Origin of the sequence: Caballeronia sp. RCC_10 (assembly GCF_041360715.1) — a bacterium.
Taxonomy (GTDB): Bacteria; Pseudomonadota; Gammaproteobacteria; order Burkholderiales; family Burkholderiaceae; genus Caballeronia; species Caballeronia grimmiae.
This window is the reverse complement of sequence record NZ_JBFUPT010000022.1, coordinates 1-57,671: the sequence shown is the minus strand read 5'-3', so window position 1 is coordinate 57,671 and position 57,671 is coordinate 1. Positions and strand designations below refer to the sequence as shown.

Annotated in this window: 50 protein-coding genes and 2 pseudogenes (1 of these 52 running past the window's edge); 24 read left to right on the top strand and 28 right to left on the bottom strand. The window is 62.4% G+C overall.

Annotation, left to right across the window (positions count from 1 at the left end):
- On the bottom strand, nt 1–335 hold the 5' portion of the coding sequence (locus tag AB6804_RS26070) for a hypothetical protein (RefSeq protein ID WP_370888906.1). 28 nt of this gene lie to the left of the window's left edge; only the first 335 of its 363 coding nucleotides appear in the window; the start codon lies at nt 333–335; its stop codon lies off the left edge, out of view.
- Between the two features lie 494 nt (nt 336–829).
- Nucleotides 830–1,237, bottom strand: a complete 408-nt coding sequence (locus AB6804_RS26065; protein ID WP_370888890.1) for a hypothetical protein — start codon at nt 1,235–1,237, stop codon at nt 830–832.
- 322 nt (nt 1,238–1,559) lie between these two features.
- Between AB6804_RS26065 and AB6804_RS26060 the strand changes: the two genes are divergently transcribed.
- A complete protein-coding gene (locus AB6804_RS26060) occupies nt 1,560–3,104 on the top strand; it encodes a methyl-accepting chemotaxis protein (RefSeq protein ID WP_370888889.1) in 1,545 nt (514 codons plus the stop codon).
- Nucleotides 3,105–3,331: 227 nt separating this feature from the next.
- On the opposite strand, the gene AB6804_RS26055 is transcribed toward AB6804_RS26060, so the two are convergent.
- A complete protein-coding gene (locus AB6804_RS26055; RefSeq protein ID WP_370888888.1) occupies nt 3,332–4,666 on the bottom strand; it encodes a PLP-dependent aminotransferase family protein in 1,335 nt (444 codons plus the stop codon).
- Between the two features lie 160 nt (nt 4,667–4,826).
- On the opposite strand from AB6804_RS26055, the gene AB6804_RS26050 reads away from it, so the two are divergent.
- Nucleotides 4,827–5,426, top strand: a complete 600-nt coding sequence (locus AB6804_RS26050; protein ID WP_370888905.1) for a DJ-1/PfpI family protein — start codon at nt 4,827–4,829, stop codon at nt 5,424–5,426.
- A gap of 190 nt (nt 5,427–5,616) precedes the next feature.
- Here the strand turns inward: AB6804_RS26050 and AB6804_RS26045 are convergent.
- A pseudogene (locus tag AB6804_RS26045) lies at nt 5,617–6,494 on the bottom strand (NmrA family NAD(P)-binding protein).
- Between the two features lie 127 nt (nt 6,495–6,621).
- On the opposite strand from AB6804_RS26045, the gene AB6804_RS26040 reads away from it, so the two are divergent.
- The 3 genes from AB6804_RS26040 to AB6804_RS26030 are packed head-to-tail and all read left to right on the top strand — an operon-like array spanning nt 6,622 to nt 8,008.
- Nucleotides 6,622–7,515: a LysR family transcriptional regulator gene (locus AB6804_RS26040; RefSeq protein ID WP_370888887.1), complete on the top strand. Its 894-nt coding sequence runs from the start codon at nt 6,622–6,624 to the stop codon at nt 7,513–7,515.
- A gap of 57 nt (nt 7,516–7,572) precedes the next feature.
- Entirely contained in the window at nt 7,573–7,839 is a 267-nt protein-coding gene (locus AB6804_RS26035; protein ID WP_370888886.1) for an HAD family hydrolase, read from the top strand.
- On the top strand, nt 7,787–8,008 hold the full coding sequence (locus AB6804_RS26030) for a hypothetical protein (RefSeq protein WP_370888885.1): 222 nt from the start codon (nt 7,787–7,789) through the stop codon (nt 8,006–8,008). The genes AB6804_RS26035 and AB6804_RS26030 overlap by 53 nt, the downstream gene beginning before the upstream one ends.
- A gap of 661 nt (nt 8,009–8,669) precedes the next feature.
- On the opposite strand, the gene AB6804_RS26025 is transcribed toward AB6804_RS26030, so the two are convergent.
- The 7 genes from AB6804_RS26025 to AB6804_RS25995 form a co-directional block, all read right to left on the bottom strand.
- Complete coding sequence (locus AB6804_RS26025) at nt 8,670–9,599, bottom strand: electron transfer flavoprotein subunit alpha/FixB family protein (protein ID WP_370888884.1); 930 nt, start codon at nt 9,597–9,599, stop codon at nt 8,670–8,672.
- Complete coding sequence (locus AB6804_RS26020) at nt 9,600–10,349, bottom strand: electron transfer flavoprotein subunit beta/FixA family protein (protein ID WP_370888883.1); 750 nt, start codon at nt 10,347–10,349, stop codon at nt 9,600–9,602.
- 51 nt (nt 10,350–10,400) lie between these two features.
- Nucleotides 10,401–11,588 carry an NAD(P)/FAD-dependent oxidoreductase gene (locus tag AB6804_RS26015; RefSeq protein ID WP_370888882.1) on the bottom strand — a complete coding sequence of 396 codons (1,188 nt, stop codon included), beginning with the start codon at nt 11,586–11,588 and terminating at the stop codon, nt 10,401–10,403.
- 99 nt (nt 11,589–11,687) lie between these two features.
- On the bottom strand, nt 11,688–12,473 hold the full coding sequence (locus tag AB6804_RS26010; RefSeq protein WP_370888881.1) for an ABC transporter ATP-binding protein: 786 nt from the start codon (nt 12,471–12,473) through the stop codon (nt 11,688–11,690).
- Entirely contained in the window at nt 12,461–13,231 is a 771-nt protein-coding gene (locus AB6804_RS26005; protein ID WP_370888880.1) for an ABC transporter permease, read from the bottom strand. The genes AB6804_RS26010 and AB6804_RS26005 overlap by 13 nt, the downstream gene beginning before the upstream one ends.
- 10 nt (nt 13,232–13,241) lie before the next feature.
- Nucleotides 13,242–14,264, bottom strand: coding sequence for an ABC transporter substrate-binding protein (locus AB6804_RS26000; protein ID WP_370888879.1), 1,023 nt, complete (start codon nt 14,262–14,264; stop codon nt 13,242–13,244).
- Nucleotides 14,265–14,393: 129 nt separating this feature from the next.
- A complete protein-coding gene (locus tag AB6804_RS25995) occupies nt 14,394–15,395 on the bottom strand; it encodes a LysR family transcriptional regulator (RefSeq protein WP_370888878.1) in 1,002 nt (333 codons plus the stop codon).
- Between the two features lie 124 nt (nt 15,396–15,519).
- Here AB6804_RS25995 and AB6804_RS25990 point away from each other — a divergent pair, with 124 nt between their 5' ends.
- Nucleotides 15,520–16,524 carry a GlxA family transcriptional regulator gene (locus tag AB6804_RS25990; protein WP_370888877.1) on the top strand — a complete coding sequence of 335 codons (1,005 nt, stop codon included), beginning with the start codon at nt 15,520–15,522 and terminating at the stop codon, nt 16,522–16,524.
- 5 nt (nt 16,525–16,529) lie between these two features.
- Here the strand turns inward: AB6804_RS25990 and AB6804_RS25985 are convergent, their stop codons facing one another.
- The 10 genes from AB6804_RS25985 to AB6804_RS25940 form a co-directional block, all read right to left on the bottom strand.
- Nucleotides 16,530–17,723: an NAD(P)/FAD-dependent oxidoreductase gene (locus tag AB6804_RS25985; protein ID WP_370888876.1), complete on the bottom strand. Its 1,194-nt coding sequence runs from the start codon at nt 17,721–17,723 to the stop codon at nt 16,530–16,532.
- A gap of 58 nt (nt 17,724–17,781) precedes the next feature.
- Nucleotides 17,782–19,410, bottom strand: a complete 1,629-nt coding sequence (locus tag AB6804_RS25980) for an NAD(P)/FAD-dependent oxidoreductase (protein WP_370888875.1) — start codon at nt 19,408–19,410, stop codon at nt 17,782–17,784.
- An 8-nt stretch (nt 19,411–19,418) separates the two neighbouring features.
- The gene (locus tag AB6804_RS25975) at nt 19,419–20,780 is read right to left on the bottom strand and encodes an MmgE/PrpD family protein (protein ID WP_370888874.1); all 1,362 of its coding nucleotides are present in this window, start codon (nt 20,778–20,780) and stop codon (nt 19,419–19,421) included.
- A complete protein-coding gene (locus tag AB6804_RS25970; RefSeq protein ID WP_370888873.1) occupies nt 20,777–21,844 on the bottom strand; it encodes a 2Fe-2S iron-sulfur cluster-binding protein in 1,068 nt (355 codons plus the stop codon). Before AB6804_RS25970 ends, AB6804_RS25975 begins: the two co-directional genes overlap by 4 nt.
- Nucleotides 21,837–23,096, bottom strand: coding sequence for an SRPBCC family protein (locus AB6804_RS25965; protein ID WP_370888872.1), 1,260 nt, complete (start codon nt 23,094–23,096; stop codon nt 21,837–21,839). The genes AB6804_RS25970 and AB6804_RS25965 overlap by 8 nt, the downstream gene beginning before the upstream one ends.
- A gap of 79 nt (nt 23,097–23,175) precedes the next feature.
- The gene (locus tag AB6804_RS25960) at nt 23,176–24,039 is read right to left on the bottom strand and encodes a nitrilase-related carbon-nitrogen hydrolase (RefSeq protein ID WP_370888871.1); all 864 of its coding nucleotides are present in this window, start codon (nt 24,037–24,039) and stop codon (nt 23,176–23,178) included.
- A 12-nt stretch (nt 24,040–24,051) separates the two neighbouring features.
- Nucleotides 24,052–24,975 carry a glycine betaine ABC transporter substrate-binding protein gene (locus tag AB6804_RS25955; RefSeq protein WP_370888870.1) on the bottom strand — a complete coding sequence of 308 codons (924 nt, stop codon included), beginning with the start codon at nt 24,973–24,975 and terminating at the stop codon, nt 24,052–24,054.
- 23 nt (nt 24,976–24,998) lie between these two features.
- Complete coding sequence (locus tag AB6804_RS25950) at nt 24,999–25,715, bottom strand: ABC transporter permease (protein ID WP_370888869.1); 717 nt, start codon at nt 25,713–25,715, stop codon at nt 24,999–25,001.
- Complete coding sequence (locus tag AB6804_RS25945; protein ID WP_370888868.1) at nt 25,712–26,896, bottom strand: ATP-binding cassette domain-containing protein; 1,185 nt, start codon at nt 26,894–26,896, stop codon at nt 25,712–25,714. Before AB6804_RS25945 ends, AB6804_RS25950 begins: the two co-directional genes overlap by 4 nt.
- Entirely contained in the window at nt 26,893–27,615 is a 723-nt protein-coding gene (locus tag AB6804_RS25940) for an ABC transporter permease (protein WP_370888867.1), read from the bottom strand. The genes AB6804_RS25945 and AB6804_RS25940 overlap by 4 nt, the downstream gene beginning before the upstream one ends.
- A 256-nt stretch (nt 27,616–27,871) precedes the next feature.
- On the opposite strand from AB6804_RS25940, the gene AB6804_RS25935 reads away from it, so the two are divergent.
- The 4 genes from AB6804_RS25935 to AB6804_RS25920 all read left to right on the top strand — a co-directional run bounded on the left by AB6804_RS25935 (nt 27,872) and on the right by AB6804_RS25920 (nt 34,575).
- Entirely contained in the window at nt 27,872–28,852 is a 981-nt protein-coding gene (locus tag AB6804_RS25935; RefSeq protein WP_370888866.1) for a LysR family transcriptional regulator, read from the top strand.
- Between the two features lie 516 nt (nt 28,853–29,368).
- Entirely contained in the window at nt 29,369–30,472 is a 1,104-nt protein-coding gene (locus AB6804_RS25930) for an acetamidase/formamidase family protein (RefSeq protein ID WP_370888865.1), read from the top strand.
- A 192-nt stretch (nt 30,473–30,664) separates the two neighbouring features.
- Complete coding sequence (locus AB6804_RS25925) at nt 30,665–31,141, top strand: GlxA family transcriptional regulator (protein ID WP_370888864.1); 477 nt, start codon at nt 30,665–30,667, stop codon at nt 31,139–31,141.
- 233 nt (nt 31,142–31,374) lie between these two features.
- Nucleotides 31,375–34,575 (top strand): EAL domain-containing protein, encoded by a 3,201-nt coding sequence (locus tag AB6804_RS25920; protein ID WP_370888863.1) that lies wholly within the window; start codon nt 31,375–31,377, stop codon nt 34,573–34,575.
- 334 nt (nt 34,576–34,909) lie between these two features.
- Here the strand turns inward: AB6804_RS25920 and AB6804_RS25915 are convergent, their stop codons facing one another.
- The gene (locus tag AB6804_RS25915) at nt 34,910–35,620 is read right to left on the bottom strand and encodes an SDR family NAD(P)-dependent oxidoreductase (RefSeq protein WP_370888904.1); all 711 of its coding nucleotides are present in this window, start codon (nt 35,618–35,620) and stop codon (nt 34,910–34,912) included.
- A 155-nt stretch (nt 35,621–35,775) separates the two neighbouring features.
- Nucleotides 35,776–36,240, bottom strand: a complete 465-nt coding sequence (locus tag AB6804_RS25910; protein WP_370888862.1) for a RidA family protein — start codon at nt 36,238–36,240, stop codon at nt 35,776–35,778.
- Between the two features lie 156 nt (nt 36,241–36,396).
- Here AB6804_RS25910 and AB6804_RS25905 point away from each other — a divergent pair, with 156 nt between their 5' ends.
- Nucleotides 36,397–37,326, top strand: a complete 930-nt coding sequence (locus AB6804_RS25905; protein ID WP_370888861.1) for a LysR family transcriptional regulator — start codon at nt 36,397–36,399, stop codon at nt 37,324–37,326.
- A gap of 260 nt (nt 37,327–37,586) precedes the next feature.
- On the opposite strand, the gene AB6804_RS25900 is transcribed toward AB6804_RS25905, so the two are convergent.
- Entirely contained in the window at nt 37,587–38,360 is a 774-nt protein-coding gene (locus AB6804_RS25900) for a response regulator transcription factor (protein ID WP_370888903.1), read from the bottom strand.
- 439 nt (nt 38,361–38,799) lie between these two features.
- Between AB6804_RS25900 and AB6804_RS25895 the strand changes: the two genes are divergently transcribed.
- The 12 genes from AB6804_RS25895 to AB6804_RS25840 all read left to right on the top strand — a co-directional run bounded on the left by AB6804_RS25895 (nt 38,800) and on the right by AB6804_RS25840 (nt 53,218).
- Nucleotides 38,800–39,477 (top strand): type 1 glutamine amidotransferase domain-containing protein, encoded by a 678-nt coding sequence (locus AB6804_RS25895; protein WP_370888860.1) that lies wholly within the window; start codon nt 38,800–38,802, stop codon nt 39,475–39,477.
- A gap of 41 nt (nt 39,478–39,518) precedes the next feature.
- Entirely contained in the window at nt 39,519–40,358 is an 840-nt protein-coding gene (locus AB6804_RS25890) for an enoyl-CoA hydratase/isomerase family protein (protein WP_370888859.1), read from the top strand.
- A gap of 140 nt (nt 40,359–40,498) precedes the next feature.
- The gene (locus AB6804_RS25885) at nt 40,499–41,344 is read left to right on the top strand and encodes a serine/threonine protein kinase (protein ID WP_370888858.1); all 846 of its coding nucleotides are present in this window, start codon (nt 40,499–40,501) and stop codon (nt 41,342–41,344) included.
- Entirely contained in the window at nt 41,265–46,454 is a 5,190-nt protein-coding gene (locus tag AB6804_RS25880; protein WP_370888857.1) for an AAA family ATPase, read from the top strand. Before AB6804_RS25885 ends, AB6804_RS25880 begins: the two co-directional genes overlap by 80 nt.
- Before the next feature lie 148 nt (nt 46,455–46,602).
- The gene (locus AB6804_RS25875; RefSeq protein WP_370888856.1) at nt 46,603–46,962 is read left to right on the top strand and encodes a BON domain-containing protein; all 360 of its coding nucleotides are present in this window, start codon (nt 46,603–46,605) and stop codon (nt 46,960–46,962) included.
- Nucleotides 46,963–47,041: 79 nt separating this feature from the next.
- Nucleotides 47,042–47,566, top strand: coding sequence for a VOC family protein (locus AB6804_RS25870; protein WP_370888855.1), 525 nt, complete (start codon nt 47,042–47,044; stop codon nt 47,564–47,566).
- Nucleotides 47,567–47,586: 20 nt separating this feature from the next.
- Nucleotides 47,587–48,222 (top strand): isochorismatase family cysteine hydrolase, encoded by a 636-nt coding sequence (locus AB6804_RS25865; RefSeq protein ID WP_370888902.1) that lies wholly within the window; start codon nt 47,587–47,589, stop codon nt 48,220–48,222.
- Nucleotides 48,223–48,262: 40 nt separating this feature from the next.
- Nucleotides 48,263–49,591, top strand: a complete 1,329-nt coding sequence (locus AB6804_RS25860) for an epoxide hydrolase family protein (protein WP_370888854.1) — start codon at nt 48,263–48,265, stop codon at nt 49,589–49,591.
- Nucleotides 49,592–49,729: 138 nt separating this feature from the next.
- On the top strand, nt 49,730–49,933 hold the full coding sequence (locus tag AB6804_RS25855) for a hypothetical protein (RefSeq protein WP_370888853.1): 204 nt from the start codon (nt 49,730–49,732) through the stop codon (nt 49,931–49,933).
- A gap of 64 nt (nt 49,934–49,997) precedes the next feature.
- Nucleotides 49,998–51,569 carry an aldehyde dehydrogenase (NADP(+)) gene (locus tag AB6804_RS25850; protein ID WP_370888852.1) on the top strand — a complete coding sequence of 524 codons (1,572 nt, stop codon included), beginning with the start codon at nt 49,998–50,000 and terminating at the stop codon, nt 51,567–51,569.
- Nucleotides 51,570–51,912: 343 nt separating this feature from the next.
- A complete protein-coding gene (locus AB6804_RS25845; protein ID WP_370888851.1) occupies nt 51,913–52,308 on the top strand; it encodes a DUF3331 domain-containing protein in 396 nt (131 codons plus the stop codon).
- A 46-nt stretch (nt 52,309–52,354) separates the two neighbouring features.
- The gene (locus AB6804_RS25840; RefSeq protein ID WP_370888850.1) at nt 52,355–53,218 is read left to right on the top strand and encodes an alpha/beta fold hydrolase; all 864 of its coding nucleotides are present in this window, start codon (nt 52,355–52,357) and stop codon (nt 53,216–53,218) included.
- A 32-nt stretch (nt 53,219–53,250) separates the two neighbouring features.
- Here AB6804_RS25840 and AB6804_RS25835 read toward each other — a convergent pair.
- From AB6804_RS25835 to AB6804_RS25825, 3 genes and pseudogenes are all read right to left on the bottom strand, one after another.
- Nucleotides 53,251–53,543 (bottom strand): annotated as a pseudogene (locus AB6804_RS25835) (IS3 family transposase); the annotation flags it as partial.
- A gap of 218 nt (nt 53,544–53,761) precedes the next feature.
- Nucleotides 53,762–54,133: a hypothetical protein gene (locus AB6804_RS25830; RefSeq protein ID WP_370888849.1), complete on the bottom strand. Its 372-nt coding sequence runs from the start codon at nt 54,131–54,133 to the stop codon at nt 53,762–53,764.
- Between the two features lie 152 nt (nt 54,134–54,285).
- Nucleotides 54,286–55,296 carry a zinc-binding alcohol dehydrogenase family protein gene (locus AB6804_RS25825; protein ID WP_370888848.1) on the bottom strand — a complete coding sequence of 337 codons (1,011 nt, stop codon included), beginning with the start codon at nt 55,294–55,296 and terminating at the stop codon, nt 54,286–54,288.
- A gap of 1,084 nt (nt 55,297–56,380) precedes the next feature.
- On the opposite strand from AB6804_RS25825, the gene AB6804_RS25820 reads away from it, so the two are divergent.
- Nucleotides 56,381–56,668 carry a DUF1330 domain-containing protein gene (locus AB6804_RS25820; RefSeq protein WP_370888847.1) on the top strand — a complete coding sequence of 96 codons (288 nt, stop codon included), beginning with the start codon at nt 56,381–56,383 and terminating at the stop codon, nt 56,666–56,668.
- A gap of 456 nt (nt 56,669–57,124) precedes the next feature.
- Here the strand turns inward: AB6804_RS25820 and AB6804_RS25815 are convergent.
- The coding region (locus AB6804_RS25815) for a low temperature requirement protein A (protein ID WP_370888846.1) at nt 57,125–57,671 on the bottom strand (547 nt) is incomplete at its 5' end.

The window sequence follows — 57,671 nt, the reverse complement described above, 5'->3', positions numbered from 1 at the left end:
TCGTACTCTTGGCGCTCCCGCCATTCACGGCGCTCCCGCCATTCGTGTTCACGCCACTCGCGTTGTCGCCAGTCTTCGCCATAAACGACCGGTGCTGGCGCCGTTTGATAGACCACCACCGGCGGAGGCGGGGGAGAATAATAGACAGGCGGCGGCGGGGGCGGGGCGTAATAAACAGGCGGTGCGGCGTACATGGGCGCCGCATATCCCAAGCCGATACCCACGCTGACGTGTGCTGAGGCGTTGATCGACGCCAACGACAATCCGGTGGCAAGAGCGATCAAGATCCGGGCGGAAGGTTTTTCTGCGCAAGACGTCTTGTTCGCGCTGGTCATGCTGGCCATGTCGGCTCCTTGGTAATGAGCGCTTAACGCGTCACGCCCGGGGCCGGTGCACAAGAGATTTGTGAGTAATGTAACGAGGGTCGATGGCCAATTGCGGGGTTTCGTCCCGACGTTGTGCGGCGACCCCATAACGGCTCATGAGTTGCTCGACTAATTCGCGCAAGCCTAGTCGCCGGTCGGTTTGGGCGGAGGTAAAGCGCTGGATAGAAGTCGTTGCGCTTAATGCGAACGCTAATCACAGTTCCGTCCCTTTCTGGCCTACGCGGCTCGCCGGGCGACACGCCCGCCCGCTTCTCAAGTACGCTTGCCGCGAGCAGATGCTCATTGCGCACAGGACGGCAGCGCGTTCGACGGACGATGCGCATCGCGTCCGGGTCTGCAGAATCTGATAACGAGACCGTGCGCATGCTCGCAGTCGGACGGGCTGTCATGCCTTCGCGAGCGCGGCGAAGGCAGCATCCGCTAAGTCAGCGGCGCCAGGTCGCCTACCGGGAGCGAACCCTGATAACCATTGGAAGTTCGCCGTCTATCGCGACGCAGATGCTCACATTCGTCGCGTGGAGGTCACGGACGATTCTGGCCTCTGTTTCGACAGACGTCAGCCCTGCGGTATGCCGTTCGACAACAAGCAAGACCACTGGCGGGCAACGCGGCACCTCGTGCGGGAACCGGTAGCCCGGCGCGCGCACGGCTTCGAGTGCGCGCTTCCACAGCGGGGGCCGCTGGTCAATTTCAGTTGCACATGTGTAACGAGGCTCCCGACCCGCCAAGCCCTCTGGAACGTCGGCAGTGAAAGCCTTGACGAAGGTGCGGCTGAAACCGCTTGCCCGCGCCTTCGCGAATGCTCGAAGCGTTCGATAGTCACGGTCGTTCTTGAGCAGGTCAATGGGCATGCGATTCCCCAGTGCGCCCTAGTTCAATGTCAGAAAAGCCGAATTCGGGCGGCGCCGGCATGGCGACCTTCCAGAGTCGGCGCAGCAGCATTGGTTCACGACGGAGGCTGCTCCTTCGCACGTTTCGTGGCCTCTGGTGCGTCGCCGGATCCCTGCGTCCTTTGCGCCCGAAGCTAGTCGAGACACGGCGTAGACATGGTCTCTTGCGATAAACGCCACACTCGGGTTTCAGAAGAGCGGCTTTTTTTGCGCAAACCGCGCCCAGCCGCTCAAGCGATCGGTAATTTTGCCGTAAATAAGGGTTTCTACTGACCGACTAGTTATGAAACCCATTCCCTTCCGGGTCCGCATGTGGATCCCCTTGGCGATCAGCCTCGTGTGCCTCACTGCACTGTCAATCTTCGATGCGTTTGAAATGCGCGCGATCCGATTCGAGGAACGTCGCGCCACGCTCGGCGCGGTCACGGACGCTGCCCTCAATACAATCAAAGACTACGCGGCAAAAGTGCAGACGGGGCAGCTCACGGACGCCGAAGCCCGCAAACAGGCGGCCGAGCGCGTGCGCGTGATGCGTTACGGCGACGATGGCTATTTCGCCATCATCGATCCCAATGTCACGCTGGTGATGCACTCAACGAAGCCAGAGATGGAAGGCAAGAGCGCCAAAGACATTCAGGACAAGGACGGCGTTCACATGTGGTCCGATGCGGTAGCGCTTGCACAGCGCGACGGCGAGGGCTTCCTTCGGTATAGCTGGCCGAAGCCGGGCGCAAGCGAAAGCGTGCCCAAGCTCAGCCATGTCGCCTCATACAAGCCGTGGCAATGGACGATTCTGACGGGTGTCTACCTCGATGATCTTCAGGCGGACTTTATGCGGTCGGTATATCGCGCGCTTCTGGTGCTCGCTGGCATGGCCACGCTGCTTGCGCTGACTACAGTGTTGCTTAACCGTTCCCTGCGACGCACGCTTGGCGGAGAGCCGGAATACGCAGCTCGAATCGCAGACGGTATTGCGGGCAACGACTTATCGGTGTCGGTCGTGACCGAACCGGATGATCGCACGAGCCTTCTGTATTCGATTAGCCGTATGCAGCGGCAACTGAAGCAAACCGTCACGGCCATTAAGACCTCTGCGGATTCGATCGCAACTGCGTCCAAGCAGATTGCGGCCGGCAACCTCGATCTTTCCCAGCGTACGGAAGAACAGGCGGCATCACTCCAGCAGACTGCAGCAAGCATGGAAGAATTGACGTCAACGGTTACTAACAATACAAGTAACGCGCACGAAGGGAATCGTCTGGCTTCTGCAGCGGCAGACGTCGCCAACCGCGGCGCAAGTGTGGTCTCCGATGTTGTAGCGACGATGGAAGCGATCAACAGCGACTCTAAGCAGATCGCGGAGATTGCCGGAATCATCGAGGGAATAGCGTTTCAGACGAACATCCTGGCCCTGAATGCTGCCGTCGAAGCCGCGCGAGCGGGCGAGCACGGGCGAGGCTTTGCGGTGGTCGCCTCGGAAGTGCGATCCCTTGCGCAACGGTCGTCAGCGGCATCGAAAGAAGTGCGCGATCTGATCGACAGGTCGGTTGATCGAGTGCGCGCTGGAACCACCCACGTCGAGGATGCTGGTGCAACCATGACGCAGATTACAGAAGCCATTAGGCGAGTCACTGGATTGATGAGCGAAATCGCCGCTGCCTCTGAAGAGCAAAGCAAGGGCATCGGGCAAGTCAACCAGGCGGTATCGCAGATGGACCAGGTCACGCAACAGAATGCAGCGCTCGTTGAAGAGGCCGCGGCTGCCACGAATGCGCTCGAAGCTCAGGCGGGCGGGTTGCGCGCGTCGACGGCGGTTTTTGTCGTCTGATGCATGGCTGAAAACGACCTTTATGTCACTGTCGAGGACGGCTGAAACGCCCTACTCATGTTGGGTGGGCGCGTCCCAAGTACTTCGGAAGCGGCCGTTCCGGTTGCTCAGATTGGAACGGCCGGTACGGCCGACAAAGAACTTCGTGGTCGGAGCCACGATGACCGGTAACCGGACAGTCGGTGACGTTCGCAACGCTCAGTGATTGCTTGACAAGATCGGCTTGATCAATACGTGTAGGCATTGATAGCGTCTCGCACCGTTCCTAACGACTCACGCAGCGATGTCAGATCAACCGATCCAAGCGCAAGACGAATTGCGTGCGGTACCTGCTCGGTCGTCGCAAATGGTTCTGCTGTCGAGACGGCAATGTTCTCGCGAATCAGCGCCATGGCAACGAGATCTGCTCGCACGTCCTCTGTGAAGGGAAGCCATATGAAATATGAGGCCGGGTGCGCGATGCGTGTGATTCCCGTTAGCACTTCGGCAGCGATCTGTTGCCGGACCCTTGCATCATCGCGTTTCTGGGCCTCTAGCTGGCTGACTGTGCCATCGACAATCCAGTTACAGGCAATCGCCGTCATCACGCCGGCGGTGTTCCAAGCCGTGGCGCGAATGGCGCGTTCGATCATCGGCACATAATGCGCTGGTGCTGCAACAAACCCGACGCGCAGCCCGGTCGCGACGCTTTTCGACAAGCCCGACACATAGATGGTCAGCTCTGGCGCTATTGCTGCAACAGGCGCCGGCGCATCTTCGACAAGAAAAGCATATGCCGCATCCTCGATGATCAGCAATTCGTGCTTGCGGGCAATCGCAACTAGCTCTTGCCGTCGCTCAGGTGTCATCACACAGCCTAGAGGATTGTGCAGCGTCGGCATCGTATAGACCGCGCGAACATGGCGGTCTTTGCAAATGCGCGCCAACGCGGTGAGGTCCAGGCCATCGCTGCGGATGGGAACAGGTGCGAGGTCGAGTCGCATCGTTTCCGCGAGAAGCTTGAAACCGGGATAAGTCAACGCGTCGACCGCTAGTACATCGCCCGGGCGAAACAATCCCAGCACGACGGCCGCCAATCCATGAGTCGCCCCATTAACGATCAATATCTGTTCCGCTGCTACTTCCATTCCCCGCGCCAGGAGGTGACGGGCAAAAACGGCTCGCTCATGTTGCCTTCCGGCGTGCGGCTGATAGCGGAGAAGCGCCTCCAGATCTCCCGACGACGCTAGTTCGCGCAGGGCACTCCTGAGCATTTCGCCTTGGCCCGGTAGCGATGGCGAGTTGAAATTCAAATCGGTCAGACCCGAAAGGGCGGCTTGTTGCTCTATGCCTAGCCCCGCCGGGAGTGAAGTTTCCCTGACGAAAGTACCGCGCCCGGTCTCGCCAACGACCAGTCCAATTGCCTCGAGCTCCGCATAGACGCGCGAGGCGGTAACGAGCGCGACTCCCTCCCGTCTTGCTAGCTGGCGGTGGGTCGGCAGACGAGCGCCCGGCGAAAGCCGGCCCGATCTGATATCTGCGGCGAAAGCGTCGACTATGGCTTTGTAGCGTGGTTGGACCATCGGAAAGCGTATGCATGACAATTATTTGATTGTCTTAATTCTCTCGCATACGATGCGTGCTAGGCAAACGCTCGCATCTACCGATATCGGCGACGCCCTCCGACAGCACATCCAGCCGCGACCGGGCGCTGCGCGCGGCGATTCAATCAGGGACGACCTTATGCATATCGCCATCCTTACCTTTGACGGTTTCAACGAACTCGACTCATTAATCGCGCTGGGCATCCTCAACCGGGTTAAGCGGAGTGACTGGCGGGTGTCCATCGCGAGCCCCTCGTCGCGTGTCTGTTCAATGAATGGGGTCGTGCTTGAAGCCCACGTCCCGCTGACGGAGGCTGCCAACGCCGACGCGGTGATCGTGGGTAGCGGAAGCAAAACTCGGGAGGTCGTCGCAGATGCAGGGGTGATGGCTCAACTGCGGCTTGACCCGTCGAGGCAGTTGATCGGTGCACAGTGCTCAGGGACGCTCGTACTCGCAAAGCTGGGACTGTTGGATGGCGTGTCGGCCTGCACGGATCTGACTACCAAGCCTTGGGTTGTCGAAGCAGGCGTCGACGTGTTGAATCAGCCGTTCTTTGCGAACGGCAACATCGCGACGGCAGGCGGATGCTTCGCGTCCCAATATCTTGCGACCTGGATCATCAGTCGTCTCATGAGTACAGAAGAAGCCGCCAGCGCGATGCATTACGTTGCACCCGTAGGCGAGAAAGATGAGTACGTTTCGCGAGCGATGCGACATATCCAGTCGGTAGGCGCCTAAAAAACCCTTACGGTCTGAACGAGGCTTCGCGAATCGACCTTCCGGACGCGCGGCGACTCTTGCCGCTTAGCGTCGAATCGACGATTAGGACTCAAGAAGAGTTGTCGCTTCGGCGGACTCGTGAAGAAACTGAGGTACGAACAACGTGCTGTTTGAAGCGGCGTCGACGCAAAGGATGGCGTTCGGCACTTTATTTGCCTCCCCACTCGCTTGCCGTGGTGAGTGCGAAGTCATGGTAGTTGCGCGGCGCACGCCCGAGCAGTTGACTGAACCTTTCGATCTCGCCAGCGGATGCCACTGCCCCATCCTGCTGATAACGCTGCAGCATCAGCCGCATGTCATACGCGAGCCACGGCGGCGTCATCGTCTTCATATACGATTCGAACCGATCCAAATCATCGCCGCCGTACTGCACTTCGCGGCCGAGTGCTTCCGACCAGATCGCCGCGACATTTGCCGACGTGATCGCGTCCGGGCCGACGAGCGCGTAAGTCTCCGAGGGCAGTGGCACGTCCGAGCGGTCCCGGCGCAGAAGCTCGCGCGCGGCTGCATCGCCGATATCGCGGACATCGACCATCGAAATTCCCCTGCTTCCAATGGGCATGCCGAAGAGGCCCTGCCCGAGCATCGGCTCCTTCTGACGCGCGTCGTTCTGCATGAAATAGGCGGGACGAAGTATCGTCGCGGGCATGTCGAACGCCTCGATCATGCGTTCGGCGGTGCGCTTGCAACTGAAGTGCGGAACATCGACGTATTCCTCGCCCTTGAACACCGACAAATAGACGATTCCGCGTACGCCTTCCTCGCGGGCGATGCTTAACGCCTGCAGCGATTGCGTGAGCTCATCGGCGGCGACGGGCGCAAGCAGGAACAGCGTCGTCACGCCTTGCATTGCCGGCGCAGTCCATCGACATCTGCAAGTTCACCCTGCACCCGCGTCACGGCTGCCGGAAGATCTGCGCGCTCGGGCGAACGCGTCAGCGCGCGCACATCGGCACCGCTGTCCTTGAGATGGTCGAGAACCTGTGTGCCGATGATGCCCGTACTGCCCGTAACGAGAATGCTCATGTCAGCTCCTGGAAGGTGAAGGCTCGGTGCGAGCCGGTGACTGCTACGATAGGCGTTCCGAAAACCTTGCGAAAGCGCCGAATTCAAGACACGCTGTCCCGTCAGCGGAACGATAGAGGAAAGGGTCATGGATCTGAACGCGCTCGCGGATTTCATCGCCGTCGCACAACATGGCGGTTTCGGTCCGGCCGCGCGCGCGACGGGCCGACCGAAGGCGACGCTGTCGCGGCGCGTCGCGGAACTGGAACAACAGCTGGGCGTGCGGCTCATCGAACGCGGCGCGCGCACGACGCGCCTCACGGAAGAGGGGCGCGCGCTGTTCGAGCGCACGAGCGGTCTGCTCGCGGAGATCGACGAAGCGGGCGACGACATCGCATCGCGTGCGCCCACACCGCGCGGGCGCCTGCGCGTAAGCGCACCGATGGTCTATGCGCATGTCGTGCTCGCACGCGCCGCCGCGAGATTTGCGCTGGCGTATCCGCAGGTCGAGCTGGAGGTTGTCGCGGAAGATCGTATCGTCGACCCGTTGCAGGACGATTACGATCTGGTGATACGCGTCAATCCTTCGCCCGACGAGTTGCTCATCGGGCGCGCGATCGCCACCGATCGCCGCGTGCTCGTCGCCACGCCCGCGCTCGCGGAATCGCTCGCGAACACGTTGAGCAATGCGGGTCCTTCGCTGCCTGCGGTGGTGCTCGCGCGTGCCAGCCATCCCGCGTGGACGGTTCGATTGAGCGACGGCAGCGAGCGCATTGTTACGCCGCAGCCGATGCTGCGCCTGTCGTCGCTTCTGATGGTTCGCGAAGCGGTGCTCGACGGCGCGGCCGCCGGCTTGCTGCCTCACCTGCTCGTGGAATCGGATATCGCTGCGAAGCGGCTGACGATGATCGGCTGCGAAGCGGGCCCCGGCGTCGAGATATGGGCGCTTTACAGTTCCCGACGCCTCTTGAGCGCGAAAGTGCGGGCGTTCCTGAACATGCTGGTGAGCGCCGAGGCGCGAAGTGCATGCGCTCGTTCGTGAACGATTCGGGCTTGCGGTCGATTTCGGTGAACGGTCGGCGTTTCGTGCGCGGCGTATTTGAACGGCGGATCGAGGCTCACGCCGCGTCCTGGCGCGCTTGAGGCGTATCGCGCGGCGAAGGCGGCCGGCATCACGCCGACGATTGTCTCGAACGCTTCACGCATGGTGCTGGAAGCCAATCTGCGCGCGCTCGGCATCGAAGATCCTTCGCTCAACACGGTCAGCGTCGATGAGGTACGTTACGGCAAGCCGAGCCCGGAGCGGTACCAACGTGCGTCCGTGGCTCCTGCGGCTCGCGCCGGAAGAGGTCGTCGCGGCCGATAGTCCGACGGGCGCGGGCGGCGCCATCGCGGCGAACATGCGTGTCATCGGCTGGCCCGTCGATGACGAAGCCGCCGCGCTCCTTCCCTGCGAAACGCACATCTTGCGCTCGCCGGATGAACTGGCGGCAAACCTCGGACTGGACGCATTCTCGTTGTCGAAGGTAGGCTAACGCGGCTCGTTGCGACGCTGAGCATCGAGCTGACCTCCAGTTCGCCGGGCTTTTCAACACCATCGGCCAGTTCCGGTCATACGGACAGCCACCAGTGAGGACATTTGAGCGACCGTAATACTTCAAGCAGCGGCCATTGAAGCCGCGCGGAAGCAAACGGCAAAGTGGGCGGCCAATCGCGTCGGGCAGCAGCTGGCAACTTCACGCAACCTCAGCGACTCGGTCGTCGAGGCTATCAATGACGGCTTCGGCCTTGGAACGTTGCGGGTGGATGCTGATCGTACTCACCGCGAAGCTCAGGAGCACCTCCTACCCGGGCAACAATCCGACTGTCCTGTAACTGCTCATCAAGGCGTCGAACAAGGCAATGTCTGCCCGGCCGCGCGCCATCAGTTGAGCTGCTCGTCGATGGCGGGCGGATCCTTTCGTGACGGCTAGCCAAGGGAGAGAGGGCCGCGGAAAGGGGTGAAACGGCATCTTTTGATTGGATTCGGAAACGCTGTCGAGCCAGGTGGCGTCGTCGATGATTCGCGCTTTCGTCGCCTTCGAACACGGGAGGGCGGTCCTATGTGGGGACAGGCCAAGTCCATACGAAGTACGCGCATCGAAACGCTGCTTCAGGCAGGATCAGGAGGCGGTCAATCCCACGGGACTCAGCCCATCACAACCCCTTCACGAGCTGCGGCACCGCCTCGAACAGATCGCCCACGAGCCCGTAATCCGCGACGCTGAAGATAGGCGCTTCCGCGTCCTTGTTCACGGCGACGATGACCTTCGCGTCCTTCATGCCGGCAAGATGCTGAATTGCGCCCGATATCCCGACCGCGACATACAGCTGCGGCGCGACGATCTTGCCCGTCTGTCCGACCTGCCAGTCGTTGGGCGCGAAACCCGCATCGACAGCCGCGCGCGACGCGCCAACCGCCGCGCCGAGTTTTTGCGCGAGCGGATCGAGCAGCGCGAAGTTCTCAGCGCTTCCCATGCCGCGCCCGCCCGAGACGACGATGCGCGCGGACGTAAGCTCGGGCCGCTCGCTCACCGCCACCTCGCGACGCACGAAACGCGCGCGCAGCGTCCCCGCGACGGCCTCTTTGGTGTCGACGGGAGCGCAAGCGTCGGACAACGGCGCGGCATCGAATGCGGTGGTGCGGATCGTCAGGACCTTGATCGCGTCATCGCATTGCACGGTGGCGATGGCGTTGCCCGCGTAGATCGGCCGGTCGAAAGTATCGGCATCGTGAATGGCGATGACATCGGGAATCTGCGAGGCATCGAGCTTCGCGGCGACGCGCGGCGCGACGTTCTTCCCCGACGCCGTCGCCGGAAAGAGCACATGCGTATGGGACGGCGCGAGCATCAGCACCTGTGCGGCGACGTTCTCCGCGAGACCATCGGCGAGATGCGATGCATCGACGAGCACGACGCGATCCACACCTTCGATACGGCTCGCGGCATCGGCCGCGCCGCGCGCATCGTGACCCGCGACCAGCACGTGCACGGGCGCGTTCAACTGGCGCGCGGCGCCGATCGTATTGAGCGTGGCCGCCCTGAGGCGCGCGCCGTCGTGATCCGCAATGACGAGTGTGCTCATTCAGATGACCTTGGCTTCGTTCTTGAGTTTGTCGACGAGCGCGGCGACGTCGCTCACGCGCACGCCCGCTTTGCGCGCCGCCGGTTCGACGACCTTCAGCGTCTTCAGGCGCAGTGAAGGATCGACGCCGAGATCGGCGGGACTCAGCGTATCGATCGGCTTCTTCTTTGCCTTCATGATGTTGGGCAGCGTCACGTAACGCGGCTCGTTCAGGCGCAAATCCGTCGTCACGATGGCAGGCAGCACAACCTGGATGACTTCGAGACCGCCATCCACTTCGCGCGTGACCGTGGCGGTATCCGCGCCCATCTCGATGTGACTCGCGAAGGTCGCCTGCGGCCAGTCGAGCAACGCGGCAAGCAACTGGCCCGTCTGACCGGCGTCGTCGTCGATGGCCTGCTTGCCGAGGATGACGAGTCGCGGCTGTTCGCGCTCGACCGCGGCCTTCAGCAACTTCGCGACGGCCAGCGGCTGCAATTCCGCGTCCGTCTGAATGAGCACGCCGCGATCCGCGCCGATGGCTAGCGCCGTGCGCAGCGTCTCCGTGGTTTGCGCCGGACCGCACGTCACCGCGATCACTTCGCTCGCGTGCCCGCCTTCCTTCAGGCGAGTGGCCGCTTCGACGGCGATCTCGTCGAACGGATTCATCGACATCTTCACGTTGCTCGTTTCCACGCCGCTTCCATCCGCCTTCACGCGGACCTTCACGTTGTAATCGACAACACGTTTCACTGCTGCCATGACCTTCATGGTTGCATTCCCTGGTTCGAATCCGATGAGAAAAGCGCGACGCCGCGCGCCTCAGGACACCGCGCCGACGCCGTATTTGCCGGTCAACAATGCGCCGGTCGCAAAGCGTTCGACGGAATACGGCGTGAGCGACACATCGGTCGGCAAGCCGAGCGCGGCCTGCGCGAGCACCTTGCCGACGGTCGGCGACAACTTGAAGCCGTGCCCCGAAAAGCCATAACCGACGACGAGACCTTCGATGCCCGGCAACGCGCCGAGCACGGGATTCCAGTCGGGCGTGACGTCGTACACCCCCGTCCACGACGACGCGATGCCCGCCGCCTCGTAGGCCGGGAAGCGTTCGGCGACCTGCGCGCCGACTTCGACTACATAGTCCATCGAGATATCGCCTTGTTCGATGTCCGCTGTGCCGAGCTTCTCGCCGGCGGTGCCTTCGCTAACGAGCATCTGATTGCCGCCGTAGCTGCGGCAATACAGCATGCCCGGCGATGCGAGGTCCTTGAACACCGGCATTGTGTACGTATAGGCCGCGCCTTCGCATTCGAGCGCGAGCACCGCGTGACGCTCGGGCGACACCGGCAGCGTCGCGCCGGTCCAGCCCGCGAGTTCCGGCGTCCAGATGTTCTGCGTGCTGACGACCATCGATGCCGCGAAATCGCCCGCGCTTGTCGATACGCCGCGCACCCGGCCGTTCGCGATCAGCAAGCGATTCACCGTGACGTTCTCGCGGATCGTCACGCCGCCGCGCCGCGCGGCGCGCGCGAAACTCGTCGCCGTGAGATAGGCGTCGGCGAAACCGGCTTCGGGCTCGAAGCCGATCAGTGCGGCATCGTCGAAACGCGCGATCGGCATGAGTTCGTGCGCCTGTTGCGCGCTCAGCAATTCGAGCGGAATGCCCTGGCTCTTCTGCTGTTCGAGCGATTCGCGCAACGGCTCGACCTTGTCGCCATCGGCCGCGACGATCATATAGCCGCTCTTGACGATGCCGCACGATGCTTCTTCATCGCCGAGATAGGCCGCGAAGTCGTTGAACACGGCCCACGACTTGCGCGCGAGCTCGACGTTCTCCTTCACCGAATAATGCGTGCGCAGAATGCCCGACGATTGCGACGTCGTGCCCGCGCCGATAGTCGCGCGATCCAGCACGAGCACGCTTTTCGCGCCCAGCTTCTGAAGATGAAACGCGACGGAACTGCCGATCACGCCGGCCCCGATCACCACCACGTCATAGGTATTCACTGTTGCGCGTCCTTTTTCATGCGGATGATGATGCAGTGTGCCGCGTCGCTGCCGCAACGCCGCATCCATAAGCGAAAACGATGCTGAGCAGAAGCGATTTCACGCAGCGCCTTCGAGTCCCTTCATGACTTCGGCCTGCACCGTTTCCCAGATCGATTTCTTCATCTCCAGATACGCGGGCGAAAGCTGCACTTCGGCGCTGCGCGGCAACGGCAGATCGTTGCGGATGTCCTGCACGATGCGCCCGGGCTTCGCGCCCATCACGATCATGCGCGTGGAGAGCATCAGCGCTTCGTCGATGGAATGCGTGATGAAGACGATGGTCTTGCCGCTCTTTTCATAGAGCGATAGCAGTTGTTCCTGCAGCACTTGCCGCGTCATCGCGTCAAGCGCGGCGAAGGGTTCGTCGAGCAGCATGACGTCCGGATCGTTCGCGAGCACGCGCGCGATCGATACGCGCTGCTTCATGCCGCCCGACAGCTTGCCGGGATAGCTGTCCTCGAAGCCCTTCAGTCCGACGGCTTCGATATGACGCCGCGCCGCCTCGCGCCTTTCGGCCTTGCCGACGCCGCGCATCTTCAGCCCGAACGCGACGTTCTCGCTCACGGTCTTCCACGGAAAGAGCGCGTATTGCTGAAATACCATGCCGCATGCGGGCTCGACATCCTTCACTTCCTTCCCGTTGACGAGCACGCGGCCCTGCGTCGGCTGCTCGAAGCCGGAGATCATGTTGAGCATCGTCGATTTGCCGCAGCCCGACGCGCCGAGCAGCACGACGAACTCGCCCTTCGCGATATCGAGATCGACTTCCTTCAACACCTGCAACGCGCCATAACGCTTCGCGACGCCTTCGAGCCGGATCATCGGATGATTCATCGTTGCCATGACAGCACTCCGCGTTCGATGAGCCGGAACACGGCATCCGTCACGAGCACCGTGATGCTGATGAGCACCATGCCGAGCACGACGGTATCGGTCTGGAAGAACTCGCGTCCGTTCATGATCATGAAGCCGAGACCTTGTTGCGCCGCGACGAGTTCGGCCGAGATCACGCAGGTCCACGAGAGTCCGAGAATCACCTTCATGCCCGACAGAATCTGCGGAATGCAGCCGGGCAGAATGACTTCGAACATGACCTGCCAGCGGTTCGCGCCGAGATTGCGCGCCGCGCGGATGAAGATCGGGTCGATGCTGCGCGTCGCGTCGATCACATACAGCAGTGCGGGCGCGAACGAGCCCATGAAAACGATGCTGTACTTCTGCGTCTCGGTGATGCCGAACCACAGCAGCGAAAGCGGAATCCAGCTCATTGACGGCAGCGGTCGCAGGAACGACAGCAGCGGATCGAACACCGCGCGCGCCACACGCGACGTGCCGAGCATGATGCCGAGCGGTATCGATACGACCGCTGCCGCGAGAAAGCCGACCATCACGCGGCGCGTGGACGCGAGCACGTTGTCGAAGAGCGAATGCTGATTCCACATGCGCATGCCGCGCGCCAGCACTTGCGATGGCGCAGGCAGAAAGACCGCTTCGACGAGACCGGCGCGGCACACGAGTTCCCACAGCAGCAGAAAGCCGATCAGCGAGCACGCGCTGACGACGAGCAGGCCGCCGCCCGCCCATTTACGATTCGATGCCATCCGTCGAGGCTCACAGATAAGTTGCGTTGATCCAGTCCGCTACCTTCGGCGACTGATCGATCTGCTTCAGATCGACGAGCATGTCGGAGAGCTTCTGCACGCCATCGACGAACGGTCCCGGCTTGCCGCCGCTGCCCACGAAAAGCGCTTTCTGCTGCGCGTGCGAATACCACTGCGTCTGCTTGAGAATCGCCAGTTGTTCGTCTTCCGACAGGTTCGTGAGCGTCATCAGAATGGGCGCCGCCTTTTCGGGGCTTTGCGTCATCATGTCGCTGGCCTGCGCGATGCCCTGCAGAAAGGCCTTCGGCACCTCGGGATGCGCACTCGCGAACGCCGTGCGCACCAGCAGCACGTCCGGTCCCGGCGTCAATTGATACTGCTTGTAGAGCGAGAACGACGAATCGTCGAGCAGGAGCTTGGTGTCGGGCAGCGCCCTGATGCGGTCGAAGGTCGGCGTCCATGCGGCGGCGGCATCGATCTGATTGCCGCGATAAGCGGTGAGCAGTTCGTTCGCGGGCAGATTGATGATGCTCACGTCCTTGGCCGGGTCCATGTTGGCCTGACGCAGCACGTCGAGCAGCAGCACATGCGAACTCGATGCATACGTGACGCCGATCTTCCTGCCCTTGAGATCCGCGAGCGACTTCACGTTGCTGCGCACGAGCAGCCCTTCTGACTTGCCGAAGTTATTGGGCGTGGAGATGAGCTGGAACTGCTTCGCGCCGTTGGCCATCAGCGCGAGCGCCGAGACGACGCCCGTGCCCGCGATATCGATATTGCCCGCCATCACCGCGCCCATGCGCGCCGAGGACGTCGAGAACGATTGCCACCGGCAGTCGATGCCGAGCTTCGTGAAGATATCGGTCTTCATCGCGACATACGCCGCGTAGTGGCCGAGCCACGCCGAGCCGCCGTAATTCACGGTCGTCGCCGCGCGCGCGAGCGGCGCGAATCCCGCGCCGAAACCCGCCGTGGCCGCAGCCGCGCCGATCCAGGATGCCTGCTTCAGAAATGTACGGCGATTGCTTGTCATCGTTATGCCCTGTCTGAATGTGAGGTGGGTCCGGCGGTCTGTTGCCGATGGTAGTGGCGAACGTCGCCCGGTCATTAAGCCATCTGACCGAATCAGAAACTCTTATGTTTTGAAGCAGTTCCGCTAATTTCATGCTGCGCCTCGCGCATCGAGGTCATGAGCGTAGACGTCGAACAGTTCGGCGGGCATGCCGGGCAGGGCGGCGAGCAATCCCGGCGCGATCACGTCGCGCGCGACGGCGATGGACTCGCGCGACACGGCATCGGCCATCGCGGACCATTCGGAGCGGCGCGTGAGAATGTAGAAGTGTCGATGCCCGATGCGCGTGGCGGGCAGCGGCACGACCGTCACGTCCGGCAGATGGGCGCGCGATTGCCACAGACACAGCGGTGATGTGATCGCGCAGCCGAAACCGGACGCGACGAGACTGAGCAGCGGATCGGTGTCGTCGAACTCGTAGCGGTTGGGCGCATGGAAGTTCATGTGCCTGACGAGCCGCTCGACCTGTTGCCCGATCAGCGAGCGTCCCGTGTAACGCAACAGCGGCAGTTCGCGTACGACGTCGTGAAAGTCGCGCGGCTTGCGGCCCGCGCCGAACGTTCTCGGCGCAACGGCGACGAACGTCTCCGAGAACAGCGGACGCAATTCGACGCGGCGCGGATCGAGCGTCGCTTCGGTGCAGATGGCGAGATCGAGTTCGCGATTGGCGAGTTGTTCGCTAAGCGTCGGCGTGAGGCCGGACCACATCGAGAGCGTCTTCATGCGGTCGGACAGGCGCTGCACGAGATGCGGCCCGACGCTCGCCGCGAACGAATCCACGCAGCCGATGCGCAGACTCGACACGCCTTCGCTCGTCGCGTTGCGCACGTTATGCGAAACCGCCTGCGCATGTCCGAGCAGCGCGCCCGCCTGTTCGAGCAGAATGCGGCCCGCCGCGTTGGGCCGCACCGGTCTGAACTCGCGATCGAACAGCGCCACGCCCTGTTCGCGTTCGAGTGCCGCGATGAGCTGGCTCACCGCGCTTTGCGTGACGCCCAGCACACGCGCGGCCTCGGTCATCGAACGCGTTTCGCAGACCGCCACGAACGCCTGCAATGCACGCAGGTCTACCCCGACGAAAGTGTTTCGCATGGTTTCCTCCCGCGCCCATTCTGCCGTATAAGCTTCGCCGCGCTCTGTTCGCACGGGTATTTTCGCGGCGATAATGACGGGCACACGCATCGAACAAGGCGCCTTCGTTTACGCGGAGGTTTTCATGGTCCATCTCACGCGCCGCGCTTTGATCTCTCACTCTCGTTCGTCCGATGCCGGGCCGCGCCGGTTCGTCTTTCTGCTCGCGGACGGCTTGTCGATGATGAGCCTGTCGTCCGCCATCGAGCCGCTGCGCTCGGCCAATCGCCTCGCGGGCGACACGCTTTACGACTGGACGCTCGTGAGTCTCGACGGCGAGCCGGTGCATTCGTCGAGCGGCATTGCGCTCGCGGCGCGCACGTTCGACGACGTGTACAAGGACGCCGATTACGTGTTCGTCTGCGGCGGCCTGCGTCTCGCGCCCGCGCTCGAACCGGCCTTCGTCGCGGCGTTGAAGCGCGCGGCACGCACGCAGGCGGTCATCGGTTCGCTTTCGACGGCGACCTATCTGCTCGCGCTCGCGGGCTTGCTCGACGGCTACCATTGCACGATCCACTGGGAGAATCTCCCCGCGTTCACGGAGGCGTTTCCCGACCTGCTATGCAGCAGCAAGCTGTTCGAGATCGATCGCGACCGCATGACGTGCTCGGGCGGCATCGCCGCGATGGACATGATGCTGCATCTCATCAAGACTCAGCAGGGCAGCGATCTCGCGGTGCGCGTCGCCAATCAGTTTCATCACGAACGCATGCGCGATACCGCCGACGATCAGCGCGGCTGGCGCGATCAGAATCACGCGAGTTTGCCGCGCGGCATCCGCCGGGCCATTGAAATGATGCGCGCGCATGTCGAGACGCCGTTGCAGATCAACGATATCGGCTCGGCCATCGGCATGACGTCGCGGCAGATGGAGCGTCTGTTCCTTCGGCATCTGAACGCGACGCCCGCGCGCTATTACGTGCAGTTGCGGCTGGAGCGCGCGCACGACATGCTGACCTATTCGAGCGTGCCCGTCGCCGATGTCGCCTTGGCGACGGGATTCGCGTCGCCGTCGCATCTGGCGCGCTGGGTGCGTCGCGCGTACGGCATCAGTCCGACGGAGTTGCGCGCGGCGCAGCCGAAATCGTGACGCGCTTATGCGGTTTCGAGCACCGGCGCCGTGGCTCGCAGCGGCAGGGGCAGCCAGCCTTGAAGTTCGCGCCAGTGCGGTTCCAGATGCGCGAAGCGCGCAAGCGACAGCGACGAGAGATCGGCGAATCCGCATCGCCCGTCGACGACCAGATCGCGGATCGCGTGGCCGCTCGCCGGCGACAGGCCGAAGCCCACGCTCGATAACGTCGCGACCGTCACGTTCTCTTGCGCAACCGGACGATCGATCACGGGCCGTCCATCCGGCGTGTTCTCGATATAGCCCGCCCAACTGCGGATGACCTTCGCGTGCGCGGCCTTCGGCAGCAGCGCCGCGAGCCGTGCGGCGATGCTGCATTGAAGCGGCGTCGAATGCGCACGCACGTTGCGCACGTCATCGAGTCCGATCCATTCGTGCGGACCGCCGCCGAACGCGAGATTGCCGCGCAGCGTCTGCCGTCCGTAGAGGCCGTTGCCGTCGACGCCGCCGAGCGGCATCAGCGGAAGCGGTTCGGTGACGATCATCTCCGCGCGCGCCGCCGCGAGCGGCACGTCGATGCCGAGTTGCGCCGCGAGCACGCCCGTATGCGGGCCGGCCGCGATCACGAGATGATCGCAGGCGAAGTCTTCGTTCGGCGTCTGCACGGCGCTTACGCGCCCGCCTTGCGTGACGAAGCCCGTCACCGGCGTATGCTGCAGGATGCGCGCGCCGTGATCTTCCATCGCCCACGCATAAGCCTGCAACGTGCGATGCGGATTCGCATGTCCGCCGAAGTGATAGAAATAACCGGCATACACGTTGTCGCCCGTGAGCGGCACGAGTTCGCGCACCTGCCTGGCATCGAGCACTTCGGAGCGCAGGCCATGATGCTCGCCGTTTTCAAGCGCCCGGCGATACAGCCTGAACTGATGCTCGTCGAGCGCAATGCGGATGCGCTCGCGGCAAAACTCCGTCGGATAACCGAGCAGGTCGTCCATCATCGGCCAGAGTCGTTGTTCTTCCATGAAGAGCGGGCTGTGATGATGCGAGCAGCCGCCGCCGTTACGTCCCGACGCGCCCCAGCCGATCATGCCCGCTTCGAGCACGAGCACGTCGATGCCCTCGCGCGCGAGCCACCATCCCGCGGAGAGCCCCGTCACGCCGCCGCCGACGATGACCACCGATGCGCCCTTGAGTTTGTCTGCTGTCGATGTGTTCATGCTTGCGCGCCTTCGATTGCGTGATTGGCCTGGTTATGTCGACGTAAAAACGATGCCGCTATTCACTCGCCACCGGTTCTCCGGTCTGCCGCGTGCCCGCTCGATACAGCGGATCAACGCGCCAGAACGGCACCCATTGCGACGCCATGCCGAACCAGCTATCCCAATGCGAGCCCGTCGACGAGGCTTCGGCCACGTCCGCGAGTTGCCGCAGCGCGAGCGGACGCACCGGCGCGCGGAACGTCGCGAGCGGAATGTGCGGCAGCGCGCAGCCGGAGCCGATCGCGAGCAGCGCCGCCACTTGTTCGCGGCATCGGCGGCCCTGACACGGACCCATGCAGGCGCGCGTGAGCCGCTTGACCGCATCGGGATTCGGCGGGCCGCTGCGTGCGAGTCCGGCGACGCCGCGCGTGTCGTGCGCCGCGTTGGCGGGATGCCAGTCGAGATAACGCGGCGGACGCACGTCGAGGATTTCGCGCGCGGTGACTTCCTCGCACTGGCACACGAACGGCTCGCCCGCCGCGCCGAGCACGCTCGCGCGCACCCACGCCACGCGCGACGCGGCGATGTCGTGCGCGGGCGCGTCGGGCTGCGTGACCTGCGCGGTGCCGCAAACGCCCGGAGCATCGAGCGCCGAACGCGCCGCGCGCCGGCCTTCTTCCCGCGCGATGCCGTCATCGCGGCTCTTCGATGCCCACACGCCCGCGCAGTCGCCCGCCGCATACGCGAACGGCAGCGACGTGCGCTGCATCGCATCGACCTGGGCGACGTGACCGCCGCGCGCCGCATCGAATGTCGTGGCGCAGCCGGCCGCTTCGAGCAGTTCGATCGCGGGCAGCGCGGCGATGCCGAGCAGCACCGTATCGCATTCGAAAGTGACCGACGTGTCCGCATGGGGCGATGCCGCTTCGACCGACGTGACGCCGTACGCATCGCCGCGCGCGTGCCGCACGACGTGCCGCGTGAGCAGGCGCGCGCCACCCGCTTCGAGTTGCGACGCGAGCGCGGCATCGCCGACGATCGCGTCGGACTGTTCGATCACCGCGACGATCCGCACGCCGCGCGCCATCAGATCGACGGCGATGTTCAGCGCGTGTGTGTCGCTGCCGACCAGCACGGCGCGGCGCGCATCGAGTGCGCCGTAGAGCACGGCGAGCCGCCACGCGGCGCTCGCGCCCATCACGCCGGGACGCTGCCAGCCGTCGAAGGCGAGGCCCATGTCGCGCCGTCCGGATGCGACGATCACCTGTTTGAAGCCGATGAGCCACGTACGCGACGCATCGGCGAGACCGGCAACGTGCGTGTCCATCCACGCGCTCGCCGGGCCGTGCGGAAAGAGGCCCCAGACCGCCGTGCCGAGCTTCACGTCGACGCCGGCTTCCAGCGCATCGCCGAGTTCGGGGCGCGCGTCGAGCATGGCTTCGAGCATCGCGTTGGCGTTGCCGGCCACGGCGCCCATGCGGCCGCCGAAATGCAGCGGCACGTCCTCGCCCATCGTGTGGAGTGGCACCGGGTTTTCATCGACGAGCGTCACGCTGACGCCGCGTCCCGCCGCTTCGAGCGCAGCCGCGATGCCCGCCGGACCCGCGCCGACGATCAGCAGATCGGTCGATTCATCGACGGGCGGCGCCTTGCCGGCGACGGATGCGGGATCGTAGAAGGGCGTTTGCATGGCTTCGTTGTCCATCGGGACTCTCATTGCGTAAAGTTGGGCGCGTTCAGCACGAGTTCGCATAACGTCGACGCGCTCGCGTGAGGTTCGGCGAGCGCATCGACGGCGGCTTCGAGTTCGCTTGCGAAGCGTGCGCCGAAGCGCGCTCCGGTCAACCCGCGGAACTTGCCGCGTTCGGCTTCAGGCGTCATCGGGCGCGCGGGATCGCCGCTCGCCTGCATCGCGCCGGAGTCGAGGCGCCGGCCATCGCGCAGTTCGACCGTCACGCGCGCCCAGCGCTCGGCGGGAAACGCCGCGTTGAAGTCCGCGCGCTCGTGCGTGACGAGGCGCGGCAGCAGCGCGCGCACGGCGGGATCGATCAGTCCTTCATCGCCGATGGTGTCCGCGTCCACGCGGCCATGCAGCAACGCGGCGGCGACGGGAAACAGCACGCCGTATTGCGCTTCCTCGGTGGTGCGCGGCGCGTCGGACCACAGGCGCTTCGCTTCGTGAAAAGTTTCGATTTCCACACGTTCGACGCTGGTCGCGTCGAAGGCGGCCTGCGCGCGCACCGCGAGCGCCGCCGCAATCGACGGATGCGCCCAGCGGCATACCGGATACGGCTTCACATACTGTTCGAGGATCAGCCAGCGCTCGCCGAGATCGGCAAACATCGCGGGCGCGTCGCGTTCGACGGTCGTCGCGGGCGCGCCGGTGAAGCCACGCGAGGCGAGCAGCGCCGCGCTGATGCCCGCTAGCGCGCCCCAGCACGAGCCGTCCTTCAGCATCGTCGGATGATCGATGCAGCGCATCATGTCCGAGCGCGGCCCGTGATACTCCGCGATGCCGAGCGCATGACGCGTCATCGGCACGTCGAAGCCGAGCGCGCGGCTCGCGATGGCCGCCGCCGCGAGCGCATTCCACGCGCCCGACGTGTGATATTCGCGGCTCGTCGCATGCAGCGCGATGCCCGCGCGGGTGCCGAGTTCGTAGCCGAGCACTGTCTGCACGATGAACTCGCGCCCGCTCATGCCGGGCACGCGTTCGGTCATCGCGAGCAGCGCGGGCAGCACGGTGACGCCCGCGTGCCCCTTGGTGAGCGCGTGGCCGTCGTGGCCGTCGAAACTGTCGATGGTCGCCGCGCCCGCGAAGGCCGCTCCCGCCGCGCTCGCGATGCGTCCGTCGAACAACATGCGCGCGGGCGTGCGGCCCGCCGCGAAGCAATCGAGCGTGTGTTCGCGCGCGATCGACGACATGCACGTCGATGTGCCCGCCGCCGCGACGGCGAAGAGGTCGAGCAGACGGCGCTGCGCATCGCGCACGACGGCATCGGGCAGCATGTCGAAGCGCAACGCGTGCGTGAAGCGGCTGGCGTCGTCTTGCAGCGGCGGAGCTGGCTTCATCATCGGAAGGCGATTTCGACGTCGGTGGATGGACGGCTGGAGCACGCGAGAATGAAGCCCTGCGCTTCCTCGGCGGCCGATAAACCGCCCGCGTGCTGCATCGATACGACGCCGGACACGCGGCGCACCTTGCATGTGCCGCACAAGCCGCTCGCGCAGCCGCACGGAATCACCACTTGCTGACGCGTCGCGGCGACGAGCAGCGTTTCGCCCGCGCGCACGTCGAAGCGTTTATCGCCCAGTGTGGCGTGATGAACGGCGTCCGGCGATGGCAAGACATCGTGTTGCGACGCCTCGACGGGCACGGGCCCGAAATGCTCGATATGAAACGCCGCGCGTCGTGCGCCTTCGGCCGCGTGAATCTGCCGGATGCTCTGCATGAAGCCCGCCGGTCCGCAGCAATACACCGTGCGGCGTCCGAAGTCGGGCGCGATCGCCCAGAGCGTGCCGCGCGTGATGCGTCCACGCAAGCCGAACCAGCCCGGCGCGGGCGCGCTCAGCCACACGCTGACCTTAAGATTCGGCATGCGCGACTGAAGCGCCGCGAGTTCATCGGCGAAAAGAATGTCGGCGGCGTTGCGCGCGCTATGCAGCCATGCGACATCCGCATCCGGCTGGCTATGCGCGAGCGTGCGCAACATCGACATCAGCGGCGATGCGCCCGATCCCGCCGATACAAACGCAAGCGGCGCCGCGTTCGCTGCGTCGAGCGTGAAGCGGCCGAGCGGATAGCGCGCGTCGATGCGCGTTCCCGGCGTCAGACGCTCGTGCAGCCAGCGCGTGGCGACGCCGTCCGCCTGCGCCTTGATCGTGAGTTCGAGCACGTCGCGCTCGACGGGCGACGACGCGATCGAAAACGTGCGGTCGTGACGCACGCCGTCGATATCGAGCGTGAGCAGCATCGCCTGACCGGGCGCGAAGCGGCGCGCGCCGTCCGCGTGCGGATCGCGCAGGCGAAACGTCTTGACGCCCGGCGCTTCATCGCGCACGGCGATGCATTCGAGCGTGCGCGCCTGCGCTTCGTCGGACACGACTAGCGTTTGCGCTTCGACCAGCACGTCAGCCATTCGACACCTTCAGTTCGATCGAACGATGCGCATGCGTGCCGTCGAGATACGACGCGAGCTTGTTCGCATACCAGTTGGTGAAGTTGCGCAGCATGAATTCGGACGGCGCATACGGACCCGGCGTGTAAGCGATGGACCCGACGCCGAGCTGATTGTTTGCCGCGAGCCGCGCGTCCTGCTTGTTGGTCGCGTTCCACACCGAGGTCAGCTTGTCGATGTCGTAGTCGACGCCTTCGACCGCGTCTTCATGCACGAGCCAGGTCGTGCGCAGCATCGTGCGCGACGCCGACAGCGGCAGAATCCGGAAGTGAATGATGTGATCCGCGAGAAAGTGGTTCCAGTTGTTCGGCACGCGGAACATGCGCACCGAACCGAGATCGGGCTCGGTGAGATCGCCGAGCAGCTTCGCGCATGCGGGCGATCCGTCCGGCGTGAACGACACCGCGCCGCGATGAAATGGCAGCCGGATGCAGCGGAACTCGTCGCCGCCATCGGCGGGCAGATGCGGCAGGCCGTGACGTTCCCACTTCGAGGCTTGCGCGTCCATCAGCAAACGGAAGTCGCCCGAGCCGGCGGAATCGTCGGGCAGGGCGAATTCGATCAGCGTCGCGAGCAGTTCCGGATGATTGCCGACGCAGTGATAGCACTCGCGATTGTTCTCGATGACGAGCTTCCAGTTCGCGTCCTCGATCATCGTCGAGACGGCGGCGACTTTCGTGCGCCACGGCTGATGCGGCGCGATGTACGGCGTCACGGCGTCGCGAAAGCGCGCGATGTCGGGCGGCGTATCGGCGAGGCAGATATAGACCATGCCGCACACGACTGCGACGTGCACGGGCCGCAAGCCATACGCTTCGCGCTCGAAGCCCGCGGGCATCTGCCGCGCATGCAGCAGCGAGCCGTCGAGTTCGTAGACCCACTGGTGATACGCGCACGTCAGGCGATGCGCGTGGCCTTTTTCGTCGAGACAGATGCGCGAGCCGCGATGCCGGCACGTATTGAAGAACGCGCGAATCTCGCCGTCGTTATCGCGCAGCACGATCGCGGAAGTCGGACCAATTTCGAGCGTCAGATAATCGCCCGGCTCGCGCAACTCGCAGCCATTGCACGCGAAGATCCATTCGTCGTTGAAGACCGCGTCGATATCGAGCTGGTGAAAGGCGTCGTCGGTATAAAACGGCTGCGGCAGCGAGAAATTGTCGCGGCGTTGCGCGAGGGCGGCGCGCACGCGCGTCGGGTCGATCATCGTCATGCTCTCCGTGCGAACGATCAGTTGAATCGATTGTCTGCCGCCGTTTTCGCCGATGCCAACAGGCAGACGACCAACCCGATCACGAAACCGACACGATGTCGTTTCCGGGCGCACGCTGCGCGAGAATCGTATCGATGGCGCGGGCGTCGCGCACCGTCGGCAGGTCGAAACGCGCGTTGCGCACAGCGTCGTAATCGAGCGATGCAACGACGAGCTCCTCGCGCGGCGACTCGCTTTGCGCGAGGGTTTCGCCGCGCGGACCGACGATGCGCGAGCCGCCCCAGAAATGCAGCGCGCCTTCCTGGCCGACGCGATTCGCGAACACGACCGGCAAGCCGTAGACGAGCGCATGCGCGCGCAACACGGTCTCCCAGCCGCGCGGATTGTCGAATTCGGTGCCGACGGCTTCGACGGCGGAACTCACCGGCGCGGCGCACAACGTGGCGCCGTCGCGCGCGAGGCGATGCATCAGCGCGGGACTCCACAGGTCGGCGCAGATCGGCGTCGCGACGCGCCAGCGCGGATCGCCGGGCAACGCGAACTGATCGAGACGTTCGCCGTGTCCGTAGAACTTGCCGTCGTCGAGCCGGCCATATGTTGCCAGCGCAATCTTTCGATGCACGTGCACGACGCGCCCCGCATGCAGCGTCGCGACGCTGTTGTAGAACAACGCGCCGGGCGCTTCCTCGATGAAGCCTACGACTGCGCACAGCGACGTGCAGTCGCGCGCGAGTTCGAGCAGCGCGCGGTCGTCGCGCGTGATGGCGAGCTTCAGCGCGTGCTCGCCCGCCCCGTGCCCGGCGAGCGACAACTCGGGAAACACGAGCAGACGCACCCCGCGCGCGGCCGCGTTTTCGATCATTCGCCGATGCAATGCGAGGTTCGCCGCGAGATTGCCGGCGACCGTTTCGACCTGCGCCGCCGCGACGAGCAGGGGTTCCATCGCGCGCATCGGTCAGAGCAGGCCGGCGGACTTGAGGAACGCGCCCGAGACATCGCTGAGCGACTTCTTCTGTACGTCGACCTCGGCGTTCAGGCGCGCCATCGTCGCGTCGTCGAGCTTGGCGGAGAGCGCGTTGAGGATGTCGGCGAGCTTCGGATTGGCGTCGAGCGTCGCCTTGCGCACGACCGGCGTGAGCGCATAGGCGGGGAAGAAGTTCTTGTCGTCGCGCAGCACGATGAAGCTGAACGCGGGCACGCGGCCATCGGTCGTGAAGACGAGCGCGGTGTCGACCTGACGATCCTTCAGCGCCTGGTACGTGAGGCCCGAATCCATCCGCTTGATCTGGGACGGCTCGAAGTGAAAGCCGTATTCCTTTTCCAGCGGACGCAGGCCGTCGGGCCGCGCGTAAAACTCGGAATTGCACGCGAAGGTCAGTTCCTTGCCGCTGTTGAGCACCTTCGCGAGATCGCTGAGCGTCGCGATGCCGAGCTTCTGCGCGACGTCGCGGTTCATCGCGAGGCCGTAGGTATCGTTCGCCTTCGAAGGATCGAGCCAGACGAGACCCTTCTGCGCATCGAGTTCCTTGACGCGCGCGTAGGTCTGCTGCGGATCGAGCTTGTCGGTGACCTTGTTGTAGGTGATGAGCGACGTGCCGGTGTATTCCCAGTACACGTCGACTTGTCCGTTCTCCTGCGCCTGACGCAGCACCGTGCTGCCCATGCCGTCCTTCTTCACGACCTCGAAGCCCTTCGCCTTCAGCAGTTCCGTGGTCATTTCCGCGAGCAGGACCTGCTCCGTGAAGTTCTTCCCGCCGACGGTGATGGTCGATGCCGCCCGCGCGGACTGGCTCGCGCCGAACGCGCCGAGGGCGAGCGCGAAGAGCGTTGCGCCGACGAGGCGCGACCACGGCTTGCGTGACAAAAGCGGCTTGAACATGGGCTTCGGTTCCGGGAGAAGGATCAACGTTGAGGACTGACGCCGCGCGGCACGAGCCAGTGCTGCAGCTGCGCGACGAACAGGTCGGTGGCGACCGCGAGCAGGGCGGTCGGAATGGCGCCGGCAAGCAGCATCGGGAAATCGTTCAGGTCGATGCCGGTGAAGATGAGTTCGCCGAGCCCGCCGCCGCCGACGAGAAACGCGAGCGGCGCGGTGCCGACGGTGATGGCGAGCGCGGTGCGCACGCCTGCGAGAATCACGAACATCGCGTTCGGCAGTTCGACCTTGCGCAGAATCTGCCATTGCGTCATGCCGATGCCGTTGGCCGCCTCGATCATCGCGGGCGGCACGGCGCGGATGCCTTCGTAGGTGTTCATCGCGATGGGCAGCAGCGTCGCGAGCCACAGCGCGAGAATTGCGGGCTTCGCGCCGATGCCGAGCACGCTCATCGCGAGCGCGAGGATCGCGAGTTTCGGCACGGCCTGGCCCGCGTTGAGCGTGAACATCACCAAATGCGCGGCGCGGCCGTTGCCGGGACGGCTCAGCCAGATGCCCACCGGAACCGCGACGAGAATCGCCGCGATGCCCGCGATCAGCACCATCAGCATTTGCTGGCCCGCCTGATACACGATGTCCGCGCGATACTGCCCGATCGATGCAAACCAGTTGTCCGCACGCGCCGATGCGCAGGGCAGCGCGATCGACGCGCCGGCCACGATGCGCGCGAAGCGGGGATTCATCGCGCCGCTCCGATCGCGAGTTCGGCTGCATGTGGCGCGGCCGCGATCGCGTGCGGCGATGCCTCGCCCGACGCGCACGCACCGCGCGCCATCGACGCGATGCGTTCGTGCGTCACGTAACCGATGAAGCGTCCGTCCGCGTCGACGCCCGGCAGCCAGCTTGCGCCGTGCGCGAGCAGCATCGACATGACCGAGCGCAGGTCGTCGCTCGCGCGCACGACGGCGGGCAGCGCGCGCACTTGCGCGGCGTCGAGCGTCGCGCCGCCGGCGGCGAGTTCCATCGGACCGACATGGCCGACGGGTTTGTCCTGCGCGTCGAGCACGACGAGCGTATCGGCGAGATGATTGCGCAGCAGCGCGCGGGCATCCGCGCTCGGAAAACCGCAGCGGGCGACGCGCGCCGGTTCCAGCGCCGCATCGGCCGCGCGCATCAGGCGCAGACGCTTCAACGCGCGGTCGGCGCCGACGAAATCCGCGACGAACGCGCTCGCCGGACGCGCGAGCAGCTCGTCCGGACTCGCCATCTGCTCGATCTTGCCGTCGCGGAAAATTGCGACCTTGTCGCCCATTTTCATGGCCTCGTCGATGTCGTGGCTCACGAACATCACGGTCTTCTTGAGGCTCTTCTGGATGTGGCGGAACTCGTCCTGAATCGACGCGCGGTTGATCGGATCGATCGCGCCGAACGGCTCGTCCATCAGCATGACCGGCGGATCGGCGGCGAGCGCGCGCGCCACGCCGACGCGCTGCTGCTGACCGCCCGACAGATCGCGCGGATACGCGGGCATGTAGGTCGCCGGATCGAGCGAGACCATCGCGAGCAGCGTTTCCGTGCGCGCGCGGATGCGCGGCTTGTCCCAGCCGAGCATCTGCGGCACGAGCCCGATGTTCTCCGCGACCGTCATGTTCGGAAACAGGCCGACCTGCTGGATCGCGTAGCCGATGCGCCGCCGCAGCTCGACGATATCGAAGCCCGCCGTATCGGCGCCGCCGATCAGGATCTGGCCCGAGGTCGGCTGCACGAGGCGGTTGATCATCTTGAGCGTCGTGGTCTTGCCGCAGCCGGACGGGCCGAGCAGCACGCACAGTTCGCCTTCCTCGACGGTCATCGAGATATCGTCGACGACCGGCTTCGCGCCGCGCGACTCGAAGCGCTTCGTCAGGTTTCGAAGATCGATCATCGTGCCTCCGCCGATTGGACCGCCGTGCTGGTGAAGGGCGCGCCGCGCCGCCAGAGAAAACGCACGCGGCGCGGCCGCATGCCTTGCGGCGTGAGACGCCATTGCAGCGCGGCGAGGCCGAGATCGGCGAGGATCGCGAGCAGCGCGACGATCACCGCGCCCGCCACGAGCTGACGCGGGTCCGACTGCGAAATGCCGCGGCTGATGAGCCGCCCGAGCCCGCCCGCGCCGATATACGTCGCGATCGCCGCGATGCCGATGTTCATCACCACGGCCATGCGCACGCCCGCCATGATGATCGGCACGGCGATCGGCATTTCGACGCGATAAAGCCGCTGCCACGGCGTCATGCCCATGCCGAGCGCGGCTTCGCGCAGCGCGGGATCGAGATTGCGGATCGCCGCGTAGGTGTTGCGCAGGATCGGCAACTGCGAATAGAGAAAGAGCGCGATGGCGGCGGGCAGAAAACCGATGCCCTGGCCGATCAGCGACAGCACCGGAATCAGCAGGCCGAAGAGCGCGATCGACGGAATCGTCATCAGCATCGCGGCGGTATAGAGCACGACGCGCGCGAACCGCTCGTTGAGCGTGATGACGATGCCGAGTGCGACGCCCGTGACGATCGCGCAGCCGACCCCGGCCAGCACGAGCAGCACGTGATCGACCAGCATGTGCCCGATCGATGCCGCGTTATTCCAGACGAAAACCAGCGTATCCACTGCGGCCTCCCGTGCATCCCGATGCCAGCGTTGGTCGAATGTACCGGGCCAAAATGGGTTGAACCGGCACAAACTCGACATCTGTTGTCACTAATCCGACGCGGCTAGGATATGTTGGGCATCGCGAACCATTTTGCATAAGGCAAACTGATGCTCGTTCCCGCCGGTTCGCTGATGAAGCGATCACGCGCATCCGATGAATGCATGATGGGCGCCGCCCATGCCCGCCATGAATAGGCAGAATTACGGAGCTTCGATGAGACGCATCCCAACTCCGCTCGACCTGCGCGCGCTGCAGGCGTTCGTCGCGGTCTGCGAGACCGGCTCGATGACGGCGGCGGCGCGCCGCCTCGGCCTAAGCCAGAGCGCGGTCAGCCAGTCGATCGCGGCGCTGGAGCGCGAGCAGGGCGCGGGCCTTTTCGATCGCGACAGCCGTCCGCCGCGTCCGAATCGCGCGGGGCTCGCGCTGCTCGAACTCGCCGGCCCGCTGCTCGATCACGCGCAGCGGGTGAGCGCGCGCATCGGCGATGCGTCGCTCGCGCTCGCGTTGCCCTTGCGGCTCGGCTGCGTGGATTCGTTCGCGGCGACCGTCGGCCCCGAACTGATCCGCGCGATGTCCGGCCCTGCACGGCAGATCGCGTTGTGGTCGGGTCTGACGCCCGGTTTATCGGCGCAGATGCACGCGCGCGAGGTTGATGTCGTCGTGTGTACGCAGACCGCGCTGAACGACACGCGCATCGTCGAGGTGCCGTTGTTCTCGGAGGCGTTCGTCGCCGTGGTGTCGCGCGGCTGGCTCGAGGAACGCGAGGCGCTTTCGCACGATGCATCGGCGTGGCGCGCGCTCGCCGATGAACTGCCGCTGATCCGCTATACGGCGCGCTCGGTCATCGGCCAGCAGGTCGATCGCTTCGCGCGGCATCTCGGCATCGACAGTCCGCGCCGATACGAGTTCGATGCCACCGATCCGCTGCTCAGTCTCGTCAGCGCGAAACTCGGCTTCGCCATTTCGACGCCCTTGTGCCTGTGGCAGGCGCGGCATTATCTCGACGAGATCGCCGTCTTGCCACTGCCGGAAGGGCGCCTCGCGCGGCGCGAGTTTTTCGTGCTGCATCGGCAAGGCGAGTGGAACGATTTCGTCGATGAAACCGTCACGCTCACGCGCCGCGTGCTCGATCACCTGATTCGCCCGGCACTCATGCGCGCGGTGCCGACGCTGCCGGACCATGCGCTGTCATGACTTCCTTTCCTTGCTGACGACTTGACGGCGCGCTGTACCGGTTCGACATCGCCGCCAGCGATGCGGCCGGGCCCATCGGCACCGCGAGCCACGCACGGGCAATCGTCGAGCGGTCCGCGATCGAAGCACGCGCCGCGAAGCGCCGCCGTGCCGAATAACGCCAACACGGCACAGGACCACACATGAACGTAGCAGTTCATTTGCCGACGCACGGCGGCTACTTCGATGAAGCGTTCGAGACGCTCCCGCTCGACGAAGTGCGGCGTCATCAGGATGCGCTATGGGCATCTCACTGGCCGTATCTGCGCGCGATGTCCGCGTTCTATCGGACGACACTCGCGCGCTGGGCCGGCCGCGACGACATCACGCTCGACACGCTGCAGGAGATGCCCTTTACCGGGAAGGACGACTTGCGCGTACTTCAGCAAACGGGTAGAACCACGCCTCACGCTCGAGTCGGGCGACCGCGCCACCATCGAAACGCTGACGCATCACGCGAACGACGACCACGAGCGCATGATCGCGGGCGATCCGGGCGCGCAGAGCGTGTTCGAATGGACGCGCGAGCACAAGGCCGTTTCGCGGCGCGGCGCGGGTCCGACCGAGGGACCGTTCCGCCTGGGCGCCGGTGAAGGCGTGGGCGTGCATCTGCTGACCGGTCCGGTGGCAATCGAAGGCGCCGAAGTTGGCGACGTGCTCGAAGTGCGCATCCTCGATGTCAGGCCGCGGCCCAGTTGCAGCGCATGTCATGCAGGCAAGTGCTTCGGCTCGAACGTAGCCGCGTCATGGGGCTTTCAGTATCACGATCTGATCGAGGAGCCGAAGCCGCGCGAAGTGGTGACCATCTTCGAACTCGATACTTCCGGCGAACCGTATGCGCGCGCGGTCTACAATTATGTGTGGACGCCGCAGACCGACCCGGATGGCATCGTGCATGCGATCATCGATTATCCCGGCGTGCAGGTGGATCACCGGCTCGTGACGAAGCGCGAAAACATCTTGCCGGATATCCGCGTGCCGGCGCGACTGCATTTCGGCACCATGGGCGTCGCGCCCGCCGAAGCGGACTACGTCAGTTCCATTCCGCCGAGCTACACGGGCGGGAACATCGACGACTGGCGCATCGGCCGGGGCGCGACCATGTATTACCCGGTGGCGGTCGAGGGCGCGCTCTTCTCCGTGGGCGACCCGCACGCCGCGCAGGGCGACAGCGAGCTAGGCGGCACGGCTATCGAAACTTCCTTGACGGGGGACTTCGAATTCATCCTGCATAAGAAAGCGGACCTCGAAGGCACGCTGCTCGAAGGGCTCACGCATCCGCTGCTCGAGACAGATCAGCAATGGTCGGTATATGGCTTCACGTTCCCCAACTATCTGGCCGAACTCGGAACTAACGCACAGGTAGAGGTGGCGCAGCATGCGAGCCTCGACAAAGCCATGCGCGATGCCTTTCGCAAGCTGCGCCGCTTCCTGATGACGGTGCATGGTTTGAGCGAAGACGAAGCCATTGCGCTGATGTCGGTAGCGGCGGACTTCGGCGTGACACAGGTGGTCGATGCGAACTGGGGCGTACATGGTTCGATCCGCAAGGACGTGTTCGCGAACTACAGGAAGCGTTGATCTTCGTCAGGTTGAGATCGAACGGATAAAGCGTTGATCGGCGCGATTCAGGACCTCGATACCTCCCCTGTCGATCCGACGACTTGATTGGTCCAGTCAAACACGAACGCGCAGCCACCTGCGCGGCATCACGTCGTTGGCGCGCATCGCTTGCATGACTGAGACACGGCGGGCATCGATCTGTCGCTCGCGATGATCGAAGACGACTTCGGCCGGCAAATGGCGCTCGATGTCGCCAAATATTTGATCGTCTATCTGCGGCGCTCGGGCGGGCAGTCGCAGTTCAGTCCGCTGCTGGAAACGCAGGCTTCGCCTGGTTCGCAGACTATCGAGGTCCAGCAATTCATGCTGGATAACCTGCATGTGGATCATACGGTGGCGTCGCTCGCGGAACGCGTGCATATGAGCGCGCGCAATCTTTCGCGCATCTTCGCCAAGGATTGCGGCATCACGCCGATGACTTATCTCGCCAATGCGCGCATCGATGCCGCGCGGCGCTACCTGGAAGCCACGGACTTGCCGCTGAGAGTCATCGCACATCGATGCGGCTTCGAGGACACCGACAAATTACGCCGCACGTTCCTGCGCCGTCTGCAGATTAGTCCGGTCGATTATCGCAACCGGTTCAGATCGATGAACAAGCATGAGTCGCTTAGTGCTGTTTCATGAGTCTCGCCATGCCGGGATGGTGCGCCGAGACTGACTTTCTGGCACTAAACGCGTGCATGCCATGCACTTCTTCAGGGCTAATCGGCGTACTAAGATTTTAATTAAAGGTTAATTTTGGCGAGCCGTAAGAGGCGTAATAGATAGGTGGGCGAACACGATCGCTGGCGGCCATTCGCTGCCCTGTACGCGCCCGCCTGCATGACTTTTCTCGCACGTTTCCAAACGTCTCGCCCATGAAACGGAATCCTTTCTTCAAGCTGCTCGCGCATTTGCGCGTGGGGCACAAGCTGTTGCTCATCTACCTGCTCGATCTCAGCGCGGTGATCTACATCAGCGGGATTCTGATTCACGAAAAGTATCTGGCGATTGATTTTTCGAACAAGGAGATCGTTGGCAACGCGTATGTTCACGAGGTGGAACATAGCATCACGTCCATCGCAATGGCGGGCGCGGGCAAACCGCCGACGCCGGCGCAACTCGATGCCGAGGTCGACAGGCTCGTCCTTGCCGAGCAGCAATACGGCGCGCAGATGGGAAGCGCGGAGCCCAGCAACGCGCTGCGAACCGCTCTGCAGACGATGGCGCTCGAACGCGAACTCAGGATCGCGTCGACGGACCGGGCGCTGACCGCCTCTCGTGATCTGATAACGCGCATCGGTAATCAGTCGAACCTGATTCTCGACCCGGATCTCGACAGCTACTACGCGATGTCGCTTTCGATCTTACGCTATCCGGCACTGCTGACCGCGGTGAACGGCATCGGCCGCCATCTGCACGACGGCGTTCACGCGCGCTCGCGAGAGGAAGTGCGCTCGCGCTATCTGGTCCTCGAAGGGCAGCTCGACGGCGTCATGCAGGGTTTGCGGTCGGACTACGCCGAGGCCGGGGCGGCCAATCGTCAATTCGAGCGCACGCTTTCTCCGTCGTTCGATCGTATGCGCACTGCCGTCGAGGCGTTCAGGCATGCGGCGCGGGTGGTGGTGGACGACAACGTGGCGCCGGATGCAGCGGCGCTGATGATCGTCGACAGCGCGCAGCAAGCGCTCGTTCAAAGCGTAGACGACCTCTGGCGCAATACCGGCGAGCAGCTCGACGGCCTGCTGCATGCGCGAGTGCAAGCCCTGTTTTCCCGCATGTGGCTGCATTTGGGCACGGCGCTTTTTCTGCTGTGCGCCATCCTGACACTGGTCTATTGCGTCGCGCAGCAGATTTCGTCGCCGCTACGCAAACTCGCGCGCGTAATGGATGTGGTGCGCCGTACCGGCGATCACACGAAGCGCGCCGACTGGGATAGTCAGGACGAGATCGGCCAACTCGTGCGCGGCTTCAACGAAATGCTTGCGCAGCTGGACCGCGAACGCGTCGTGCAGAAGGAACTGGCGGCGACCGCCCGCGCGTCAGCCGCGCAATCAGCTCTCGTCGAAGCCACGCCCGTGCCGATGGTCGTCACCGCTATTCCCGGCCACGAGGTATTGCACGCCAATGCTCCAGGACTCTTCTGGCTCAATGGAAGCAGCACCGATCCGTGGGCCCAGGGCCTCGACTCTGCCACCCGCGCGCGCTTCTTTCAGCAACTTTCCGACCGCGAAGCCATCGACGAATTCGAAGTTCACTGGAAAGCCACCTCTCAGCCGAGCTGGGCGATGCTGTCGGCGCGCCGTCTCGCCTTCCAGGGACGCGACGCCATTCTCACCGCGTTCACGCCGATCAATCAGATCAAGCTCATGGAGCAGCGGCTGGAACTGTGGGGCAAGGTGTTCGAGGCATCGTCCGAGGCGATCGTCATTCTGAACGCAGAGGCGCGTCTGCTCACTGCGAATCCTTCGTTCTTTCGCGCGACTGGTTATCGGATGGACGACGTGGCGGGCAAGCCGCCGGCCTTCATCGACTCGCAGGCGCACGACGACGAAAACGGCCCGCTGGGTAACCTCTTGCAACGCGTCGGGCGCAGCAGCACGTGGCACGGCGAGGCGCAGATAAGTCGCCGCGAGGGCGGTGACTATCCGGCGTGGCTCATGATCAGCGCAGTACACGACAAGCGCGGCACTGTATCGCATTACATCTGCACGCTTATCGACATCACGGACCGCAAGAAGAGCGAAGCGCGCATCCAGTTTCTCGCGCAGCACGACGTGCTCACCGAACTGCCCAACCGTGCACTCTTTGCCGCGAAACTCGGGGTCGCTATTGCAGCAGCGCAGCGAACGCGGCAGCGCGTCGCGGTGCTGTTCATCGATCTCGACCGTTTCAAGAACATCAACGATTCGCTCGGACATCACATCGGTGACGGCTTGTTGCGGTCCGTGTCGCGACGCCTGCTCAATGCGGTCGGCACCGACGACACCGTGAGCCGCCTGGGCGGAGACGAGTTCACGGTACTGCTCAACGGAGTCGGTCACGCGAGCGAAGTGGCGCGCAGCATCGAACAGCGGCTACTGCCGCTGCTTCGCGAAGCGCATGAAGTGAGCGGGCTGACACTCCAGGTGGCGAGCAGCATCGGCGTCGCACTGTACCCGGATGATGGCGAAGACATCGATACGTTGATGCAGAACGCCGACGCCGCGATGTATCAGGCCAAGTCTGCCGGCCGAAATCAGGTCAAGTTTTTCTCGGCCGACATGGCCGAACAGGCGCGTCATCGCCTCACGCTGGAAACGTGTTTGCGCACGGCTATTGAGTTCAGCGAGTTGCGGCTCGAGTGGCAGCCATGCCTCGAAGCGCGATCCGGTGCGCTCGCGAGTGTCGAAGGACTGCTGCGCTGGAAGAGCGCGGTACTGGGTGAAATCGGTCCGGCGGTGTTTATTCCGGTGGCGGAGGACACGCGCCTCATCGTTTCCATTGGCGCGTGGGTGATCGAGGAAGCGTGCCGGCAGCTTGCCGCCTGGCGCGACGAAGCGGGCCTCGAAATACGCGCGTCCGTGAACATTTCGGCGATCCAGCTCCGCGAGCCGGAGCTCGTTGCGGCGCTTGGCAAGAGTCTGCTCGCGCATGGCGTACCGCCGCATTGCCTGGAACCCGAAATCACCGAGACGGTTCTCATGGATGGCGCCGAACACTACGCGCAAGCCATTCACGCCATTCGCGGGATAGGCGTCAAGCTCTCGCTCGACGACTTTGGCACCGGCTACTCGAGTCTCAGCTATCTGAACCGGATTCCGCTCGACCGTCTGAAGATCGACCGCGCGTTCGTGCGAGACATGCTCGACGCGTCCGCTGATCTTGCCATCGTCAAGGCGATCGTCGATCTTGGGCATGAGCTTGGTTTGCGTGTGGTGGCCGAAGGTGTGGAAACCGGCCATCAAGCGCAGGTATTGCGCAAGATCGGCTGCGATGAGTTGCAGGGCTTCCTGTTCGCACCGGCGATCCCAGCCGAAGAACTCGTGCTGTGGAACAGGGCGCGGCAAGACGAGGCGCTCGACGCTTCGCCGGCCTGAGGCGATCCCATCGACACATGCGAGTCCCGACTAGCCATTCACCAAGGCCGGCGCCCGTGGAGCGGTCGAACCCGGCTGGAATGACGAGCGAGTCGATGGGTGTCGGCTGCAACGCTTATGGCGTTGGGGTCGGGGCAGCGGGCTTTGGAGTCACAGATGAGCGGGTGCTCGCTGGCTCGGGATCGTCATTGAATACAGTCTAGCCACAGCGGCATGGTTGGAGAATCGCCGTCCGACGGCAGGCATTCTTCCGCAACTCGGTGCGAACGCCATTGCTCGCCGGACGGTGCGCGCTTCACAACAACAGATCGCGGGCGGCTTGCTTCGTTAGCTCCTAGTGGCCCGCGCTTTGTCCGCCATCGACGTGCAAGATTTCACCCGTGACGAATGACGCATCGTCGAGGAACATGACAGCGTCGACGACGTCGCGCATTTCACCCATATGCCCGACCGGATGAAGCGCATTGAGCGCCGCATGCGTTTCCTCCGGATGCATCGGCGATTTTATGATGCCCGGCGATACCGCGTTGGCACGGATCCCGCGTTTCGCATATTCGATCGCCAGCGACCGCGTTGCAGCAGCGATGCCGCCCTTGCTCAGCGAAGCCAGCACAGACGGTACGCCGCTAATTGGATGATCGACGAGACTCGTCGTGATGCTGACAACATGCCCGCTGCCCTGCTTTTCCATTTGCGCGACCGCATGCTGCGTGATGTAGAAGAAGCCGGATACGTTCACGCCTATGACCGCCGCATAGTCCTCTTCTTTATAAGCCGTGAAAGGCTTGGCGATGAAAATGCCCGCGTTGTTCACCAGCGTATCGACGCTACCGAAGCGCTCGACCGCCTGCGAGATCACCCGCTGCGCGGTCGCAGCGTCGCTGATGTCTCCCGCTACGGTGACAACATTGGGATCGTCCGATGGTTGGATGGATCTCGCGGTCGCGACGACGCGGTAGTCGCGAGCGCGAAGCGCTTTGACAATTTCCGCTCCGATGCCTTGTGAAGCACCTGTGACGACAACAACCTTCGTTTGCTGATTCATTTGGATTGCTCCGGTTCGTGGTTCATTGATTGACTGTCGGAAGCGCACGTGCGCGGCGTTCCGGTTGACATCAATGTAGGCGTTCCAGTGCCGCATTCGAAGGCACGGCGCATATCAACAGTTTTGCGTCGGTGTCACAAATGCGGCTCACGCCTTTAGGCCGGTAGAACTTGTGCAATCACAACGAGCACGACTGCAGCGTTGGCGGGCAGTTGCGAATGTGAAAAGGCAGACCTGGCGTGCCCCGCCTTGTCTCCGAGTACGGCGGCGAAGAGGTCAGACGCACCATCCAGCACCGCGGGCTGACCGTGGAAGCCATCGGCGGAACTTACATGACCTTCGACGCGTACGATGTGACTCAAGCGATCGAAGCCGCCAAGATGCCGCTCGATCTGCGCAAGGACGTTGAGGGCGGTCAGTTGGGCGGCGCGTCGGCCGTCTTCCACTGTGAGCTGCTCGCCGACGCGGCCGGTGTATGCCATCTTGCCGTCGGCAAGTGGGACTTGCCCGGAAATGAAAAGCAAGTCGCCGGCTTCGCTTACGGCGCGATAGCTTCCGAGTGGTTGGGGCGGTTCCGGCAAAGCGAGGCCGAGGCCGGCCAATTTCTGTTCGACAGACATACGCTTCTCCTTCGGGGTTAATGAGCACAGCGTGTCACTTACCTTACTTCACGACATACTTACCGTAGTTGACGCACACGCAAATCTCAATTAACGCGATGTAGTCTTGACCAATGCAACAATCACATTTTTTGCGGCTAGTGCCGAACTTAGACTATGCAACGAAGATTTGATGACCTTCTGCTAGGCAGTATCGAGTTGTTCTGTCTTGCGGCGGAAGCCGGCAGCTTCACGCTCGCGGCCAATGCGGCGAGCGTCACGCCCGCTGCAGTGAGCCGCTCCGTTTCGCGGCTGGAAGAACGACTGGGCGTACGACTTTTTGTCCGAACCACGCGCCAAATCAGGCTTACCGATTCAGGCCGACGTTACTACGAGCAATGTCGAGATGCCTTATCTCAACTGGTGGAGGCGGAACGTGAAGCGACAGGGCAGCAACGCACTCCGGCCGGCGTACTTCGAATCAGCGTACCTACACCGTACGGGCACTATCGGCTGCTGCCTTTGCTGCCTGCTTTCCGCGAACGTTATCCGGATGTGCGCATCGAAGCGCATTTGAGCAACCGGAACATCGACTTCGCCGATGAGGGATTCGACCTCGCGATCCGGGGCCGCGCTCCTGATGACTCAAGCCTCATCGCGCGCAAGCTGGAAGATGCCGAACTGGTCGTGGTCGCATCGCCCTCATACTTGCGCCGTGCGGGAGTGCCGAAGTCTATCGACGACCTTGCGTCACACGAATGCATTCAGTTTGAGATGCCGAGTAGCGGCCGGGACCTTTCGTGGGCATTTAACGACGGAGGACGTGAAGTCGAGTCAATCACGCGCGGGACGTACCGGACATCTGGGGATGCCCTCTCCGGGGTTACGCTGGTGCGCAGCGGGGCAGGATTGTTTCAGACCTATCGCTTCGTCGTCGACGAGGACCTTCGGGCCGGGCGGCTCGTGGAGGTACTGAAAGATCGCGGCGGCGCGTCCCGTCCGTTCGTCCTGCTGTATCCCCATGCACGATATCTGTCTCTGCGCGTGAAGGTGTTTGTCGATTTCATAGTTGAGCAACTGCGCCGCGAGGGCGCCGTCACATCTTGAATTAGTTGGAGCGGGCGGATCGATTGCGCTTCATACGATCGTATGAGTGCGCGCACTAATGTGTTCTTCTACACTTCTCCTGCTGACGAAAGCGCTGCGCCGTGCATCGGACAGAGTCCTCGCGATGACTGATGATATCCATCCGCATCGCCGCCGTGTACTCGGCGCCTCAATCGCAGTGTTGACTATGGCTGGCATGAGCATCATCGGCAGGGCGCACGTCGTGACGCCGGCAACGTTCGCTCGAATCGCGAGTCGCTTCAAGATGTACGTGGCGCGCGCCGCAGGCGTTCGACACTATGCATGACGCGCAAGCTGGCCGCATCGTCGTTGCGTGCAGCGTTAAGCAGGGATCCGAGGCGAGCGGGTACTGACCGGGCGGACGTGTCATGGAGCGACTCTGCTTTCCGGACAAGATCGGGCAAGCTCCGCGCGGCCATCTTCTTCATTACCTGTCCGCGATGGATCTTTACGGTCACCTCGCTGAGATTCATTTCGTAGGCGATCTGTTTATTCAGCAAGCCCGCTACCACATACTTCATCACTTCCTTCTCGCGCACCGTCAGCGATCCGTACGCGGCGAAAACGCCGGCCTGCGCTTGTTCGCCTGCAAGGCGTTGCGCATCACCCTTCAGGGCGTGCGCGATCGCATCAAGCATGTTTTGGTCACGAAACGGTTTTTGAAAAAAATCCAGCGCCCCGGCTTTCATTGCAGTGACCGTCATTTCAACGTCAGCGTATGCGGTCATGAAAATGATTGGTATGTGCAGGCCCAGTTGCGCCATGTCTTCCTGAAAACCAAGGCCGCTTTCGCCCTGCAGACGCACATCAAGCACGAGACAACTTGGCACATCGTCCTTGGGCCAAGCAAGAAAAGCGGCGGGCGAGTCGAAGGTCTGGACGCGCAGCCCGACGGACCGCACGAGGCTCTGAAGAGTAAAACGAATCGATTCGTCATCGTCAATGACATAGACGATGGACGTCTCGCTCTCTGGCATCCTGCGGTCCAAGTTCGTATCAAAACGAGGGCTCATCATTTCTCCACTCAGGGTGATTTACGAACATCGCAACACTACGGTTCGAGCATTTCTTGGCGCGAACGTCAGACGATAGAAGAACCGGTTCAAGGCGGTCGCATTTGCTTGCTGAACGTAGCGGAGTCGTGAAGCGTTGAGCGGTCGCGACGTCAAGCGAGTACCGTTTTGGTCCTCCGCCTAGCGGCGCCGCGACAACAACGATTTTGCTGATACTGCCGAATTGCCGTCTAACTTTAGCAGATATTTGCAAGGCTAATTCGCGAGTTTTTACAGATGACCCGATTCCCGATCAGACGCGTCGACGACTCGATCTAACGATGTCATTAAGACCTAATACGTTGGTATAGAGCGGCCCTCCGGTCCGCAATTGTGAACGTATAGTGGTGTAACCACGGCATCGCGTGGCAAGACAAATCTCATTGAACTCGGTGCGACCATGAAGATACTGATGGTAATGACATCGCATGACGAACTCGGCGACACGGGTAGGAAGACTGGCTTCTGGCTTGAGGAATTCGCTGCGCCGTACTACACCTTTCTTGATGCGGGCATCGAGGTTACGGTGTGCTCTCCCAAAGGCGGACAGCCGCCCATCGATCCGAAAAGCGATACGCCTGAAGGCAAGACGGACCTGACTGAGCGCTTCAAGCGTGATGTTGCCGCGCAGCACGTGCTTGCCAACACGGCCGTACTGGCAGACATGGAACCAGACAAGTACGACGCTGTTTTCTACCCCGGTGGTCACGGGCCCTTGTGGGACCTTGCTGAGGATCCCATCTCTGTCGCGCTGATCGAGCGCTTTTATAGCGCGGGCAAACCGGTGGCGTTCGTGTGCCATTCGCCCGGTGTGTTACGCCACGTCAGATTCAATGGCGAGCCACTGGTCAAAGGAAGGCGCGTCTCCGGCTTCACGAATTCGGAGGAAGAGGCGGTGCAACTCACGCATGTCGTGCCGTTCCTCGTCGAGGATGAACTGAAACGTCTGGGCGGCCGCTTTGAAAAAGTCGCTGACTGGGAGGCGCTGTCGATCATCGACGGCCGTCTCATCACGGGCCAGAATCCAGCGTCTTCGCAAGCGGTAGCGCGAGATCTGGTAGACCTGCTGCACAGATAGGCAGAGTGATCGAATCGGATATTCACTTCCCGGAGAACGACATGAATCAAGAGAGCGCCGATGCGCAGATCAAGGTAGAACGTCGCAGCCCTTCGTATTGGCGAGTAGTCTTCGATCGTCCACCATTCAACATTTTCGGGCCGGATACGATGCCACAACTGGCCGCGGTGGTGACCGCACTCGAAAACGACCCCCATCTGAAGGTGGTGGTTTTCGACAGCGCTGTGCCTGACTTCTTCCTCACCCATTACGACTTCGTCCCTCCGCTCGAAGTGACGGTGAATCTGCCGCCTGGCCCGACAGGCATGCCGCCGCTGCCGGACATGCTGGCGCGCATCGGGCGTGCTTCTGTCATCTCGATTGCGAAAATTCGCGGGCGTGCGTCGGGCGTCGGCAGTGAACTGGCGCTTGCAAGCGATATGCGCTTCGCCAGCAACGAGTATGCGTTGCTGTCGCAGTGGGAAATCGGCGCCGCGCTCGTACCGGGAGGTGGTCCAATGACGCGTCTATCGCGGTTGATCGGACGGGGCCGCGCACTCGAAGTTTTGACGAGCGGAAACGACATCGATGGTCCACTCGCTGAACGCTATGGGTATGTCAACCGCTCGCTGCCCGACGGCGAACTCGACGCATTTGTCGACGGTCTTGCGACGCGTATCAGTTTATTCGATAAGCAATCGCTCAGTGCCATCAAGCAGCTTGTCAACGCACAGACGCTGCCGCCTGACTCTGCGGTTTCGCCGGAGTGGGATGCGTTCATTGCGTCGGTCGGACGGCCTGCCGCACAAGAAAAGATCGGTCAGTTGATGAAACTGGGCTTGCAGAAGGAATACGACGTTGAAGCGCGACTCGGGCACTATACAGGCACACTCTGGCGTTAGTTGCTGCGCGGGCCGGGGCTGTGAGGTTGGCAGCGCTTCCCATGCTAGCCTGTGTCCGGTTTAGTGAGCGATGTGACCCGCACAAAAGTACAGGTGTGCATCGCGCTCGCCGGATATTAGCGAGATGAGGAGCGCCTCGAATGGATCTGACTGGCTTTTCGCTAGAGCCGCTGCATGACGATGGTGACATGCTGCTTTGCCGCGCGCGCAAACCCGGCGCTCCGGGCTCCGTGCTAGCGCTTGTGGCTGCGAAGCCAGCGTCGCACAGCATCAGTCGGCTCGAACGCGAGTACGGCCTTGCATCGTTGCTCGATCCGGAGTGGGCTGCACAGCCGCTCGCACTCGACCTCAGCCATGTGCCGCCCGTGCTCATTCTCGACGACAGTGGCGGTGCGCCGTTGAGTCGCTTGCTCAATCGACCTCTAGCGCTTCCGCGCTTCCTGCGTATCGCCGCGAGCCTCGCACAAGCAATCGCGCGGGCGCACGCACGCGGCATCTTGCACAAAGACATCAAGCCCGCGAATGTGCTGGTCGATGCGAGCGACAACGTGCGTCTTACCGGTTTTGGGATTGCGGCTATGTCGCGGATTGAGCGTGATGCGGCCGCTTCTTCCACGCTGATTCGGGGCACCCTGATGTACATGGCACCCGAACAGACTGGCCGTATGAACCGGCCTCCCGATGAGCGAAGTGATCTATATTCGTTTGGCGTGGTCTGCTATGAGATGCTTACGGGCACGCCCCCATTCTCCGCGTCTGACCCTATCGAATGGATTCATTGTCATGTCGCTCGCCGTCCGGTACCGCCGTCGGAGCGCGTGCAAGACCTGCCGCTAGTTGTCGAGCACATCGTAGAAAAGTTGCTGGCAAAAAAACCCGGAGGACCGCTATCAGACAGCAACAGGGGTGCACGTCGATCTGCTACGTTGCCTATCGGAGTGGGAGACTCAGCATGCGATCGCACCGTTCGCGCTCGGCACGCGTGACGCATCGTACCGAATACAAATCCCGGAGAAACTTCATGGCCGGGATGCGCAGATCGACCAGCTTATCGCGACGTTCGATGAGGTAGCGACTCAAGGCAATACTCAAATCGTGTTCTTGTCGGGCTATGCGGGCGTCGGCAAGTCATCGATGGTGAGCCATTTGCAGAGGGCGCTCGCGGGCGCACGCCCGCTGTTTGCATCTGGCAAATTCGATCAGTACCGCGCCGACACGCCCTACGTGCCGCTAGTGCAAGCGTTTCAGTCGCTCGTGCGCGACTTGCTCGTTAGCGGCGACAGGGAGCTAGAACAATGGCAGCACGCGCTGACGGAGGCGCTTGCGCCCAACGGCCGGCTGATGCTCAATCTCGTCCCCGAGTTGGCGCTGGTCATCGGGGAGCAGCCCGCGGTTCCGGACTTGCCACCGGACGATGCGCGCAACCGCCTGTATATCGCGTTTCGACGCTTCCTAAGCGTATTCGCGCAGCCTGGGCATCCTCTCGTGTTGTTCATCGACGATCTGCAATGGCACGACGCTGCCACGCTCGATTTCTTCGTGCATTTGGCCACGCACCGCGACATTCGGAACATGCTGCTGATTGGTGCTTATCGGGACAACGAAGCGGGTTCGCAAGTTCGGCTCGCAACGATGATCGATGACATCCGCAAAGCTGGCTCGAAACCGCATCTGTTAGAGCTGTTGCCGTTGAGCATGACAAGTGCTGCGGCGTTCGTTGGCGATTTGCTGCGCTGTCCGACCGCGACGGCTGCGCCGCTTGCCGAACTTGTCCACGAGAAAACGGGCGGCAACCCTTTTTACCTGGTTCAGTTTCTCACCGCGCTTGCCGACGACGGTCTTATCGCGTTCGATCATCACGCCGGCATTTGGACATGGAGCCTGCCGCGAATTCGCGATAGAGAATTGACCGACAACGTCGCCGATCTGATGGCGGCCAAACTATACCGCTTGCCGCATGCCACGCGGGAGGTTCTAAGTCAGCTCGCGATACTGGGCAATATCGCGAACCTGGACGCGTTGGCACGGACACGTGATGAGCCAAGGGCATCCGTGGACATGAAGCTCTGGGATGCTGTGAATGCGGGCCTGCTACACCGCGTCGGGGACGCGTTCATGTTTGCGCACGATCGCGTCCAGGAAGCCGCGTATGCGCTGATTCCGGAGGCAGACCGCCCTGCGGCACATTTACAGCTCGGCCGCGCCCTCGCATCCGAGGCACCGGCTGATGCGGCGGATCCGGCCATTTTCGATATTGTCAACCACCTGAATCGTGGTGCGTCGCTTATGACGGATGAAGCAGAGCGCCAGCGCACTGTTGCTTTGAACTTCGCGGCAGGACGGCGGGCAATGAACTCCGCTGCTTTCGCATCGGCGCGTAACTATCTCTCTAACGGCGTAGCTCTAATTGGCGAGAATGCCTGGTCGCGTGACTACGACGGCACCTTTGATCTGTATCTGGCGCTCGCCGAATGCCAGTTCGTTATGGCTGATTTTGCCGACGCGGATGCGCTGTTCGACACGATCCTGGGCCGCGCGCGTTCGAATCTGTATCGCGCGCGGGTTCATGCCTTGCGCATGGAGTTGTACCAAGTTGCGGGGCGATACGATGAGAGCTTTGACGTGGCTCGCGAGGCGTTGCGCGAATTCGGCGTGCTGCTGCCGTCCGAGGACGAAGGCGCCGCGGTGCAATTCGAGGCGGAGCTGCGTGACGTTGCTGCCAACCTGGCGGGACGCGCCATCGATCGGCTTGTCGATGCACCGGTCGCATCGGATGATGCTGCCCGAACCATCGTGGATCTTTTGGTCGAATCGATGCCTTGCGCTTTCATCGCCCGTCCGGCGTTCTATCCGCTCGTTACGCTGAAGGCGGTCAACCTGTCCCTACGTGCAGGTAACACCGACAAATCAAGCTTCGCGTACGGTAACTACGCGTTGATTTTGGTGTCCCGCATCGGTGACATCGTCTCGGCCGTGCAGTTCTCCGAGATGTCGTTGCGTCTCAATGAGAGATTCGACAATCGACGGTTCCAGGGCAAGCTGCTGCATTTGCACGGCAATCACATCAACTTTTGGCGGCGTCATATATCGACCGACCTGGCGATTCTCGAGCGCGCTAGTGCCGCATGCCTCGATGTCGGCGACCTTGCCTTCGCCGGCTATCTGGCCTTCACCACGGTGTGGCAGACGATCGAGAAAGGCGCGCCGCTCGCGGACGTTCAACGCACTGCCCAAACGCACGCCGCATTTGCGCAGCAAAGCCGCAACGATGCGGTCTACGAGACAATCCGCCTGCAACAGTGCTTCGTCGCCGCGTTGCAAGGCCAGTCGGGTCATGCGCTCGATGACGATGCGTCGTTAGCAGTGGTCATGCGGGCGAATTTCGGCTGCGGCATCGCGTTCTGCCACATCATGCGGATGATCCACGCCTTCATGGATGGACGTTATCGTGCAGCCCTCGGGGCCGCACGCGAAGCGCAGTCGACGCTGAATGCCGTGATGGCGCTTCCAATCGAGCCTACGTTCCATTTCTTTCATGCATTGACGCACGTCGCGCTCGATGCCTCGGAAAACGAAAACCAGCAAGCAGAATCTCGCCGCGTCGTTCATGCCGTATGTGACAAATTCGAGTCGTGGGCGAAGCATTGCCCCGCGAACTTTCAGCATCGGCACGCGCTTCTTCGCGCGGAAGTCGCGCGCGTCGAAGGCCGTGACTCGGAAGCGATGCTGCTTTACGAAGAAGCGGTGCGCCTGGCCCGCGAGCACGGCTTTATCCACCTGCAGGCGCTCTCGCACGAGTTGGCCGGGCGCTTCTACGCAGAGCGTGGGCTCGGGACGATTGCGGATAGCTATATGCTGAACGCTCGCGCCTGCTACGAACGCTGGGGTGCAACCGGCAAGGTCGATCAACTGGTGCGGCGTTACACGGCCCTCCAACAGGACGCATTCAAATCAGACGGCGCCATCTCGACATCGAGTGAGCAGCTCGACCTTGCCACGGTCGTCAGCGTGTCGCGGTCGCTTTTTAGCGGCCTCGATATGAACGAACTGATACACACGCTGATGAGGCTCGCCCTCGAACATGCGGGCGGAAGCCGTTGCGTGCTGATACTGAAACGCCCCAAGGGATTGGTTGTGGAAGCGGAAGCCGCGACGTGCGCTGATGGCGTGAACGTGCGGCTTCCGAAACTCCGTTTCGAGGAGGCAGACCTGCCAGAATCAGTGCTGCGCTATGTGATCCGCGCGTCCGACAGCCTCTTGCTGGACGATGCGTCCGCGGTTACGCCGTATTCCCTCGACGACTATATCCGGCGCCACGGGTCGCGATCCATCTTTTGCCTGCCGCTGATTAAACAAGCGAGGCTAATCGGCGTGCTGTACCTGGAGAACAACCTTGCGTCGAACGCGTTCACGCCGGCACGCACGGCGATGCTCCGGTTGCTTGCTACGCAAGCGGCGATGTCTTTGGAAAGCGCGCGGCTCTATGCAGATCTTCAGAATGCCGAAGCGCTGCTTGCAGAAGCGCAGCGGCTGAGTAGCACGGGCAGTTTTGACTGGCACGTGCGAAGCGGCGAGCTTTTTTGGTCGAAAGAGAGCTTTCGGATCTTCGAGTACGATGGCACGACCACGCCGACCATTGCATTGATGCTTGCGCGCGTGCACCCGGAGGACGTGGCCTACATGCGGCTTGTGCTCGACCGGACGACCCGCGACAGGGAGCCACTCGACGTCGAGTGTCGACTATTGCTGCCGGACGGCTCTGTGCGGCATCTCCAACTCATCGCGCGTGTGGTGGTCGATGCCGACGCGGGGATGCGCGTAGTCGGGGCGCTAAAAGACATTACGACGCGCAAGCGCGCGCATGCTGCGCTTGCGCGCAGCGAACATCGATATCGCACGCTGTTCTTCGATATGCCAGTTGGGCTATGGCAGGTTGATGCCCAACCGCTCATGACGCTGCTGGAGGAACTGCGGGCGCAGGGCGTGTACGACGTGTCCCGTTACATCGACGACCATCCTGGCTGGCTCGATCGCGCAATGGAGCTGCTGCGTGTAGATGAAGTCAATATTCACGCCGCGCAGATGTTCGGCGCACGCGATAGGACTGTGTTGCTGGGGCCCCTGCGTTGGCTATGGCGTGAGCGGCCGGACACCTTCCGGCGCGTCCTCGAAAGCCGATACGGTGGCGCATCGCTGTTCCAGGAACAAACCAAGCTTCCTACGCTCGACGGACGGATCATCGATGTACTGCTCACAGTTGCACATCCCGGTGGTGCCGAAGAATCAGGTATGGTGCTGATCAGTCTTGTCGACCTAACAGAGCGCATCCGTGCTGAGGAACTGCTGCAGCAACTGCAAGCGGAATTCGCCCACGCGGCCCGCGTTTCCATGCTCGGGGAACTGACGGCATCCATCGCGCACGAGCTGAAGCAGCCGCTGGCCGCTATCAGAATGAACAGCTCGCTCGGCAACCGATGGCTAGACCGGTCTGAGCCGGACATCGCGGAAGCTCGGCTTGTCAATCAGCACATCACGGTCGATGCGCAGCGCGCCGTCGAGATCGTCGATCGCATTCACGCAATGGCGACGCGGCGCGAATTGAAGCGGGTCGCAGCGCCGCTTGATCCGCTCGTCGATGAGGCACTGCTTTTCCTGCATCACGAGTTGCATAAGCGGGGCATCGCCATCGTGCGCAAACGCGCGGCTGGTGTGCCGGTTGTAGTTGTGGACAGGGTCCAGTTGCAGCAGGTTGTCGTAAATCTCGTCGTCAACGCGATGCAGGCAATGGAGGCCGCAGCGGTCACGGGCGGCCACATTACTGTCGCGACGCATGCTCTCGATACATCGTCGGTCACGTGCTCGGTTGAGGACGGCGGGCCGGGCATCGACCTGGAAAACGTTAAGCGCGTTTTCGAGAGCTTCTATACGACGAAGGCAGGCGGCATGGGAATGGGACTCGCTATTTCGCGCTCGATCATCGAAATGCACGGTGGAACCATTGCCGCCGATAACGCGTCTGCGCATGGGGGCGCGCGCTTTTTCTTCACACTTCCGCTTGCTACGTCGTCGGCAGAAGTAGACGAGGGTGCTGTCTAGCGCGGTTCTTTCGTGCGCGGAAGTCATACGTATGGATAGCTTCCCAATACCTCGCGACAATTGAAGCACAGCAAAAAAATGCCTGTAATAGAGCCTGATTCCCGACCCTTGCGTCACGCGCCGGGTCGTCACCCTCAGGAGCCAAGGCATGCAAACGCGAGCGTTCATCCTGTCCATGGCGGCCGTGACGGCGTTCTCCGCGACGTCGCTCGCGGAAATGCCAACGGCCTTCGCTGCTGATATTTCTACCACCGGCGTTGATGCGCCTACCAAAAAACAGGTCCGGGCGGACAATCGTGCGCTGAGCCACGCCGTCCGACAGTCCTTCACGCAGACGCGCGGGCTAGATGCTTCCCGCATTAGCGTTGTCTCACGCGGTGGCACCGTCACGCTTGCCGGTAGCGCGCCGGATCAATTCCAGATCGAGGCCGCCGGCGCAGCGGCGTCAAAGGTGGCCGGCGTGGGTCGTGTCGACAACCGGCTGACGGTTAGTGAGCCGGGGCATTAGTCCGGTTCACGATCAATAGCGTTTGAGCGACAGGCCGCTCTGCATCGACGAACGAGACAACGCAAGCAAGGAGCCAACGATGAATCAGCACAGTCTCCACATGAAGCTCGAGATCGTCGTCATCCCAGTGTCGGACACCGACCGCGCGAAGCAGTTCTATGGTGGTCTTGGGTGGCGGCTCGACGTCGACTTCAAAACCGACGATGGCTATCGCGTCGTCCAGTTCACACCGACCGGTTCGGAGTGCTCCGTCATCTTCGGCCAGAACGTGACCGACGCTGCTCCAGGCTCCGGGCGCGGACATTACTTAGTTGTTTCGGACATCGTTGCTGCTCGTATGGAGCTCCTGAGTCGCGGAGTCGAAGTTAGCGAGCTGTTTCACGATGCAGGCGGTGTCTTTCACCGAGCCGACGGAAAGGGACGTTTAAGCGGCGCGAGTCCAGGTCGGAAAAGCTATGGGTCGTTCGCGATGTTCAGCGATCCGGACGGCAACCGCTGGGTCCTTCAGGAGGTCACCGCCCGCCTGTCGCCTGATGTCGAGCCGGGCGATCAACGATTCAGCAGTCAGATTGTCGAGGTGCTCCATCGTGCGAAGAGCGCGTGACGCTCAAACCGGAGAAAAGAATGGCCGATCATTCTTATTGCGCTGAGCGCACAGGACTATTGCTGATCGATCCGTACAACGACTTTCTTTCTGACGGCGGCAAGATTTTTCCAATGGTCAAAGAGATTGCCGAAGACGTTGGCCTGCTGGACCATATGCGCGCGATTGTCGCCGCCACGCGCCGCGCGCGCGTGCAAGTACTGCACGTGCCGCATCGGCGATGGCGACCGGGCGATTACGAGAATTGGAATCATCCAAATCCGACGCAGCGGCGCATTCAGCAGCGCCATACGTTCGAAGAGGGAACGTGGGGCGGGCAATGGCACCCAGATTTTTTGCCAAGTGCCGATGACATCATCATAAAAGAACACTGGGCGCAGAGCGGCTTCGCTAACACGGACCTTGATTTTCAACTGAAACAGCAGGGCATCACGCATGTGATTCTGATCGGGCTGCTGGCCAACACCTGCGTTGAATGTACGGGCCGCTTCGCGATGGAACTGGGGTATCACGTCACGCTTGTGCGCGATGCGACCGCCGCCTTCACACGCGAGATGATGCGTGCCGCGCACGAACTCAACGGGCCGACGTTCGCACACGAGATTGTGACGACGGCGGAACTGATTGCGGCACTCGAAGCCACGGACGGCGCGTAATCGGTTGCTTACGGACCAACACTGCAGCAAAGGAGCTTGCATGCTCGACGACAACTTCCTCCGAACCGCTTCACGCCGAGGCTTCATCGGTGCGGCAGCCGCTGTGCTGGCTGCGGGTGCATGGAGTCGCGGGGCGTTCGCTGATACGACGGCCGCGCCCATGGTGCAAATCTCGCAATCCTCAGCCGACGACAAAGCCGGCCTCCGCAAGCTGCGCATTCACGCGAGCAACGCGGAGCTGGCCGACTTGCGACGCCGGGTTCAGGCGACACGGTGGCCGACGCGCGAAACGGTGAACGATTCTTCGCAGGGCGTTCAGATTGCGACGATGCAAAGTGTCGCGCGGTACTGGACGACAGCGTATGACTGGCGCAAGGTCGAGGCGAGATTGAACGCATTGCCGCAGTTCGTTACCTCGATCGACGGGCTGGATATCCACTTCATTCACGTGCGTTCACGACAGCCCAATTCATTGCCAATCATCATCACGCATGGATGGCCTGGCTCGATCGTTGAACAGTTGAAGATCATCGGGCCTCTGACCGACCCGCTCGCGCATGGCGGGGCGGCCGCCGATGCCTTCGACGTCGTGATCCCCTCGCTACCCGGCTATGGGTTTTCCGAGAAGCCGATCACGACGGGCTGGGACCCCGTGCGCATCGCGCGCGCGTGGGTCGTCCTGATGCAGCGCCTTGACTATTCGCGGTACGTTGCGCAAGGCGGAGACTGGGGCAATGCCGTCACCGAGCAGATGGCGCTGCTTAAGCCCCCTGGGCTGGTCGCGATCCACACGAACATGCCTGCTACGGTCCCCGACAATATCGCGAAGGCGCTGAAGTATGGAGAGGCTGCGCCGGCCGGTCTCTCGCCGGACGAGAAGCACGCGTTTGATCAGCTCGATTTCTTTTACAAGCACGGACTCGGATATGCGCTCGAAATGGCGAATCGGCCGCAGACACTCTACGGCATCGAAGATTCCCCAATTGGTCTGGCGGCATGGATGCTCGACCACGATGCTAGCAGTCAGGCCTTAATCGCCCGCGTGTTCGAGGGGCAGCAAGAAGGGCTTACGCGCGATGACATTCTCGATAACGTAACGCTGTACTGGCTTACGCGCACGGCGACATCGTCCGCGCGCCTGTACTGGGAAAACAAGCTCAACTTCTTCGAGCCGAAGCATGTTTCGATTCCAGTGGCGGTCAGCGTCTTTCCCGACGAGATTTACGCGGCCCCGAAAAGCTGGACCGAGAATGCGTACGTCAACCTGATTCACTACAACCGCCTGCCGAAGGGTGGTCACTTCGCGGCGTGGGAACAGCCACAAACCTTCGCTGAGGAAATCCGCGCGAGCTTTCGGTCGGTGCGCTGACGAAAGTTCGCTTATGCGACGCGCTCATGCGTTGCGCGATGTTGCGGTGGGCGGGCGTCGCCAGGTCGTAAAGAATGTCGATGGAGCAGGAGCACCACGGAGCGAATTATCGTTTCCGTGAAACTGGAGGACCTTGTGATGAAGCTCGTCAAGAAATTGATTATCGCGGCGCTCATCGCCGCGCCCGCGCTTGCGTCGGCTCAAACGAGCGACCAACAAGCGGCGGGCAATTCCGGGTTAGGTTCTGTCGGCGGTGCGAGCGGCAGTATGCAAACGCCTTCGCGTTACTCCACTCCGGACGACTCCGTGGTTGGACTGGGACCTATCTACAAGAATCCTTAATGAGCAATGCTCGGCCACAGTTGCACTGACGCAACGCAGCGCGCACGCTGCAAGGAGAGTACGCATGGACTTCACTGGGAATCTGTTTATCGGCGGTGACGAAGTACGCGGGACGGCCGGGACGATGAAAGCCTTGAATCCAGCAAGCAACGCGCACATCGAACCGTCATTTTCTCTTGGCGGTGCGGCTGAAGTTGACCGCGCCGCGCGGTGCGCCGATGAAGCATTCGACACATACAACACCACGACCCTCGAACGAAGAAGTTTGTTCCTCGCGCGCATCGCCGATGGGCTAGAGGCGATCAAGGAGGAATTGGCGCAACGCACGTCGCTTGAGACGGGCTTGCCAATCGCTCAGATCGAAGCGGAAATTATCAAGTCTGCGACAGTCTTCCGCCAGTTCGGCGCCCTGGTCAGGCAAGGCCGGTTCCGTCAGGCGACGATCGATCCCGCGTTGCCCGAGCGTCAGCCGCGCGCGAGGATGGATCATCGCATGCAGAAAATCGCGCTCGGGCCGGTTGCCATTTTTGGCGCCAGCAACTTTCCAATCTCCTACTCCGTAGCAGGAGGAGATACGGCATCCGCCTTGGCCGCTGGCTGTCCGGTGATATTGAAAGCGCACAACGCGCATCCTGGCGCATCGGAACTCGAGAGTCGCGTGATTACGCAGGCAGTCAAGGATATGGGCCTGCACAGCGGCGTCTTCTCGATGGTGCGTGGCGGCGGCAACGAAATCGGCGAGGCGCTGGTGGATCATCCGCTCATCAAGGCGGTCACGTTCACTGGGTCGGAGGCTGGAGGCATGGCGCTATTCCGGCGGGCACAGCAACGTTCGGATCCTATCCCCGTCTTCACCGAAATGACGAGCGTCAATCCGACTTTCGTCTTGCCGGCGGCGCTTGCCGCGCGAGCGGCTGGCATCGGAGATGGTTTCGCCGAACGCATGCTCGTCAACGTCGGGCAAGCGTGCCTCAAGCCTGCCATCCTGTTTGCGATTACCGGTGCCGGCTTCGACGAGTTGCGGAACGCGATGATAGCGCGCGTGCAGGCAATGCACGCGCGAACCATGCTGACAGCAGCGATAAACGTGGCGTATCGGAAAGGCGTCGAGCGGCGCGCAGGCACTGGGGCGGAGCGCATCGCAACAGGTGGTGACGAACGGGGGCCGTGGGAGGGGCAAGCGGTTCTCTTTCAGGTCGAAGGAGCGCAATTGCTCGACGTGCCGTCGCTTTCGGAGGAATTGTTCGGCCCGGCAGCGCTTCTGGTTCGCTTAACGGATTTCGGGCAGATGGAGGAGATCGCTAAGCAGTTGCGTGGACAGCTGTCCGCGACCATGCACATTGAACCCGCCGATTATGCGCTTGCCGCACGTCTTCTCCCGGTACTCGAACGACGGACAGGGCGCATTGTCGTCAATGCGTTTTCGCATCCGCAAGAAGTGTCGTATGCCTCGATTCATGGGGGGCCTTTTCCGGCAACGTCGGATTCACGGTTCACGTCCGTCGGCATGAGCGCGATCGAGCGCTTTCTTCGGCCCGTGTGCTACCAGGGGTTTCCAGACGAGCTGTTGCCGGAAGCCCTTAGAGCGGCGAACCCTGCACACGTGCCCCGGCTGATCGATGGGGAAGTCCGATGAAAGTGAGAATCACGTCACGGCTATTGCGGGAGTGACGGTAATCAGACGTTGCTGGTCGGACGGCTCATCTGTTCGGCGGCTGACCGGACCTTTGCATGAAAGGCACTTTGGAAAGGCGCGCAGCCGTGTCAGGTAGACGGGTGCGACGGTCATGGATGCGTTGGCGCTGATGCAATGGGCCTGCATCCGTCCCGTCCACTTAAGAACGCCCCAATGACGGCGGCTTCCCATGTTGATGGCGCTCAACGGTGCATCAATGGCGGCGGCGAGGCATAGCGTGCCACCCCAATGCCTGCCGAACCGGCCCGCGCGCTTCTAACGATTCTTAATTGAGGACTAGAGGATGCCAACAGGCACGAAGACGCGAGACCCTTGGTCGCGAACCATCGCGATGATGCGTGCATCGTGGGATGGCGCCACGCTCACTGTACCTGTGAAGGTGAATCAACAAGGTCCAGGCGCGTTCGGCGATTCCCTTCTCATCAGCGTTGTGGACCGCCCGACAGCGAGCACCGCGACGCTCTACTGGCGAGATGCCACGCGTTGTTGTTATCCAGACCAGGCATGGAGGACAGCAGTTGCGCGCAGAACGGGGCATTGTGCGATGAGCGGGCTGCCGATAAGGCTCGGTGACGCCGTCTACGTGCCAAGACGAAGCGCCGCCGTATCCAATGCGAACGCGATGATCCTGGCATCGGTACTCGAGCGCCTCACGGTGGGAGTGATGGCCTCCCCTTAGGACGGTGCATGTCGTTTGTCGAACTGACATAGAGGAGCGAAATACGATGCTAGTGCGATATCGGTCCATCAAGGTCGAGAACTTGTCGGTTTTTTATCGGGAGTCAGGCTGGGACAATCGGCGCGTGCTGCTCCTGATGCACGGCTTTCCGTCATCGTCGCGAATGTATGAGCCGCTGCTTCGAAGGTTGGGTGACGAATTCCACCTTATCGCCCCGGACTACCCGGGTTTTGGTCACAGTGATGCCCCCGATCCGCGCGAGTTCTCGTACACGTTCGATCATATCGCCGAGGTCATGAGGGGGTTCGTCCAGGCGCTCGGCCTGGGTTCATACTCGCTCTACCTGCAGGACTACGGTGGACCAGTCGGGTTCCGGCTCGCCCTTGCTGATTCCAAGCGGGTGCAGTCGCTGATCGTTCAGAACGCGGTAGTCCACGAGGCCGGACTTGGGCCACTGTGGGAAACTCGCCGCGCGTTCTGGCGCGACCGGGCAGCGCATCAGGCTGCCATCGAACAGAACCTGATGTCGCTTTCGGCGGCGCGGTATCGCCACGTTGGAACAAGTCCGAATGCCGAATTCTATGAGCCAGACTTGTGGGCCGACGAGTACGCCTTCCTATCGCGTCCGGGGCAGCTCTCAATACAGAGCGACCTCTTCTACGACTATAGGAACAACGTCGCGTCGTACCCAGCGTGGCAGGCATGGCTCAGGGCGCACCGGCCCCGTCTGCTTATTCTCTGGGGACAATACGATCCGTCCTTCGTGTTAAGCGAAACGCAGGCGTATTGCGCCGATGTGCCGGACGCCGAAGTTAATGTTTTGGAAGCAGGGCATTTCGCGCTTGATGAAAAAGCCGACGAGATCGCGCGCATCGTACGTGCATTCTTTCGACGTTGGCAGGAACAGTAAGGCATGCTGAATTGCTCTGAACCAGCTTGCCCTGCCCATTGGAAACATTGCGAGAATCTGCTGTTGCAGCGTATGGTTGATGCGGTCACGCGCAGTGGCCCGCCGTTGTCGCAGCGAAACTAGGAGCCATCAGGAGACTAACGCTGGTTGCTCTTCGCCACTGCGACCTTGCCATCGTGCCGACGCTGCGGCCGTGGTGGAGCGGACCTGCGTGGTAGCAGCAAGCCGCGAACGCGCATGATCCGATACACGCGTTTGGCGTTCACGGGGATGATGCCTCGGCCCTCCCGCTGACGACGCAACCTGCCCAGACGCGGCGATAGCCTGCAAAACTCAGACCCGTCTTCAACTTATTAGGGAAGGTCTGCAAAACGCGCCTTGTGTCCCCAGCTGTTCCATCTTCGCCCGCATGTCCAAGGCCCTGCATCCGGCAAGATCGACGCCGGAGCACGCCCCGCGGCGGTCGCACGGTGCGGCCCGCCGTGCATGCCGTCGGAAATGAGCATGGGTATTCTCCTTGCCGCGAGTGATGGCGGGCTGGGCTCAACGAGGCGCGGTCCTTGCAGCGGCATGATGGCTCGATCTTGAAGCGACGATAGACAGGCCGGCGGAAACGGTCAGACTGCCGCCGACGCACATCATTGCGACGACCAGTGCCCTGGCCAGCGTCAGCCGATCCGGTGAAATCCCTGCGACACTGAAGAAGACGCCGCCGATGACCGCGACGCCCAGTGCTGCGCTGATTTGCAACGCCGAATTCGTGATGCCCGCGATCATCCCGGAACCGGTCGCTGGTGCGCGATTGATAACCGAGCGCACCAGCGTCGGCAGCGCCCAGCCCTGACCGAATCCCAAGAGTGCTATCGCTCCGATCAACGGAAGCCGATCCGGCATCTGTCCGGACGCTCCGGCCACGAGGGCGGCGGACGCGGGGTGAGCAAGTCTGCGTACCACCCGTCCTTACCCTCGCCAAGCGCCGCTCAGTCGGCGTTTGACGGGTAAAGTTCTGGACGTGGATGACGTCCACGATCACGACACAGTCGTCATGGACCTCGTTCCTCAAAATCTCAAAAGCCGGACAGCACGATCTTGCCGCGCGCCTTGCCGCTCTCGAGCAAGGCATGGGCGCGGCCCAGATTGGCCGCGTTGATGGTGCCGAAATGGTCCGCCAACGTCGTGCGCAGCACGCCGGCGTCGACCAACTCGGCGACCCGGACCAAAATATCGTGCTGTTCGATCATGTCCAGGGTCTGGTACATCGAGCGGGTGTACATCAATTCCCAATGCAGCGAGATGCTTTTGGGCTTGAGGATCGGCACGTCGAGCGACACGGGGTCGTCGATCAGCCCAAGCTTCCCCTGCGGCGCCAGCATCTCGGCGATTTCAATCAGGTGCTTGTCGGTATGGGTCAGGCTCGCCACGTAATGGACCTCGCCAATGCCAAGGCCTCGCAGCTGCGCCGGCATCGGCTTGGTGTGGTCGATCACATGGTGGGCACCAAGCTCGCGTACCCACTCCTGGGGTTCCGGCCGCGACGCCGTGGCGACCACGGTCAGGCCGGTCAGTTGGCGCGCCAGCTGGATCAGTATGGAGCCGACGCCGCCGGCACCGCCAATGACCAGCAGCTTTCCGACAGGGTCTTTGCCTTCGGGCACTTGCAAACGGTCGAATAGCAACTCCCACGCCGTGATCGAAGTCAGCGGCAGCGCGGCCGCTTCCTCGAAGCTGAGGCTCTTCGGCATCGGGCCGACGATGCGCTCGTCGACCAGGTGCAGCTCGCTGTTGGTACCCGCCCGCAGCAGCGAACCGGCGTACATGACGGGATCGCCCGGCTTGAACAGGGTAACTTTGTCGCCCACGGCGCGCACCACGCCGGACGCATCCCAGCCCAGCACCTTCGGTACCACTGGGGGCGGCAGCACGCCGCCACGGATCTTGGTATCGACCGGGTTCACCGAGACCGAATGAACTTCCACCAACAGGTCGTATCCGGTGGGCTCGGACTCGGGCAACGTGGTGTCGGTCAGGGCATCCGGCGAACCGAGCGGAACCGACTCGTTATAGACAACTGCTTTCATATGCACTCCATAAAAATGACGGCTTCAGTTATAGCGGGCAAGGGTTGTTGCACTCACCAATATTTTCAGCTACGCATATGCCCCTTGCCGTACCTGTTAGTGGCGCAGGTTGACCATCGTATAGGTGAGTGTCTTGGAGGTGAAGTGGACCGACTCAGGCGCTGCACAGACTATGTTTCTCGCTAAACATAGGTATCGGACAGTATGCTCGAATTGAGCGTTGACGGTCCCACCATGCGCGGCGGCAACGGGTTCATTAAGTATGCCGCGAGGACATGCCGCGCCATCTGATGTCTTCACGTGGCGAAGTGCTGCCTGATCGGGCCATAACATGAGGAAAACGCCTGCGTGCAACGTGCATCGCGATAGTCACACACATATGTCGTTCTCGCCTGCGAGTCGGGGTCGATTTCCCGTTGACGCTGGCCTTTCAAATGGCGACATCCCTATACGCTGTGCGAATGCCGCCCGCCGGATGACCGCCGTCGATCGAAACTCCGCCACACTTCCAGCGTGTAGCAACACGCGCTCGCGCCCAGAAGGCCAATCAAACGTGCCGTCTGCCCAGACGCATGACTCTCAGGGCAGACGGCACATCAGCACGAGATCGTCCGTCAACTATTAACTATCAACGGTCGACGAGGCGACCTGCGGCGAGCTTGACGGTGGCCGCCCTGAGTCAAGCGTCTCCCATCGTTTCCGGATCCTGCGCGAAGCGGGCTTGGTGCGCACGCGCGTAGCCGGCACCATGCATCAAGATTCACTGCGTCGCGCTGAGTTGAATGCCCGCTCTCCGGGCTTGATGGAGGCCGTCATCAAGCAGATCATCAACAACCCAGCATTGAGCGAATCGGCGTGAAAGTCGGCTGAAGGTCGGTGGACAAGCCGCAAGCGCAGACGGCGCCTCACGGATATGGGTTTCATGGGTCATCCTCCGGCAGCTTATGAACCCCCTTTAGCAACGTCGATAACGCCTTGGCGGAGTCCCAGGCGACTCAGTTCCGCTGACGTTGTAAATCAGGGTCCTGTTGGTTTCATGGCACTATTGAGCGTACCTTAACGTCCATATCAGGAGCGCAGCGCGATGGCGACTTACATTGTGTTTACAAGGGAAAGCACGCAAGATCAGCGGGAGTTGGATGTGTACCAAAGCAAGGTCAGCGAGACCTTCCAAGGTCATCCTGTCAAGATCCTGGCTGCTTACGGACCGCAGCAGGTGCTCGAAGGGGACGCGCCGGAAGGGGTCGTAATCGTGGAGTTTCCGTCTACCGCCGCCGCGCGTGCGTGGTACGACAGCCCGGCCTATCAGGAGGTTGCGCAGCACCGGTTCCGGGGTGCGCAATATCGCGCCGTTCTCGTCGAAGGCGTGTGAGGCAAGACGTTAACGCCACGAGACGACTCGGTCGCCGGATGGGGCGATGTCGGCCACTTGCTGCCTCTCACGGGTAGCGGTAAGCGGCCGTTCCGCCGACTCCCGCCGCCGGTCAATTCGCTTTTCACTTCCCGAGCCCTTGGTTGAACCGCGACGGACGTGCGACTCTACTCGTCAAAGTAGTCATGCAAAATTCTTCCATACGGAAGTGTGATGTCGGCAGTGAAAAGGACGGCTCCCAAGACTCAACTCACTGGCAAATCAGCCACCGGCGCGTTGACGTGCGGAACGAGACCTAACCGCGCCGGGCCGGACCATGCCCCCTTCACTTGCATGTCCGACAAGTTATAGCGGCTGTCGGAAGTGGCAGATCGTCCATTAGCACCATCTCTTCGCAACAGGCCTTGATAGCACAGCCGCGCATCGTGACTAAAGAACATGCGGTGTCGCTCATGACTAGTCTCCTGTGATAGCGCTGTCGTGCGGGGGGTCGTGACGCTGGCGCGGGACGTTCAGGTATCTGAGACTGAGGAAGGCATAACAAATCACCGCAGCGGTAAGACCGACTAAGATGTAACCGGTTTTGGGCAATAGGAGGGCAAACCCGGTCAACACGAAGACGATCAGGGTGTTGACGACCAGTTGGCGCCGCAACTCGGGCCGCTCCATGAAATAGCCGTACTGCTTGCCAATGAAAAAGCAGACCGCGCCGATGACCGACAGTACCCGGAAATCGGATAGCATCATGTCGTCCAGCGTCGCGTGCCGGATCAGGCTCGCTTCAATCGACAGGCTGATGAAGACAAAAAAGTGCGAGTACAGCACCGAATGGCCGGTCGCGAGCTTCTGTTTGGTCAGCAGGTGAAAACTGTCAAAGTAGACCCACCAGATGCCCGATATCATCACGAAGCCGGTGGCGGCCGTCATGATCTTACCCACGTTCGGTGGAGACCTTGAAAAGAGCATACTTGCTCTGTGAGGTGTGCCATGGAACATCGAGAAC

Bases quoted from the DNA above. Each gene is read 5' to 3' on its own strand.
- AB6804_RS25985 (WP_370888876.1), bottom strand. From the start codon at position 17,723: ATGAACACATCGACAGCAGACAAACTCAAGGGCGCATCGGTGGTCATC.
- AB6804_RS25900 (WP_370888903.1), bottom strand. From the start codon at position 38,360: ATGAGCCCTCGTTTTGATACGAACTTGGACCGCAGGATGCCAGAGAGC.
- AB6804_RS25920 (WP_370888863.1), top strand. From the start codon at position 31,375: ATGAAACGGAATCCTTTCTTCAAGCTGCTCGCGCATTTGCGCGTGGGG.
- AB6804_RS26000 (WP_370888879.1), bottom strand. From the start codon at position 14,264: ATGACAAGCAATCGCCGTACATTTCTGAAGCAGGCATCCTGGATCGGC.
- AB6804_RS25870 (WP_370888855.1), top strand. From the start codon at position 47,042: ATGAATCAGCACAGTCTCCACATGAAGCTCGAGATCGTCGTCATCCCA.
- AB6804_RS25860 (WP_370888854.1), top strand. From the start codon at position 48,263: ATGCTCGACGACAACTTCCTCCGAACCGCTTCACGCCGAGGCTTCATC.
- AB6804_RS25855 (WP_370888853.1), top strand. From the start codon at position 49,730: ATGAAGCTCGTCAAGAAATTGATTATCGCGGCGCTCATCGCCGCGCCC.
- AB6804_RS25895 (WP_370888860.1), top strand. From the start codon at position 38,800: ATGAAGATACTGATGGTAATGACATCGCATGACGAACTCGGCGACACG.
- AB6804_RS26010 (WP_370888881.1), bottom strand. From the start codon at position 12,473: ATGGCAACGATGAATCATCCGATGATCCGGCTCGAAGGCGTCGCGAAG.
- AB6804_RS26005 (WP_370888880.1), bottom strand. From the start codon at position 13,231: ATGGCATCGAATCGTAAATGGGCGGGCGGCGGCCTGCTCGTCGTCAGC.
- AB6804_RS26040 (WP_370888887.1), top strand. From the start codon at position 6,622: ATGGATCTGAACGCGCTCGCGGATTTCATCGCCGTCGCACAACATGGC.
- AB6804_RS25820 (WP_370888847.1), top strand. From the start codon at position 56,381: ATGGCGACTTACATTGTGTTTACAAGGGAAAGCACGCAAGATCAGCGG.
- AB6804_RS25935 (WP_370888866.1), top strand. From the start codon at position 27,872: ATGAGACGCATCCCAACTCCGCTCGACCTGCGCGCGCTGCAGGCGTTC.
- AB6804_RS25945 (WP_370888868.1), bottom strand. From the start codon at position 26,896: ATGATCGATCTTCGAAACCTGACGAAGCGCTTCGAGTCGCGCGGCGCG.
- AB6804_RS25905 (WP_370888861.1), top strand. From the start codon at position 36,397: ATGCAACGAAGATTTGATGACCTTCTGCTAGGCAGTATCGAGTTGTTC.
- AB6804_RS25845 (WP_370888851.1), top strand. From the start codon at position 51,913: ATGCCAACAGGCACGAAGACGCGAGACCCTTGGTCGCGAACCATCGCG.
- AB6804_RS25910 (WP_370888862.1), bottom strand. From the start codon at position 36,240: ATGTCTGTCGAACAGAAATTGGCCGGCCTCGGCCTCGCTTTGCCGGAA.
- AB6804_RS25925 (WP_370888864.1), top strand. From the start codon at position 30,665: ATGATCGAAGACGACTTCGGCCGGCAAATGGCGCTCGATGTCGCCAAA.
- AB6804_RS25875 (WP_370888856.1), top strand. From the start codon at position 46,603: ATGCAAACGCGAGCGTTCATCCTGTCCATGGCGGCCGTGACGGCGTTC.
- AB6804_RS26060 (WP_370888889.1), top strand. From the start codon at position 1,560: ATGAAACCCATTCCCTTCCGGGTCCGCATGTGGATCCCCTTGGCGATC.
- AB6804_RS25890 (WP_370888859.1), top strand. From the start codon at position 39,519: ATGAATCAAGAGAGCGCCGATGCGCAGATCAAGGTAGAACGTCGCAGC.
- AB6804_RS25850 (WP_370888852.1), top strand. From the start codon at position 49,998: ATGGACTTCACTGGGAATCTGTTTATCGGCGGTGACGAAGTACGCGGG.
- AB6804_RS26065 (WP_370888890.1), bottom strand. From the start codon at position 1,237: ATGCCCATTGACCTGCTCAAGAACGACCGTGACTATCGAACGCTTCGA.
- AB6804_RS26020 (WP_370888883.1), bottom strand. From the start codon at position 10,349: ATGAAGGTCATGGCAGCAGTGAAACGTGTTGTCGATTACAACGTGAAG.
- AB6804_RS25995 (WP_370888878.1), bottom strand. From the start codon at position 15,395: ATGCGAAACACTTTCGTCGGGGTAGACCTGCGTGCATTGCAGGCGTTC.
- AB6804_RS25865 (WP_370888902.1), top strand. From the start codon at position 47,587: ATGGCCGATCATTCTTATTGCGCTGAGCGCACAGGACTATTGCTGATC.
- AB6804_RS25825 (WP_370888848.1), bottom strand. From the start codon at position 55,296: ATGAAAGCAGTTGTCTATAACGAGTCGGTTCCGCTCGGTTCGCCGGAT.
- AB6804_RS26055 (WP_370888888.1), bottom strand. From the start codon at position 4,666: ATGGTCCAACCACGCTACAAAGCCATAGTCGACGCTTTCGCCGCAGAT.
- AB6804_RS26025 (WP_370888884.1), bottom strand. From the start codon at position 9,599: ATGAGCACACTCGTCATTGCGGATCACGACGGCGCGCGCCTCAGGGCG.
- AB6804_RS25965 (WP_370888872.1), bottom strand. From the start codon at position 23,096: ATGACGATGATCGACCCGACGCGCGTGCGCGCCGCCCTCGCGCAACGC.
- AB6804_RS25980 (WP_370888875.1), bottom strand. From the start codon at position 19,410: ATGGACAACGAAGCCATGCAAACGCCCTTCTACGATCCCGCATCCGTC.
- AB6804_RS25840 (WP_370888850.1), top strand. From the start codon at position 52,355: ATGCTAGTGCGATATCGGTCCATCAAGGTCGAGAACTTGTCGGTTTTT.
- AB6804_RS25885 (WP_370888858.1), top strand. From the start codon at position 40,499: ATGGATCTGACTGGCTTTTCGCTAGAGCCGCTGCATGACGATGGTGAC.
- AB6804_RS25960 (WP_370888871.1), bottom strand. From the start codon at position 24,039: ATGGAACCCCTGCTCGTCGCGGCGGCGCAGGTCGAAACGGTCGCCGGC.
- AB6804_RS25970 (WP_370888873.1), bottom strand. From the start codon at position 21,844: ATGGCTGACGTGCTGGTCGAAGCGCAAACGCTAGTCGTGTCCGACGAA.
- AB6804_RS25950 (WP_370888869.1), bottom strand. From the start codon at position 25,715: ATGAATCCCCGCTTCGCGCGCATCGTGGCCGGCGCGTCGATCGCGCTG.
- AB6804_RS25915 (WP_370888904.1), bottom strand. From the start codon at position 35,620: ATGAATCAGCAAACGAAGGTTGTTGTCGTCACAGGTGCTTCACAAGGC.
- AB6804_RS25990 (WP_370888877.1), top strand. From the start codon at position 15,520: ATGGTCCATCTCACGCGCCGCGCTTTGATCTCTCACTCTCGTTCGTCC.
- AB6804_RS25975 (WP_370888874.1), bottom strand. From the start codon at position 20,780: ATGATGAAGCCAGCTCCGCCGCTGCAAGACGACGCCAGCCGCTTCACG.
- AB6804_RS25955 (WP_370888870.1), bottom strand. From the start codon at position 24,975: ATGTTCAAGCCGCTTTTGTCACGCAAGCCGTGGTCGCGCCTCGTCGGC.
- AB6804_RS25930 (WP_370888865.1), top strand. From the start codon at position 29,369: ATGATCGCGGGCGATCCGGGCGCGCAGAGCGTGTTCGAATGGACGCGC.
- AB6804_RS26050 (WP_370888905.1), top strand. From the start codon at position 4,827: ATGCATATCGCCATCCTTACCTTTGACGGTTTCAACGAACTCGACTCA.